At 61.0% G+C, this 45,170-nt stretch carries 42 protein-coding genes; 26 read left to right on the plus strand and 16 right to left on the minus strand.

Annotated features, from left to right (window positions below):
• Positions 1-212: 212 nt before the first annotated feature.
• Positions 213-749 (minus strand): MarR family transcriptional regulator, encoded by a 537-nt coding sequence (locus HYX42_RS17780; protein ID WP_293405558.1) that lies wholly within the window; start codon positions 747-749, stop codon positions 213-215.
• 182 nt (positions 750-931) lie between these two features.
• Between HYX42_RS17780 and HYX42_RS17785 the strand changes: the two genes are divergently transcribed.
• A complete protein-coding gene (locus HYX42_RS17785) occupies positions 932-1,468 on the plus strand; it encodes a flavin reductase family protein (RefSeq protein WP_293405560.1) in 537 nt (178 codons plus the stop codon).
• A gap of 284 nt (positions 1,469-1,752) precedes the next feature.
• Positions 1,753-3,174 (plus strand): MipA/OmpV family protein, encoded by a 1,422-nt coding sequence (locus HYX42_RS17790; protein WP_293405562.1) that lies wholly within the window; start codon positions 1,753-1,755, stop codon positions 3,172-3,174.
• A gap of 21 nt (positions 3,175-3,195) precedes the next feature.
• Here HYX42_RS17790 and mnmA read toward each other — a convergent pair whose 3' ends face one another.
• Genes mnmA through HYX42_RS17805 form a run of 3 tightly spaced genes read right to left on the minus strand, consistent with a single transcriptional unit; the run spans position 3,196 to position 5,951 of the window.
• Entirely contained in the window at positions 3,196-4,401 is a 1,206-nt protein-coding gene (mnmA, locus tag HYX42_RS17795; protein WP_293405655.1) for a tRNA 2-thiouridine(34) synthase MnmA, read from the minus strand.
• A gap of 60 nt (positions 4,402-4,461) precedes the next feature.
• Complete coding sequence (locus HYX42_RS17800; RefSeq protein ID WP_293405564.1) at positions 4,462-4,968, minus strand: NUDIX hydrolase; 507 nt, start codon at positions 4,966-4,968, stop codon at positions 4,462-4,464.
• Positions 4,969-4,979: 11 nt separating this feature from the next.
• Complete coding sequence (locus HYX42_RS17805; protein WP_293405565.1) at positions 4,980-5,951, minus strand: LysR family transcriptional regulator; 972 nt, start codon at positions 5,949-5,951, stop codon at positions 4,980-4,982.
• A gap of 141 nt (positions 5,952-6,092) precedes the next feature.
• Between HYX42_RS17805 and HYX42_RS17810 the strand changes: the two genes are divergently transcribed.
• From HYX42_RS17810 to HYX42_RS17835, 6 genes are all read left to right on the plus strand, one after another.
• Positions 6,093-7,610 carry a CoA-acylating methylmalonate-semialdehyde dehydrogenase gene (locus HYX42_RS17810; protein WP_293405567.1) on the plus strand — a complete coding sequence of 506 codons (1,518 nt, stop codon included), beginning with the start codon at positions 6,093-6,095 and terminating at the stop codon, positions 7,608-7,610.
• A 389-nt stretch (positions 7,611-7,999) separates the two neighbouring features.
• Positions 8,000-9,115: a Re/Si-specific NAD(P)(+) transhydrogenase subunit alpha gene (locus HYX42_RS17815; RefSeq protein ID WP_293405570.1), complete on the plus strand. Its 1,116-nt coding sequence runs from the start codon at positions 8,000-8,002 to the stop codon at positions 9,113-9,115.
• A gap of 41 nt (positions 9,116-9,156) precedes the next feature.
• On the plus strand, positions 9,157-9,489 hold the full coding sequence (locus tag HYX42_RS17820) for an NAD(P) transhydrogenase subunit alpha (protein WP_293405572.1): 333 nt from the start codon (positions 9,157-9,159) through the stop codon (positions 9,487-9,489).
• Positions 9,486-10,910 carry an NAD(P)(+) transhydrogenase (Re/Si-specific) subunit beta gene (locus HYX42_RS17825; protein WP_293405574.1) on the plus strand — a complete coding sequence of 475 codons (1,425 nt, stop codon included), beginning with the start codon at positions 9,486-9,488 and terminating at the stop codon, positions 10,908-10,910. Before HYX42_RS17820 ends, HYX42_RS17825 begins: the two co-directional genes overlap by 4 nt.
• 502 nt (positions 10,911-11,412) lie before the next feature.
• A complete protein-coding gene (locus tag HYX42_RS17830) occupies positions 11,413-13,101 on the plus strand; it encodes a long-chain-fatty-acid--CoA ligase (RefSeq protein WP_293405576.1) in 1,689 nt (562 codons plus the stop codon).
• Positions 13,102-13,217: 116 nt separating this feature from the next.
• Positions 13,218-13,988, plus strand: a complete 771-nt coding sequence (locus HYX42_RS17835; RefSeq protein ID WP_293405578.1) for a 5'-methylthioadenosine/adenosylhomocysteine nucleosidase — start codon at positions 13,218-13,220, stop codon at positions 13,986-13,988.
• A 146-nt stretch (positions 13,989-14,134) separates the two neighbouring features.
• Here the strand turns inward: HYX42_RS17835 and corA are convergent, their stop codons facing one another.
• The 3 genes from corA to HYX42_RS17850 form a co-directional block, all read right to left on the minus strand.
• Positions 14,135-15,121, minus strand: coding sequence for a magnesium/cobalt transporter CorA (corA, locus tag HYX42_RS17840; protein WP_293405580.1), 987 nt, complete (start codon positions 15,119-15,121; stop codon positions 14,135-14,137).
• 513 nt (positions 15,122-15,634) lie between these two features.
• Positions 15,635-16,861 (minus strand): patatin-like phospholipase family protein, encoded by a 1,227-nt coding sequence (locus tag HYX42_RS17845; protein WP_293405582.1) that lies wholly within the window; start codon positions 16,859-16,861, stop codon positions 15,635-15,637.
• A 393-nt stretch (positions 16,862-17,254) separates the two neighbouring features.
• On the minus strand, positions 17,255-19,009 hold the full coding sequence (locus HYX42_RS17850) for a GMC family oxidoreductase N-terminal domain-containing protein (RefSeq protein ID WP_293405584.1): 1,755 nt from the start codon (positions 19,007-19,009) through the stop codon (positions 17,255-17,257).
• Positions 19,010-19,274: 265 nt separating this feature from the next.
• Here HYX42_RS17850 and HYX42_RS17855 point away from each other — a divergent pair, with 265 nt between their 5' ends.
• The 6 genes from HYX42_RS17855 to creD all read left to right on the plus strand — a co-directional run bounded on the left by HYX42_RS17855 (position 19,275) and on the right by creD (position 25,230).
• The gene (locus tag HYX42_RS17855; RefSeq protein ID WP_293405586.1) at positions 19,275-20,402 is read left to right on the plus strand and encodes an ABC transporter permease; all 1,128 of its coding nucleotides are present in this window, start codon (positions 19,275-19,277) and stop codon (positions 20,400-20,402) included.
• Positions 20,403-20,684: 282 nt separating this feature from the next.
• Positions 20,685-21,473: an ATP-binding cassette domain-containing protein gene (locus tag HYX42_RS17860; protein ID WP_293405588.1), complete on the plus strand. Its 789-nt coding sequence runs from the start codon at positions 20,685-20,687 to the stop codon at positions 21,471-21,473.
• Between the two features lie 29 nt (positions 21,474-21,502).
• Positions 21,503-22,450 carry an MlaD family protein gene (locus HYX42_RS17865; RefSeq protein ID WP_293405590.1) on the plus strand — a complete coding sequence of 316 codons (948 nt, stop codon included), beginning with the start codon at positions 21,503-21,505 and terminating at the stop codon, positions 22,448-22,450.
• Positions 22,451-22,461: 11 nt separating this feature from the next.
• Entirely contained in the window at positions 22,462-23,109 is a 648-nt protein-coding gene (locus HYX42_RS17870; RefSeq protein ID WP_293405592.1) for an ABC-type transport auxiliary lipoprotein family protein, read from the plus strand.
• Complete coding sequence (locus HYX42_RS17875) at positions 23,082-23,738, plus strand: cyclic nucleotide-binding domain-containing protein (protein ID WP_293405594.1); 657 nt, start codon at positions 23,082-23,084, stop codon at positions 23,736-23,738. The genes HYX42_RS17870 and HYX42_RS17875 overlap by 28 nt, the downstream gene beginning before the upstream one ends.
• Positions 23,739-23,850: 112 nt before the next feature.
• On the plus strand, positions 23,851-25,230 hold the full coding sequence (creD, locus tag HYX42_RS17880) for a cell envelope integrity protein CreD (RefSeq protein WP_293405596.1): 1,380 nt from the start codon (positions 23,851-23,853) through the stop codon (positions 25,228-25,230).
• A 26-nt stretch (positions 25,231-25,256) separates the two neighbouring features.
• Here the strand turns inward: creD and creC are convergent, their stop codons facing one another.
• The 4 genes from creC to HYX42_RS17900 form a co-directional block, all read right to left on the minus strand.
• Positions 25,257-26,654, minus strand: coding sequence for a two-component system sensor histidine kinase CreC (creC, locus tag HYX42_RS17885; RefSeq protein ID WP_293405598.1), 1,398 nt, complete (start codon positions 26,652-26,654; stop codon positions 25,257-25,259).
• 1 nt (position 26,655) lies between these two features.
• Entirely contained in the window at positions 26,656-27,351 is a 696-nt protein-coding gene (gene creB / locus HYX42_RS17890; protein ID WP_293405600.1) for a two-component system response regulator CreB, read from the minus strand.
• An 11-nt stretch (positions 27,352-27,362) separates the two neighbouring features.
• Complete coding sequence (locus HYX42_RS17895; RefSeq protein ID WP_293405601.1) at positions 27,363-27,995, minus strand: MarC family protein; 633 nt, start codon at positions 27,993-27,995, stop codon at positions 27,363-27,365.
• A gap of 213 nt (positions 27,996-28,208) precedes the next feature.
• A complete protein-coding gene (locus HYX42_RS17900) occupies positions 28,209-28,955 on the minus strand; it encodes an SDR family oxidoreductase (protein ID WP_293405603.1) in 747 nt (248 codons plus the stop codon).
• 115 nt (positions 28,956-29,070) lie between these two features.
• Between HYX42_RS17900 and HYX42_RS17905 the strand changes: the two genes are divergently transcribed.
• From HYX42_RS17905 to HYX42_RS17915, 3 genes are read left to right on the plus strand one after another with little or no spacing between them, the layout of a single operon-like run.
• A complete protein-coding gene (locus HYX42_RS17905; RefSeq protein ID WP_293405605.1) occupies positions 29,071-29,760 on the plus strand; it encodes a dienelactone hydrolase family protein in 690 nt (229 codons plus the stop codon).
• Positions 29,761-29,769: 9 nt separating this feature from the next.
• Positions 29,770-30,732, plus strand: a complete 963-nt coding sequence (locus tag HYX42_RS17910) for an amidohydrolase family protein (RefSeq protein WP_293405607.1) — start codon at positions 29,770-29,772, stop codon at positions 30,730-30,732.
• Positions 30,733-30,745: 13 nt separating this feature from the next.
• Entirely contained in the window at positions 30,746-31,408 is a 663-nt protein-coding gene (locus HYX42_RS17915) for a glutathione S-transferase family protein (protein WP_293405609.1), read from the plus strand.
• Positions 31,409-31,630: 222 nt separating this feature from the next.
• Here the strand turns inward: HYX42_RS17915 and HYX42_RS17920 are convergent, their stop codons facing one another.
• From HYX42_RS17920 to hemB, 5 genes are read right to left on the minus strand one after another with little or no spacing between them, the layout of a single operon-like run.
• The gene (locus tag HYX42_RS17920) at positions 31,631-32,194 is read right to left on the minus strand and encodes a DUF1003 domain-containing protein (RefSeq protein ID WP_293405611.1); all 564 of its coding nucleotides are present in this window, start codon (positions 32,192-32,194) and stop codon (positions 31,631-31,633) included.
• 10 nt (positions 32,195-32,204) lie between these two features.
• Positions 32,205-32,981, minus strand: a complete 777-nt coding sequence (locus HYX42_RS17925) for a DUF72 domain-containing protein (RefSeq protein WP_293405613.1) — start codon at positions 32,979-32,981, stop codon at positions 32,205-32,207.
• The gene (locus HYX42_RS17930) at positions 32,978-33,553 is read right to left on the minus strand and encodes a DUF2799 domain-containing protein (RefSeq protein WP_293405616.1); all 576 of its coding nucleotides are present in this window, start codon (positions 33,551-33,553) and stop codon (positions 32,978-32,980) included. The genes HYX42_RS17925 and HYX42_RS17930 overlap by 4 nt, the downstream gene beginning before the upstream one ends.
• A gap of 4 nt (positions 33,554-33,557) precedes the next feature.
• Positions 33,558-34,808, minus strand: a complete 1,251-nt coding sequence (locus HYX42_RS17935; protein WP_293405617.1) for a magnesium transporter CorA family protein — start codon at positions 34,806-34,808, stop codon at positions 33,558-33,560.
• A 38-nt stretch (positions 34,809-34,846) separates the two neighbouring features.
• Positions 34,847-35,869 carry a porphobilinogen synthase gene (gene hemB, locus HYX42_RS17940; protein WP_293405619.1) on the minus strand — a complete coding sequence of 341 codons (1,023 nt, stop codon included), beginning with the start codon at positions 35,867-35,869 and terminating at the stop codon, positions 34,847-34,849.
• Between the two features lie 489 nt (positions 35,870-36,358).
• Between hemB and HYX42_RS17945 the strand changes: the two genes are divergently transcribed.
• The 9 genes from HYX42_RS17945 to tuf all read left to right on the plus strand — a co-directional run.
• A complete protein-coding gene (locus HYX42_RS17945; RefSeq protein ID WP_293405621.1) occupies positions 36,359-36,781 on the plus strand; it encodes a CopD family protein in 423 nt (140 codons plus the stop codon).
• A 187-nt stretch (positions 36,782-36,968) separates the two neighbouring features.
• Positions 36,969-38,039, plus strand: a complete 1,071-nt coding sequence (locus tag HYX42_RS17950) for a VanZ family protein (RefSeq protein WP_293405657.1) — start codon at positions 36,969-36,971, stop codon at positions 38,037-38,039.
• Positions 38,040-38,048: 9 nt separating this feature from the next.
• Positions 38,049-38,396: a (2Fe-2S) ferredoxin domain-containing protein gene (locus HYX42_RS17955; protein WP_293405623.1), complete on the plus strand. Its 348-nt coding sequence runs from the start codon at positions 38,049-38,051 to the stop codon at positions 38,394-38,396.
• Between the two features lie 16 nt (positions 38,397-38,412).
• A complete protein-coding gene (locus HYX42_RS17960; protein WP_293405625.1) occupies positions 38,413-39,051 on the plus strand; it encodes an alpha/beta hydrolase in 639 nt (212 codons plus the stop codon).
• Positions 39,052-39,118: 67 nt separating this feature from the next.
• The gene (locus tag HYX42_RS17965) at positions 39,119-40,318 is read left to right on the plus strand and encodes a D-alanyl-D-alanine carboxypeptidase family protein (protein ID WP_293405627.1); all 1,200 of its coding nucleotides are present in this window, start codon (positions 39,119-39,121) and stop codon (positions 40,316-40,318) included.
• A 167-nt stretch (positions 40,319-40,485) separates the two neighbouring features.
• Entirely contained in the window at positions 40,486-40,863 is a 378-nt protein-coding gene (rpsL, locus tag HYX42_RS17970) for a 30S ribosomal protein S12 (RefSeq protein WP_007851137.1), read from the plus strand.
• Between the two features lie 202 nt (positions 40,864-41,065).
• Entirely contained in the window at positions 41,066-41,539 is a 474-nt protein-coding gene (gene rpsG / locus HYX42_RS17975) for a 30S ribosomal protein S7 (protein WP_011481226.1), read from the plus strand.
• A 219-nt stretch (positions 41,540-41,758) separates the two neighbouring features.
• Positions 41,759-43,861: an elongation factor G gene (gene fusA / locus HYX42_RS17980; protein ID WP_293405650.1), complete on the plus strand. Its 2,103-nt coding sequence runs from the start codon at positions 41,759-41,761 to the stop codon at positions 43,859-43,861.
• A 146-nt stretch (positions 43,862-44,007) separates the two neighbouring features.
• Positions 44,008-45,170 (plus strand): elongation factor Tu (gene tuf / locus HYX42_RS17985; RefSeq protein ID WP_293405652.1); only part of this gene is annotated, 1,163 nt, incomplete at its 3' end.

Consider the following 45,170-nt stretch of genomic DNA (forward strand, 5'->3'; position numbering starts at 1 on the left):
CAACAAGGTCGTGATGGCGCCGGACCTCGTGGCCCGCATGGCCGAGCTGGGTGTGTACCCCAAGACCGGCACGCCCAAACAGCTGGGCGAGTTTGTGACCGAGCAGCGCGGTGTGTGGAAGAAGGTCGTCACTGACCTGAAGCTGCAGGCTCAATAAGCTGCGCGGGCATTTCAACAACCTGTTGCCCGCGCTGTGTGATGTACGTCGCCGCCTACTCTTCGTGGTCAAGCGGCGCCATGTTGTCGTACAGCAGCTTGAGCATGTCACGCAGCTGGTCGGCCTGGGCGCTGCTGAAACCGTTCAGCGATACACGTTCGTACAACTGGGCAATCGGGATGAGTCGCTGGGTGATGGCCATGCCTTCCGGTGTCAGGCTCAATGCGAGCGCCCGTGCGTCGTCGCCCGACCTTTCCCGAATCAGCAGGCCGCGCTGCATCATGCCGTCCACCACGCGTGAAAGGGTAGAGGGCTCGGTTGATGTATTGAGGGCAACTTCCGACAGGCGCTGGTGCGGCTTGTGGCTCAGCGTCGAGCACACACGCCATTCCGTCAGGGTCATGTTGAATTTGCGCATCTCGCGGGTGAAGGACTGGCCCATGCGCACGCCTGCCCTTGCGATCAGGTACGGAATGGAGTTCTGCAGGTCATTGTCGAGCACCGGTCCCGAGGCCGCGCGAGGCCTGGCCGTGCGCTTGACGGCGGGCTCTTTTGAAGGTGTTCGTGCAGGGGCTGTCGATTTTTTGGGCATGGATTGAATGTACCAGCGCTTGCAGATGATGTTTCCAAACCAGCATTAACAAGCTGCATTTGCAATTGTTTCTGGTAAAAATTTCAACGCTACAGCAAAGGAAAATGCGGCCGTAGCGCTGATTTTCAGGGTGAGATCGGGTGTTTCTGGCGAGGTCAATGCCATTTTCTGGAAGGTAATTTATGTATTCATGGGCTCCCATCACTGGTGACGCGCCGCAAACAGTGGATGCACAGCGCTTTCGCAAGGCGCTTGGCGCCTTCCCGACCGGCATTTGCCTGGTCACCACGATTGCAGAAGACGGCAAGCGCGAGGGGATGACGATCAACTCTTTTGCGTCGGTGTCGCTTGAACCGCCGCTCATACTCTGGAGCATCCGCGATGACGCCAGGAGTTCGGATGCATTCCTGACGTCACGGACATTTGTCCTGAGTGTGCTTGCCGCCGACCAGGCAGAACTCGCCATGCATTTTGCGAAGCCCGCCCCTGACAAGTTTGAGAGGTACGAGGAGGCTTTCGAACCGGGCATAGGAGCCTGCCCCCGGCTTAAACGCAGTGTGGCGACGTATGAGTGCAGCGTCTACTCGCGTCACCAGGAGGGTGATCACACAGTCCTGCTGGGCCGGGTGCAGGCGTTCAGTGTCGCGGACCATGCGCCCCTGATGTTTCACGCTGGCAAGATGGGTTCGATGAAGGAGCTTGCAACTGCCGCAGGTTGAGCATGCGTTCGCACATCAAATCATTTTGGTCTGAGCCCTTGTCAATCGATCCAGTCGGGCTGCCGGAAACCAGTCTGATATGTACCCGTCACCTTCATGCGGGGTCGGTGAAACGGTTTCAGGCTGATGGCTTACGGCAAATGTGTGCTTTTGCTTACAAAGCCGTCAAAGGCTGCGCGCGAGTTCATGGGTAGCATCAGGGCAGGTGGCTTGCAGGGTTTGCCCGAGGGGGAAAATCCTGAAGCCAGAATATAAAAAATGCACCACCTGCAGAAATTCACAAAATGAAAAAAATACTTTCCCGCCGCTTTGCCGTGTGCGCAGCAGCCTTGATGCCAGCCCTGTTTGCAGTGACCTCTGCTCATGCCATAGGAGGGGTTGAACCTCTGGTGGACATCCTGAATGCTCCGGGTAGTGCCGGCATGGGTTTTGTAACACGTGTAGAGACTTCACCCTATGTGGGTGGTGGAACCCGTTATGACCTGCTCCCGGTTTACCTGTACGAGGGTGACCGGCTCTTCCTGCACGCCAACCGTGCCGGCATCAAGCTCATCAATGAAGGTGACCGCATCAAGACGGGCATAGGCCAGCGGCTGGACCTGTTTGTGGAACAGCGGCTGGAGGGCCATCCCATAGGCGACAACCTGCCCCCCAGCCTGGCAGGCATGGCGCCACGTGATTCGGGCCTGGACCTGGGGCTCTCCTATCGCTACAGCCAGCGATGGGGCACACTCCAGGCGGAGCTGGTCCGCGATGTCGGAAACACCTCCCGGGGCAGCGAGGCGCGGTTCGGCTACAGCTACGACTGGCGCTCCGGTGCGCTGCTGTTGCGGCCGACCATCAGCGTCTCGCTGCGCGACGCCAAACTCAACAATTATTACTACGGTGTCACGGCGGCCGAAGCCATTGGCGGTCGGCCCGCCTATGCGCCAGGCTCCGGGGTGAACACACAAATCGGCTTGTATGCCTCCTACGATATCTCGCAACGCTGGCGCCTGTTGGGCGGCGTGTCGGCCACTTACCTGGACAAGACCATACAGAACAGCCCCATCGTGCAAAAGCGCGTGCTGCCTGCGGTTTACATTGGTGCGGCCTATGACTTCGGCGGCCACAAACGCGAGTGGGCAGAAGAGGACTCTCCAACCTATGTGAAGGTGCTCTACGGCAAGGCGACAGAACCGAGCTGCCATCTCGCCAGAATCATCACGGCACGCTGCCTGAGCACGGCCAGCACCAACCCCACCTACATCAGCGGCATACAGGTGGGCAAGCCTTTCATCAACAACCTCAACGGCTGGCCGCTGGACATTTCAGGCCATATCGGGCTCACCCACCATGATGATCGCGGGCTGCAGTCGAATGGTGTCCAGCTTGACGCCTTCATGAAAGCCACATACACGGGTTTCCCGTGGAGCGACAAGGTCAAGACCCGCCTGGGCCTGGGTGTCGGGTTGTCGCTTGCGCAGCGCGTGCCCTATACCGAAGTCAGTAGCCAGGCCGGCAAAACCACTTCAAGGTTGTTGAACTACCTTGACCCGACCATTGACATCAGCCTCGGCGACCTGATTGGCTCACGGGCATTGAAGAACACCTATATCGGTTTTGGCGTGTCGCACCGCTCCGGCATCTTTGGTGCATCGCGCCTGCTCGGCAATGTCAACGGCGGTTCGAACTACATCTATACCTACCTCGAAACCGCTCTTTAAAGAGTGGGCGGGAGAGTGGTATTACCGTACGGCCGTCAATGCTGGCGCGCGGGCATGGCCTGAACCTGGCACTGTTTCCTGAAAGTTCCTCACATTGCTTGACGCAATGACGCCGCCGCCCAGGCAGACATCGCCCCGGTAAAGCACTGCAGACTGCCCTGGCGTGACCGCCCACTGGGCTTCGGGGAAACCAAGATCGCAGGTGTGCGGCCCGCTTTGCAGTAATTCACATGGCGCATCGGCCTGGCGGTAACGCGTCTTGGCTGCCATCCCGCTTGGCCCAGGTGGGCTGCCTGCAACCCAGCTGCAATCCTGGGCATGCAGTTGTGTGGATTTCAGCCACGGGTGATCATGACCCTGCACCACCCACAGGGTGTTGCTGTCCATGTCCTTTCGCGCCACAAACCATGGCTCGTGCTCACCCACGCCACGCTGGCCACGTGCCTGCGCGGCCTTCAGGTCTGCTCCCCTGGCCTTCACGCCGCCAATGCCCAGGCCCTGGCGCTGGCCCAGCGTGTAAAAGCTCAGGCCCACATGCTCGCCCAGCACGCGGCCAGTGTCGCTTTTGATGGGGCCTGGCACCCTGGCGATGTAGCGGTTGAGGAAATCCCTGAACGGCCTTTCGCCAATAAAGCAGATGCCGGTGGAGTCCTTCTTTTTTGCATTTGGCAGACCGATCTCTGCTGCGATGCGCCGCACCTCGGTCTTGTGCAGTTCACCGACCGGGAACAGGGTTTTTGAAAGCTGTGCCTGGTTGAGCCGGTGCAGAAAATAGCTCTGGTCCTTGGCGGGGTCCAGCCCCTTGAGCAGCTCGTGCAGCCCGGTGTTTTCGTTCAGCCTGACCCTTGCATAGTGGCCGGTCGCGATTTTTTCTGCACCGAGGCGCATCGCGTGGTCCAGAAATGCCTTGAACTTGATCTCCGCGTTGCAGAGGATGTCAGGATTGGGCGTGCGCCCGGCCTGGTACTCGCGCAGGAACTCGGCAAAGACGCGGTCCTTGTAGTCGGCGGCAAAGTTGACGTGCTCGATCTCTATGCCGATCACATCGGCGACGGCGGCTGCATCCACAAAGTCGACGTTGGACGAGCAGTATTCGCTGTCGTCGTCATCTTCCCAGTTCTTCATGAAGATGCCGATGACATCATGGCCCTGCTGTTTGAGCAGCCAGGCCGTGACGGCAGAGTCCACGCCTCCGCTCAGGCCCACGACGACACGCTGTTTTGGCATTGATGCACCCATGAGCCAATTATCCCGCCAGATCAAAGCCCCTGGCGGAGACGGGAATGTCTACACGTGCAGCAAAACCGAAGGGTCGGTCGTGATCAGTTCCAGCGGGTAGCGCTTGCCTGCAATGTAGTCTTCGACGCATCGCAGCAGCAGGGGGCTGCGGTGTGTGCCAACCGACGCCTTGATTTCATCAACACTCAGCCAGACTGTGCGAACAATGCCTTCATCCAGCGGCTGCCCTTCAACATGCTCGCCAAGTTCACCGCAAAACGCAAATCGCAGGTAGGTGATGTCCAGCGGCGCTTCCGAACCTGAGCCGGTACGTTCGAAGCGCGAGAGATAAACGCCGACGATGGCCGTTGGCTTGAAGTGAAATGCTGTTTCCTCGAGGGTTTCGCGTATGCAGGCATCAACAGGGCTTTCGCCCGGGTCCAGGTGGCCTGCGGGGTTGTTGATCTTTAATCCGTCGCGGGTTTGTTCCTCGACCAGCAGGAATTTTTGTACGCCGTCGACCGTGCGTGCGACGACGGTTGCGACCGTGACATTGGGTTTCCATCGTGAGTTCATGGGGAAATTATCTATTTGGTTTTTGATAGCAGGGTGATCGGGTGTGGCGGGGTAAATCCCTGGGCAAAGCTGGTGCGCAGGTGCTCGACAAAACACTGCACGGCCTTGGGGACCTGAGGCGACCAGGGGCGCAGGGCGTAGATGCGTTCGCCGAAAAAGCCCTGGACCTGCCAGTCTGGCAATACGGGTATCAGTTGCGGATGCCGGCCAGCTGCCGGGACACTGAAGTCAGGCAGAAGACCGATTCCCAGCCCGGCCAGCAAGGCATCACGCAGCACCTCGCTGTTGTTGGCCTTGAGAATGCCCCTGACATTGACGCCTACAAGTTCGGCAGGCGCCTTGCGTTTGCCCGGTCTTGCGAATGTCCAGTTGCCTGCATGGCCACCCAGGTACAGCAGGCAGTCATGCGTGGCCAGATCGGAGGGGTGTTTGGGCGTGCCATGACGCTTGAGGTAGTCGGGGCTGGCCAGCAGGATGGAGCGCGTTTCACACAGGGTCCAGGCCACATGGGTTTCGGGCGGTGTGCTGGTGTGGCGTATGGCGAGGTCAAAGCCCTCGTTGGCCAGATTGACAAAACGGTCTGTGAGTTCCAGCTCTATCTGGATCTCCGGGAAGCTTTTGAGAAAGGCTGCAACGCAAGGTGCCAGGTGCTGCCGGCCCAGCGCGACAGGCGCGGTGACCCGGACCAGCCCGCGTGGCGTTCCGGCCAGGTCGCGTGCGGCACTGTAGCTGTCACTGATCTGCGTAAAGGCTGGCAGCATGTCGTTGACCATTTGCTGGCCGGCCTCGGTCAATCCCACCGAACGTGTGGTGCGGCGGACCAGCGAGACGCCTGCAGAACGTTCCAGTTCACTGATGCGCATGCTCGCCGACGCCTTGGAAACGCCCAGGCGCCTGGCGGTTTCGGTGAAGCTGCGGGTGGCGGCCAGCACCGTCAAGAGGTGCAGGTCGGCAACCAGCGGGGCGATTTGGTCTGCGGACATGCAGCATTATTGTTCATTTATTTGAACAATGAAGTCAGCAAACACGGGCTTATCAAATTTGTTGCACGGCCATAGACTGGCGCGGTGGGGTTTTAAGCCCCAATGCCTTCCCGAGACAAACACACTAGCCAAGGACAAATCATGAGTGCATCACCCACGGCCATCGGCCACTACATCAATGGCCGCGCAGTTGCAGGCTCCTCCGCCCGCAGCCAGGATGTTTTTAATCCGGCCACCGGCGCTGTCACCGCGCAGGTGGCCCTGGCGGGCATGAAGGATGTTGATGCTGCCGTTGCCGCTGCGCAGGCGGCCTTTCCAGCCTGGAGCGATCTTCCCCCGCTGCGCCGTGCGCGCGTGATGTTCAGGTTCCTCGAACTGCTCAATGCCAACAAGGACAAGCTGGCCCACATGATCACCGCCGAGCACGGCAAGGTCTTCACCGATGCGCAGGGCGAGGTTGCCCGCGGCATCGATATCGTTGAATTTGCCTGCGGTATTCCGCAATTGCTCAAGGGCGACTTCACGGACCAGGTCTCTACCGGCATAGACAACTGGACGATTCGCCAGGCGCTGGGTGTGGTGGCCGGCATCACGCCATTCAATTTCCCTGTCATGGTGCCGATGTGGATGTTCCCCGTGGCGATTGCAGCCGGCAACACCTTTGTGCTCAAGCCCAGCCCTATCGACCCCAGCCCCAGCATCTTCATGGGCGAACTGCTCAAGCAGGCAGGTCTGCCCGACGGCGTTTACAACGTGGTGCAGGGTGACAAGGAGGCGGTTGATGTACTGCTGGTGCACCCTGACGTGAAGGCCGTGTCCTTTGTCGGTTCCACGCCGATTGCCAATTACATCTACGAGACCGGCGCGCATCATGGCAAGCGTGTGCAGGCGTTGGGCGGCGCCAAGAACCACATGGTGGTCATGCCGGATGCCGACCTTGAGCAGGCTGTCGATGCGCTGATTGGTGCGGGTTACGGCTCGGCCGGCGAACGCTGCATGGCGATTTCCGTCGCCGTGCTGGTGGGCGATGTGGCCGACAGGCTGATTCCCATGCTGGAGGCTCGCGCCAAAACGCTGGTCATCAAGAATGGCACCAACCTCGATGCAGAGATGGGCCCCATCGTCACGTCGATTGCGCACAAACGCATCACCGGCTACATCGACATCGGGGTTGCCGAAGGCGCGAAGCTGCTGGTCGATGGCCGCAAGTTCACAGGGGCAGACGCGGGCGAAGGTTGCAGCAACGGCTTCTGGATGGGCGGCACGCTGTTCGACCACGTCACGCCCGACATGCGCATTTACAAGGAAGAAATCTTTGGCCCGGTGCTGGGCTGCGTGCGTGTGAAGGATTTTGCGGAAGCCGTGAACCTCATCAACGCCCATGAATTTGGCAATGGCGTGAGCTGCTTCACGCGTGACGGCCACATTGCCCGCGAGTTCTCGCGCCGCATCCAGGTCGGCATGGTCGGCATCAATGTGCCTATTCCTGTGCCCATGGCCTGGCATGGCTTTGGCGGCTGGAAGAAGAGCCTGTTTGGCGACATGCACGCTTATGGCGAAGAGGGCGTGCGCTTTTATACAAAACAGAAGTCCATCATGCAGCGCTGGCCCGAGAGCATTGGCAAGGGGGCTGAGTTCGTCATGCCCACGGCGAAATAGAGCCCCCCACGGTTGCTCACTTCGTGTAGCGCCCTGCCCCCCGAGGGGGTCGTTCGCCTGTGGCCCGGCTGAGCCGGTTCCACGGCTCTGCTTGCGAAGATGTGATCCCCACGCTTGTCACTGCGTGTACTGCGCTGCCACCCGAGGGGGCGCTGCGCCTGCGGCCCGGCGAAGCCGGTTCCGCGGCCCCGGCTTGCATGTCGAGGTCATATTCCTCTCCGCTGCATCGCCAAAAGTGGTCTAGGTGTGCATGACTATTTGCCGTAAAACTATGGCATACCCCGCCAAAAGCGTTAAAAAAGTCATGTAAGCTTCGCGACAGCTGCAAAATTGGCCGCCTGCGCCCATGCTGCAGACCACTTAATAACTAATGCACAGAGGAGAGACCCATGCTGATTGGGGTACCTGCCGAAATTACTGACGGCGAAACGCGCGTTGCTGTCACGCCTGAAACCGCCAAAAAGCTTAAAAGCCAGGGCCACACGGTCCGCGTCCAGTCCGGCGCTGGTGTGGCAGCCAGTGTTCCTGATGAGGCCTACACCGCAGTGGGTGCAGAGATCACCGATGCCGCGGGTGCCTACGCCGCTGATATCGTGCTCAAGGTGCGTTGCCCGCTGGATAGCGAAGTGGCGCATGCCAAATCCGGCGGTGTCATCGTCGGCATGATGAACCCCTTTGATGCCGCCGGCCTTCAGCGCCTGGCAAGTGCGCAACTGACATCGTTTGCACTTGAAGCCGCGCCCCGCACCAGCCGTGCACAAAGCATGGACGTTCTGTCATCGCAGGCTAACATCGCCGGTTACAAGGCCGTGATGATGGCCGCTGAAAAATACCAGCGTTTCTTCCCCATGCTGATGACGGCCGCCGGTACGGTGAAAGCCGCCCGCGTGGTCATCCTCGGTGTAGGTGTTGCCGGTTTGCAGGCGATTGCCACCGCCAAGCGCCTGGGCGCCGTGATTGAAGCCAGCGACGTTCGCCCCAGCGTGAAAGAACAGGTCGAATCCCTGGGCGGCAAGTTCATTGACGTGCCTTATGAGACCGACGAAGAGCGCGAAGCCGCTGTCGGCGTCGGCGGTTACGCCAAGCCCATGCCACCCAGCTGGCTGGAGCGCCAGAAGCTTGAGGTCGCCAAGCGCGTGGCGCAGGCCGATGTCGTCATCACCACCGCGCTCATCCCCGGCCGCGCTGCGCCCGTGCTGGTGACTGAGGATATGGTCAAGGCCATGAAACCCGGCAGCGTGATTGTGGATCTGGCCGCACCGCAAGGCGGCAACTGCCCGTTGACCGAGCCTGGCAAGACTGTCGTCAAGCACGGCGTGACGCTGATTGGCGAGACCAATGTGCCTGCACTGGTGGCTGCCGATGCCAGCGCGCTGTATGCACGCAACCTGCTCGACTTTTTGAAGCTCATCATCACCAAAGAGGGTGCGCTCAACATCGACATGGCCGACGACATCGTGGCTGCCTGCCTGATGACCCAGGGCGGCGAAGTCAAGCGCAAGTAAGAACCAAAGAAGAACGACCGGGAAGACAAGAAGGAATCGACATGGAAGTCTCACACACCATCACCAACCTCATCATCTTTGTGCTGGCCATCTACGTGGGTTATCACGTGGTCTGGACTGTTACGCCCGCACTGCACACGCCGCTGATGGCCGTGACCAATGCGATCTCGGCCATCGTCATCGTCGGCGCCATGCTGGCTGCTGCGCTGACTGAAACCCCACTCGGCAAAACCATGGGCTGGCTGGCGGTTGCGCTGGCGGCCGTCAATGTGTTTGGCGGCTTTCTTGTGACGCGGCGAATGCTGGAGATGTTCAGGAAGAAAGAGAAGAAAGTGCCTGCTGCTGATGCAGCCGGATCGGGAGTGGCCAAATGAGCATGAACCTCGTCACGCTGCTTTACCTGGTCGCGTCAGTCTGTTTCATCCAGGCGCTCAAGGGCCTGTCGCACCCGACCACCTCCATTCGCGGCAACCTGTTCGGCATGGCCGGCATGACGATTGCCGTCGTCACCACAGGCGCACTCATCGTCCAGCTGTCTGGTGGCAAGAGCCTGGGCATGGCCTATGTGCTGAGCGCGCTGGTCGTGGGCGGCACAGCCGGCACACTCATGGCCAAACGCGTAGAGATGACCAAGATGCCGGAGCTGGTCGCCTTCATGCACAGCATGATTGGTCTGGCTGCAGTGTTCATCGCCGTGGCTGCGGTGGCCGAGCCTTACGCCTTCGGCATTGTCGAAAAAGGCCTGCCGATTCCCGCAGGCAACCGGCTTGAACTCTTTCTGGGTGCCGCCATTGGCGCCATCACCTTCAGCGGTTCGGTGATTGCCTTCGGCAAGCTCAGTGGCAAATACAAGTTCCGCCTGTTCCAGGGCGCGCCTGTCACGTTCTCGGGCCAGCACATGCTGAACCTGGTGCTGGGCCTGATCACGCTGGGTCTGGGCCTGGTGTTCATGGCTACCGGCAACTGGACGGCCTTCTTTGCCATGCTGGCACTGAGCTTTGTGATGGGCGTGCTCATCATCATCCCGATCGGCGGTGCCGACATGCCGGTGGTGGTGTCCATGCTCAACAGCTATTCGGGCTGGGCAGCTGCAGGCATTGGCTTCTCATTGAACAACGCCATGCTGATCATTGCCGGTTCGCTGGTGGGGTCGTCGGGCGCCATCCTCTCGTACATCATGTGCAAGGCGATGAACCGCTCCTTCTTCAACGTGATCCTGGGTGGTTTTGGTGGCGAGGCCGGCACGGCAGCCGCAGGCGCCAAAGAGCAGCGCCCGGTCAAGTCGGGTTCTGCCGACGACGCGGCGTTTATCCTGGGCAATGCCGAAACAGTCATCATCGTGCCGGGCTACGGCCTTGCAGTGGCACGCGCACAGCATTCGGTGAAAGAGCTGGCGCAAAAGCTGATCGACAAGGGCATCACGGTCAAGTATGCGATTCACCCTGTTGCGGGCCGCATGCCCGGCCATATGAACGTGTTGCTGGCCGAGGCTGAAGTGCCTTACGACCAGGTGCATGAGATGGAAGACATCAACGCCGAGTTCGGCCAGGCCGATGTGGCCATCATCCTGGGCGCCAATGACGTGGTGAACCCGGCGGCCCACGTCAAGGGCAGCGCGATTTACGGCATGCCAATCCTGGAGGCCTACAAGGCCAAGACGGTCATCGTCAACAAACGTTCGATGGCGGCGGGCTATGCAGGGCTGGACAACGAGCTCTTCTACATGGACAAGACCATGATGGTCTTTGGTGACGCGAAGAAGGTCATTGAGGACATGGGCAAGGCGATAGAGTAGTTCCCCCCTGTCGGCGCTCACTCCGTGTAGCGCCATCTCCCCTGCAGGGGACGGCGCCTGCGGCCCTAGGTCCTGTTCACAGTATTTTCAGGAGATGCGTTGTGAGTCAAAAGGGCTGTGCGCAAGGCGCAAACCGCAGGTGGGGTAGACCCCATCAAGGCTTTGCAACGCCGCGCACGGCCCTTTTGATCACAACCCGCAGGGAACGGGGTGAAAACAGCGCCACTCTGCGTTGCACTCCTAGGTCAGGCAGGCGCCTGACCGTCGTCGTGCGCCTTGATTGACACTGTTTTCACCGCGTTCGCACTCCTGAAAATACTGTGAACAGGCCCTGAGCCGGTTCCGCGGCACCTGCTTGCCAAGAATCTCTTCGCGCGCGGTTGCTGAAATTAGAGGATTCACCCTTCAAGCAGTCCGGGTTTCCTAGGGAAAACGCAATAGCCCCGCAGAGGGCTAGCCGTCAAAATCAGCGGCAGTCAATACAGGAATGGAGACACCCAGCATGAACGCAGCAACCCAGGACCGCCCCTGGCTCAAGGCCTACCCACCGGGAGTTCCCTCAGACATAGACGCATCGCAGTATTCGTCACTTGTAGGGCTGATGGAGGAAAGCTTCAAGAAGAACGGTGCCAGGGTCGCCTATAGCTTCATGGGCAAGGATGTGACCTTCGGCCAGACCGACAGCCTGTCCATCGCGTTCGGTGCTTACCTGCAAAGCCTCGGGCTGGCCAAGGGCGACCGCGTCGCCATCATGATGCCCAACGTGCCGCAGTACCCCATCACGGTGGCTGCCATCCTGCGTGCCGGTTACGTGGTCGTCAACGTCAACCCGCTCTACACGCCGCGCGAACTCGAGCATCAATTGAAGGACTCCGGCGCGAGGGCCATTGTCATCATCGAGAACTTCGCCAATACGCTGGAGCAGTGCATTGCCACGACGCCGGTCAAGCATGTGGTGCTCTGCGCCATGGGCGACCAGCTCGGCGTGCTCAAGGGGGCGCTGGTCAACTATGTGGTGCGCAACGTCAAGAAGATGGTGCCGGCTTTCAACCTGCCGGGTGCTGTGCGCTTCAATGATGCCGTCGCGCGCGGTACGCGCATGACGCTCAAGCGCCCCGACATCAAGCCCGACGATGTGGCTGTGCTGCAGTACACAGGCGGCACCACCGGTGTTTCCAAAGGCGCCGTGCTGCTGCATCGCAACGTGATTGCCAACGTGCTGCAGTCAGAAGCCTGGAACGGTCCCGCCATGGCCACCATGGAAGCCGGCGTGCAGCCGGTCTACGTCTGCGCGCTGCCGCTGTATCACATCTTCGCTTTCACGGTGAACATGATGCTGGGCATGCGTACCGGCGGCAAGAACATCCTGATCCCGAATCCGCGCGATTTGCCGGCCGTGCTGAAGGAACTCTCCAAGCACACCATCCACAGCTTTCCGGCGGTCAACACGCTGTTCAACGGCCTGGCCAACCACCCGGACTTCAACACGGTTGACTGGTCGCACCTCAAGGTGTCGCTGGGCGGCGGCATGGCCGTGACCGGTGCCGTGGCCAAGCTCTGGCTTGAAAAAACCGGCTGTCCGATCTGCGAAGGTTATGGCTTGTCCGAGACCTCGCCATCGGCCAGTTGCAACCCGACCAACAGCAAGGCCTTCACCGGCACGATTGGTGTGCCGATTCCGGGCACGTACTTCAAGCTGCTCGACGACGACGGCAACGAGGTAGCGCCCGGCCAGCCCGGCGAAATCGCCATCAAGGGCCCACAGGTCATGGCCGGTTACTGGCAGCGCCCGGACGAAACCGCCAAGGTCATGACGCCTGACGGCTACTTCAAGTCTGGCGATATCGGCGTGCTCGAAGACAACGGCTTTTTCAGGATCGTCGACCGCAAGAAAGACATGATTTTGGTCAGCGGCTTCAACGTCTACCCGAACGAGATCGAGGACGTGGTCGGCCGCATGGAAGGCGTGATGGAATGCGCATGTGTCGGCGTGGCGGATGAGAAATCCGGCGAAGCCGTCAAGCTGGTCATCGTCAAGAAGAACCCCGACCTGACCGAAGCCCAGGTGCGCGAATATTGCAAGACCAACCTCACCGGCTACAAGCAGCCCAAGGTGGTCGAGTTTCGCACCGACCTGCCCAAGACGCCAGTCGGCAAGATCTTGCGCCGCGAGTTGCGCGACAAAAAATAGGCGCATCAAAGGTTTTTGGAACCCGCAAGGGTTCCCTCACAAAGGCGGCGCAAGCTGCCTTTTTTTTCGCCGGCGAGGTACGCCTTTCACTGGCCGGGAACAGGCAAAATCCATTCATGACTTCCACACCCTCCATCACCGCCATCCTCAGCGCCCTGCATGAAGAGCAGCAAGGCCTGATTGACCTGCTGCACAAGCCGCAAAAAACAGTTCATGCCGGACGCGACTTCTGGCAGGGCGAATTGCACGGCCAGCCGGTGGTGCTGGTGCTGTCGCGCATAGGCAAGGTGGCCGCTGCAACCACCGCGACGGCGCTGATCGAGCGCTTCGGGGTCAGCCGCATTGTTTTTACCGGCGTCGCCGGCGGCCTGGGCCATGGCGTGAAGGTCGGCGATGTGGTGGTGGCCGAGGATTTTGTGCAGCACGACATGGATTCGTCGCCGCTGTTTCCGCGCTACGAGATTCCGCTGTATGGCCAGACGCGCTTCAAGGCCGACGCTGCCCTGACCGGGCTGCTGCTGCAGGCCGCCAACTCGGCCTTCAAACACATCAACGACGGCGAGACGCCCTGGGCCTTTCCGGATGCGAAGGTGCACCACGGCCTGATGGCCAGCGGTGACCGTTTTGTCTCCGGTGCGCAGGAGGCACACCAGTTGCAGCAGGCGTTGCAGTCTGCGGGCCACCCGGTGCTGGCGGTGGAGATGGAAGGCGCAGCCATCGCGCAGGTGGCGCTTGACTACGGCCTGCCGTTTGCGGCGGTGCGCACGATCTCCGACCGGGCTGACGACCAGGCGCATGTGGACTTCCCGGCCTTTGTGCGTGACGTGGCCAGCTATTACGCACGTGCGGTGGTCGAGAAGTTCCTGGAGTTGCTACCAAAAAAGTAGCTGCTCACGTGCGTATTCATTGGGCTGTAGCCATTTTCAATACCTAAAAATGGCATTTTCAGGCCGTTTTCGAGCCGTCTCCTGGCTTTGCGCACCCGGTTAAACCACTCAAAATAGCTAATACAGCTATATTAGCTGTTTTGTTGTCATTTCAGCCAGCCGCGCCTGCGGAAGTAGTACATGGGCACCACCGCGCTGGCCACCATCAGCGCCAGTGCGTAGGGGTAGCCCAGTGACCAGTCCAGTTCAGGCATCCACTTGAAGTTCATGCCGTAGACGCTGGCAATCAGTGTGGGCGGCAGTAGCGCCACGCTGGCCACCGAGAAGATCTTGATGATCTTGTTCTGGTTGATGTTGATGAAACCGACCGTCGCGTCCATCAAAAAGTTGATCTTGTCGAAGAGAAAAGCCGTGTGCGAATCCAGCGAGTCGATGTCGCGCAGGATCTGGCGCGCTTCTTCAAACTGCTCTGAATTGAGCATCTTGCTGCGCATCATGAAGCTGACCGCGCGGCGCGTGTCCATCACGTTGCGGCGTATGCGGCCGTTCAAGTCCTCGTGGCGGGCAATGGCGCCCAGCACTTCGCCGGCCAGGGCGTCGGTCACGTCGCCAGAGAGCACCTTGGTGCTGACTTTTTCGAGTTCGACGTAGATGTTCTCCAGCGTGTCGGCTGAATATTCGGCGTCCGCATCAAACAGCTTGAGCAGCACTTCCTTGGCGTCTTCAAGCAGCCCGGGCGCGCGGCGGGCGCGCATGCGCAGCAGGCGGAACACTGGTACGTCTTCATCGTGGATGGAAAACAGCACGCCCTTGCTTTTGAGGTCGTCGTTGACCAGGTTCAGGATGAAAGCGACACGCACAGTGCGGGGCTCGTCCTCATCGGCGATCAAAAAGTCAGAGCGGATGTGCAGTTCGCCGTTGTCTTCTTCGTAAAAACGCGCGGACTCCTCGATGTCCTCGTCCATCGCGTCTTCCGGGATGGACAGGCCGTAATACTGCTTGATCCAGCGCTTTTCCTCGAGGGTGGGGGACTCCAGGTCGACCCAGATAGGCTGGAACTTCGAGAGCTCTTCAAGCGACTCGATTTCTTCCTGAAAGAGCCGCCCGTTGGCGAGGGTGAAAATATTGAGCATGACCGACTGCCTTTGTTGTCAAGGTTATGCACCGGGCGCCGCATGACGGGCGCCGGGTGGCAGGAGGGTGGGGGTGAATGTGCATCGCTTTCAACCCCTCTCCATGACGGCGGCCTGGTGGCCTGCGTCGTCAGTCGGTGGTGCTGAAAGCCGGGCCTGCTCAGCCTGTTTTCGGGAGCTGCGTTGTGAGTCAAAAGGGCTGTGAGCAAGGCGCAAAACGCATCCGGGGTAGACCCCGGTAAGGCTTTGCAACGCCGCGCACGGCCCTTTTGATCACAACCCGAAGGGAACGCGGTGAAAACAACGCCACTCTGCGTTGCGCTCCTGGGGCAGGCATCAGCCTGACCGTCGTCGCGCGCCTTGATTGGCGCTGTTTTCACCGCGTTCGCAGTCCTGAAAACAGGTTGAGCAGGCCCATGCAACTAGGGCTGCTTTCCAAGGATTTCTCCGTAGTGAATCTGCCGCGATTATGGCACCGCAGCCCTCATTTATCTACCGCAGGCCGACCCGGCTTCAGCTCGCCGGGTAGCCGAAAAACGCCAGCAGCTCGGCCTTGCGGGCATATGCATCGTGCTTGCCCAGCGCCATCAGTGCCTTGACGAAGCCCGGCTCAAACAGCAGGTAGCTGGCCAGTGCTGCGCCACCGGGGCTGCCGCGGCTGCCGAGCGCGCCCAGCCCTTCAAGCGCATGGTGGGTGGCAGCGGGCAATTCGCCCGCATGTGCCTGGGCCAGCGCGTCCAGCGACTGTGATGGCGCCATGGCGAGGATGTCTACCGCGCGGTAGGGCATCACGGCGGCGATCTCGCGCGGCAGTTCGCGCATGGTCTTGCTCACGCGCGTCGCCTGCTCGACATCAGCCTGAAGCGTGTCCTGAAAGACGCTGGCCAGGGCGTGGCCTGCAATCGCACCCAGGGTGGGGCGCACGCCGGCGGCCGCGGCCTGGGTGCCGCCGAAACCGGCGCGCTCGGGCTGGCCCACGCCTATCACCAGGATCCTGCTGGCGCCCAGGTGCAGGGCAGGTGAGAGCGGCGAGCTCTGGCGCATGGAGCCGTCGCCAAAATACTCGCGCCTGCCATCGACCCACAGCGGGGTGGACGGGAAGATAAAGGGCAATGCGCTCGACGCCATCAGGTGCTCTATGGTGACGGGCTGGAACTCTGCGCGCCGCCCGGGGCGGCTCCACATGCCATCCGGTTTGCCGGTGGCGGTCTGGCAAAACGTCCAGTGCACGCCGCTGGTGTAGCTTGATGCCGTGACGGCCAGTGCCTTGAGGGTTCTGTCGTTCAGTGCTGCGTCTATGCTGGGTAGCGAGATGACCTTGTGCAGCGTATCAACCAGCGGTGTGTTGTTCAGGAAGGCCTGCTGGGCGCGCACCTGCTGCGACAGGAACAGCGCGGCGGCAATGCGGCTGGAGCGTATCCAGGACGGCACTTTCAGGTGGTAGACCTGCGAAGACCGCAGGCCGGTCCAGAAATCCGCCAGGTGCCCAAAGGCGTTCAGGCCATCACTGGCGCGGCTGGCGAGAAAGGTGGCATTGAGGGCACCCGCTGAGGTACCGACCAGGATCTTGAAAGGAAACGGCGGCGCACCATCGCTGCCCGCCAGCCCCAGCATGCTGGACAGGGCCTGCAGCACCCCCGCCTGGTAGGCGGTACGCGCTCCTCCCCCCATCAGTACCAGCGCGGGGCAATCTTCGCCGGGCTTAAGAAGCGCGGACGACATGATGGTTTCAGGCGGCATGGGGGGTTGTCTGGATGTGTTCCGTAAGGTGCAGGCGGCTTGGGGCCCCGGTGTGAACCGTGAACCAGGCGCGCTGCCACCAGGCAAGGATAGCAGCGGCACGCAGGCTCCTGAGCCTGGTGCGTCAGGTGCGGATCGGTGATCTGGCTGGTGAACCTGACTTTGAACAAGCCAATTTGCTATCTATTTGGTAGCTGCTCACGTGCGTATTTATTGGTCTGGAGGCCGATTTGATGCCTGAAAACTGGCTTTTTTCGGGTGTGTTTCCGGGCTAGGGCGGCGAACATGGGCCTGCAAGCCTGAAAAGTTAACTTCCATATTAACTTTTGGGATTATTTTAATGTTTACGATAAATTTTTAATATTTGCGTTAAATGTCAGTCCATAACGGACATCAAACCCCGGCCTGAATCCACTCGGCAGCCTTCTCTGCAATCATCAGCGTCGGCGAGTTGGTATTGCCGCTGGTGATCAGCGGCATGATGCCGGCATCAACCACGCGCAGGCCCCTGATGCCGCGCACCCGCAGGTGCGAGTCGACCACGGCCATCGGATCGTCCTCTCGGCCCATTTTGGTCGTGCCCACCGGGTGGAAGATGGTGGTGGCGATGTCGCCAGCCAGCCGGGCCAGCTCTTCGTCGGTCTGGAACTGCACGCCCGGCTTGAATTCTTCTGGTTGGTATTTCGCCAGCGCGCTCTGGCTGACGATCCTGCGTGTCACGCGCAGCGAGTCCGCCGCCACCTGGCGGTCTTCTGCCGTGCTCAGGTAGTTGGGCGCAATCGCCGGCGCGTCTTCAAAGCGCGGGCTCTTGATGTGCACCGTGCCGCGGCTGGTCGGGTTGAGGTTGCAGACGCTGGCGGTAAACGCGTTGAAGGCGTGCAGCGGTTCACCGAAAGCATCCAGCGACAGCGGCTGCACGTGGTATTCGATGTTCGGGTAAGGCTGGTCGGGCGAGCTGCGCGTGAAAGCGCCCAGCTGCGATGGCGCCATGCTCATGGGGCCGGTTTGTTTGAGGGCATATTCCAGGCCTATGCGCGCCTTGCCCCAGAGTGACGAGGCCATGGTGTTGAGCGACAGGCCCCAGCCCTTCTTGTCCTGAATCTTGTAGACCGAGCGGATCTGCAGGTGGTCCTGCAGGTTGGCGCCCACGCCGGGCAGGTCCTGCACCACGGCAATGCCGTGCTGCTGCAGCAGCGCACCGGGGCCAATGCCTGACAGCTGCAATATCTGCGGCGAGTTGATGCTGCCTGCGCACAGGATGACTTCGCCGATCAGGCCCCTGTCCTTGCCCGAGTCGCGCGTGGCATGGACGGTGACGCGCTCGCTGCCCGTCCACACCTCCACGCCGGTGCAGCGCTTGCTGCCATCGGGCTGGTCTTCGACCACCAGCTTGCAGACCTGGGCGCTGTTCCACAGCTCGAAGTTGGGCCGCGCATAACAGGCCGGGCGCAAGAAGGCCTTGGCGGTGTTCCAGCGCCAGCCGGCCTTCTGGTTGACTTCGAAGTAACCCACGCCCTCGTTGTTGCCGCGGTTGAAGTCGTCCGTGGCGGGGATGCCGGCCTGCTGCGCGGCTTGGGCAAATGCATCCAGAATGTCCCAGCGCAGGCGCTGCTTTTCAACGCGCCATTCGCCGCCCGCATTGCGGTGCCGCAATATCTTCTGGTAGGGCACGTTCTTGTCCTGCATCAGCGAGGGGGCCGTGCCGCGCGCACCGTGAAAGGCGTCGGCGCCCTTGTGGTGGTCTTCGTGCAGCTTGAAGTGCGGCAGCGCGTTCTCCCAGCGCCAGGCCATGTCGCCGGTCAGGTGCGCCCACCCGTCGTAGTCGCGCGCCTGGCCGCGCATGTAAATCATGCCGTTGATGCTGGAGGAGCCGCCCAGCGTCTTGCCGCGCGGGTAGCGCAGCGAACGGCCATTGAGCCCGGCATCGGGCTCGGTGTTGTAGAGCCAGTCGGTGCGCGGGTTGCCTATGCAGTAGAGGTAGCCGACGGGGATGTGGATCCAGTGGTAGTCGTCCTTGCGCCCGGCTTCTATCAGCAGCACCTTCTTGGTGGCGTCTGCGCTCAGGCGGTTGGCCAGCAGGCAGCCCGCCGTGCCTGCGCCGATGATGATGTAGTCGAAGACGTGGTCGTTGTCTGGCGTTGCTTGCATGGTCTTGTCTCTCGTTGTCCCGTCGCGATGTCTTGTCGTGATGCGGCCGGCAACCGGCCTGCGCGAAGGCATTTTGCCTGCAACGGCTAACGCGGGGCTGACCGGCGTCGGGCCGGTCCGAACGCTGTGCTTCGCACGGTGCTGTAGGACGCTGTCGCCACAGCGAAAAGGCTGGCCGGGTTTGTGCATTCAGCAGTTACCATGGCAATTTTGTGCCGTGCGCAGGCACATGCGTGCACGCACCCGCCCCGTTTTCCAGAGGTCTATGGCTACATCCACTCCCCGTATTGAACAGCAGGACACGCCCCAGGGCCGTACCCTGATGGTTCAGGGCGCGTGGACGGCGGGCGACCTGACGGCCAGGCCGGCATGGGATGCGCTGACCGCCCAGCTCAAGGGCCTGGATAAAGGCCAATCAGCTTCTTCATGGAATCTCACCGGGCTTGAAAAGCTCGACTATCTTGGCGCGCAATTGCTCTGGAATCACTGGGGCCGCGAATGGCCCGCGAATATAGAGCTTGAAGACGCCCAGCGCGCCGTGCTGGAGACGGTGGCGAAGTTCCCGGTCACCCCCGTCAAAAAAACGAAGGCCGACTGGAGAGCACCCTTGGTCGGCCTGGGCGAACGCCTGTTCTCGTTTGTCGATCACCTCAGGTCGCTGGTGCGGCTGATCGGCCAGTTGCTGCTGGACATCATCCGCCTCATACGCCATCCGCAGGAGGCGCCGCTGCGCGATTTTTCCGGCCACCTGTATCACATCGGTGCGACTGCGCTGCCCATCACGGCGCTGGTCGGCTTTCTCATCGGCGTGGTGCTGGCATACCTGATCTCACAGCAGCTCAGGCAGTTTGGCGCGGATGCCTTCATCGTCAATATCCTCGGCATCTCGCTGATTCGCGAACTCGGCCCGGTGCTGGCCGCGATTCTGATCGCGGGCCGCTCGGGCTCGGCCATCACCGCGCAGATAGGCGTGATGCGCGTGACTGAAGAACTTGACGCCATGCGCGTCATGGGCATTGCCAAGGGCTTTCGCCTGGTCATGCCGCGCGCGCTGGCACTGGCCATTGCCATGCCGCTGATCAGCGTGTGGACGACGATTGCCGCGCTGGTGGGCGGCATGCTGGCCGCCTGGGTGGCTATGGACATCACGCCGTCCTATTTCATCAATGCGCTGCCTGCGGCGGTGGATCTGGCCAACCTCACGCTCGCGACCTCCAAGTCGGTGGTGTTCGGTTTGCTGATTGCACTGATCGGATGCCACTACGGCCTGCGCGTCAAGCCCAACACCGAAAGCCTGGGGCAGGGCACGACGGCGTCAGTGGTGACCTCGATCACTGTCGTGATTCTGGTCGATGCATTGTTTGCGGTGCTGTTCAAGAACGTGGGCGTATAGATTTATGAGCCCCCACGTTCGCTCACTGCGTGTAGCTCTCTGCCCCCCGAGGGGGCTGGCCTTGCTTGGGGCGGCCCGGCGCTGCGGCCTGAGCCCCCACGTTCGCTCACTGCGTGTAGCTCTCTGCCCCCCGAGGGGGCTGGCCTTGCTTGGGGCGGCCCGGCGCTGCGGCCTGAGCCCCCACGTTCGCTCACTGCGTGTAGCTCTCTGCCCCCTCAAGGGGCTAATTTCCCCAGGGGCGGCCCGTCGGGAAATTGTTCACGATAACTTTCATGGGCAAGCATGACTGACGCCGTCGTGGAAATCAAAAAACTCTGGACCGTTTTTAAAAACGGCGACAAGGAGGCGGTCGTCCACAAAGACCTCGACATGACGGTCGAGCGTGGCGAGGTGCTGTCGCTGGTCGGTGGTTCGGGCACCGGCAAGACGGTACTGCTGCGCCAGATGCTGGGCCTTGAAAAGCCAACCAAAGGCGAGATCACCGTGCTGGGCCGGCCTGCCGAAGAACTCGGCAAACGCGGCGCGGCCACGCGTGTGGGCATGCTGTTCCAGCATGGCGCGCTGTTCTCGGCCTTCACCGTGCTGGAGAACATTGCTTTCCCGCTGCGCGAGCTGAAAGTATTGCCGCCTGACCTGATACGCGAAGCCGCCATGGTCAAACTGCAGATGGTGGGCCTGAAGCCTGAGGTCGCCGACAAGATGCCGAGTGACTTGTCAGGCGGCATGATCAAGCGCGTCGCGCTGGCGCGCGCCCTCATCATGGACCCGCCCCTGCTGCTGCTCGACGAGCCCACTGCCGGCCTCGACCCTGAAAGCTCGGACAGCTTCTGTTTGTTGTTGCGCGCCCTGCACCGCGACATGGACCTGACGGTGGTGATGGTCACGCACGACCTGGACACCCTGTTTGAGCTGAGCACACGCATCGCCGTGCTGGCCGACAAGAAGGTCATCGTCAACGATGCGCCGAAGGAAGTGGTGGCTTTCCCCCATCCCTTCATCCATGAATTTTTCCTCGGGGAACGGGGACAGCGCGCGATGGAGCTCTTGAGAGAGTATCCGTTTGCGGTGTAGATCAGAGAAAGCAAAGAGAGGTTTTCAAAATGGAAAACAAGGCACACGCATTTGTTGCTGGCGCATTCGTCATCGTGGTCACGGCGCTGCTGGGGCTGCTGGCGATCTGGCTGATGCGCGACAACACCGAGCGCGATATCTACGAAATGAGTACCGGTGAAATCATCTCCGGCCTGCAGCCTCAGGCTGCGGTGCGCTTTCGCGGCGTACCTGTGGGCAAGGTCGACTTCATCGGTTTTGACCACAAGATCCAGGGCAATGTGCTGGTGCGTGTGTCGATAGAGCGCGGCGCGCCCATCACCAAATCGGTGTTCGCCACGGTGGCCTCGCAGGGCGTGACGGGCCTTGGCTTCATCCAGCTGGATGACAAGGGCGGCTCAAAGGAGCGGCTGGTGCCCAACGACGACGACCCGCCGCGCATCCCGCTGCAACCCGGTGGCCTCGACAAGCTCCTCAAGCGCGGCGAAGTCATCATGGACCAGATCGAGCAGGCGAGCGTGCGTTTGAACAAAATGCTGTCCGACGAAAACCAGCAGGCCGTGACTACCGCTGTCACGCAGTTCGGCGAGGCCGCGGGCAGCATCAACAAGCTCGCCAGGGGGCTGGAGCCCACGGTCGCTTCACTGCCCGCGCTGTCGCGCGATACTTCTGCCACGCTCAAGTCCATCCGCACCACCAGCGACGAAGTCGGCGTGACGGCCAGACGCCTGAATGAAAAGGGCGGCCCTCTCGACAAACTCGCCGAAGGAGGCGCGGCACTGGCTGCCGGTGTTGAAACCTTCAGCGCCGCCACCCTGCCCAAGCTGGGTGAAGTGGCTGAAGAAACCTCGCGCACCATGCGCCAGTTGCGCCGTACCGTCAATGCGGTGGACGACAACCCGCAGTCGCTGATCTTCGGCAATGGTCCACCGCTGGCCGGTCCGGGTGAACCGGGCTTCAGGCCTGAGGCACCCAATGCCCCGGCACCGAAAAAATGAAGGGTCAAGCCATGAAACCAGTCCACCTTTTCACATCCCTCTGCGTGGCGGCAGCCCTTGCGGGCTGCTCTGCCCTGCCCGACAAGCCCACCCGCGCGCTGATGTATGACTTCGGCCCCGGCCCGCTGGCGACCCAGCCGACGACACGGCAGGCGTCCCTGCCGCCGCTGGCGATTGATGACGTCAGCACCTACGGCGGCGCGATTGAAAACATGTCGGTGCTTTATCGCCTGGCCTATTCAGATGAGCAGCAACTGCGCCCCTACTCGCAGGCGCGCTGGAGCATGCCGCCCGCGCAGCTGGTGCGCCAGCGCCTGCGTGAGCAGTTAAGCCAGAGGCGGACTGTTTTCACTCCCGGCGAAAGCGCGGCGCTCAACCGCAGCCAGAATGCCGTTCTACCGCGTGTGCTGAAGATCGAGCTGCAGGAGTTCAGCCACCTGTTCACCGCGCCGCAAACCAGCGTGGGCCTGATACGCATGCGCGCCACACTGATAGACGTGACCCCCGCCGGCGAAAAGCTGCTGGCCCAGCGCAGCGTGATCGTGCAACGCCCCGCGTCAAGCGCAGATGCGCCCGGCGGCGTGCGAGCACTGACGGCGGCCACGGACGCTGCCATCGAAGAGATAGACCAGTGGCTGCAGCAAGTCCCGGCGCGCTAGACGTCCGCACTGCAGGTGAAGTCCTGCAGGAAGGTGCGGGCTCGCCTGCCGGAAGCAAAACGCTCAAGCTCCGGCCGCTCCAGGAGCAGCTGCAGGACGCAGGCCTGACCGTCGTCGGCGCGTGTGGCCCGCTGTCGGGTTACGGTGAGGACTTGCTGAACGTGTCGCCCCTGCTGCAGGACATGACACCCGCCGAGGCCGACATACTGGGCCAGGCCATGCTGATGGTCCGTGCCGAACCCGGCCAGGTGCTGATACGCGAGGGCGACGCAGGCGAGTGGATGCTGTTGCTTCTCAAAGGCACGGTAGATGTCACCAAGCGGGTAGAGATCAAGAACGAAGAGCTGGGGGCAGACGGAAAACCCGAGGTCAGCACTTCACGCGTAGCCGTGATCCAGCGCGGGGCAGCGGTCGGCGAGATGTCCATGCTCGACAACGAACCGCGTTATTCGAGCTGCACCGCCATCGAGCAGGTGGAGGCCGGCGTGCTGGGCCGCAAGGAAATCGCACTGCTGATCCGCGACCATCCGGGCGTAGGTGCCAAGCTGCTGGTCAAGATCACGCAGCTCATGGCCCAGCGCCTGCGCAATACCAGCAACCAGTTGGTGAAGTTGCTGCAGAAAAAATAGGCCGCCGGAAGGCGCCTCACTTCACATTCGCTTCACAAGCGGGGTCAAGACCTCATCGCGGCTTCACAACCGATTTGCAAACTCCCTTCCTTCAACACGAAAGGAATGGGAAATGAAACACAAACTGGTTTCGCTTGGGGGCGTTTTTCTGCTGCTGCTGATGGGCTTGTTTTATATCAGCGGCATCGTTCACGACCGCCAGACATACCGGCAGGCCGCGGTCGACGGTGTTGCGAGAAGCCTGGCCGGTGCGCAGACCCTGACCGGACCGCTGGTGCAGATGGCATGTACCGAGGAATGGGCTTACAAGGAAGAAGACAAGGCCAAAAATGGCCGGCGTGAATTCACCGTGGTGGCAGCGCCGGCGAGCCTCAACGTTGGCGGAAATGCGAGACTGGAAGAACGCGCCCGGGGCCTGCACGCCGTTCAGGTCTTCGAGCTCAAGACCAGAATCACGGCGCAGTGGCCTGACTTCAGGGCGCTCACACCTGTCGCCAAAAACCCCAACGCGCGTGTCAGTTGCGGCCAGCCCTTGCTGGTTGTGTCTGTCTCCGATGCACGTGGTGTCCGGCATGCGAAGGTGACCATGGACGGGCAGGCGGTAACGCTCAAGCCGGGAACCCTGTGGAATGCGTATCCCCGAGGCGTCCACGCGCCACTGCCGGGAGGCGCAGCCAGGCAATCGCCGCTCGACGTTGTCGTCGACCTTGAACTGGTGGGTACCGAGCGTCTGTCCGTCGTGCCGGTGGGCGCAGACACCGTGGTCAAGCTGGAGTCCAACTGGGCGCACCCAAGCTTCAACGGACAATTCCTGCCTGCGGATCGCCAGGTGGGCGCAGCCGGCTTCAGCGCCAACTGGCGAGTAAGCACGCTGGCAAGCAGTGCCCAGTTGGCAGTAGCGGACGGCCGTGGCATTTGTTCGTCACAAGGGGATGCCGGCCCCGCTTCGGGCGGCAACTGCACCGAGGCCTTCGGCGTGAGCTTCATAGACCCTGCCAACACCTATGCCCTCAGCGACAAAGCCACCAAATACGGTCTGCTGTTTATAGGCCTCACCTTCCTCGCCGTGGGGCTGTTTGAATTCATGAAGGCACTGCGCGTGCATCCCATCCAGTACCTGCTGGTCGGTGCTGCGATGAGCATGTTCTTTTTGCTGCTGGTCAGCCTGTCCGAGCACATGCCGTTTGAAAGGGCTTATGCCGTGGCATCTGCGGCCTGCGTGTTGCTGCTGACCTATTACGCCAGCCATATGCTGGGCCGCTGGTCACGCGGCCTGCCTTTTGGAGCGGGCATTGCGATGCTTTACGGCATGCTGTTTGTATTGCTGCGCATGGAGCAGACGGCCTTGCTTCTGGGTGCTGTGACCCTGTTCGCAGTGCTTGCGTTTGTGATGACGCTAACGCGCCGTGTTGACTGGTATGCCAGATTCAAGTCGACGGAAAAGGGCGAAGCCTCAAGTGCCACACGGCACGTGGTTGAGGTGGCTGCATGATGTCCACCCCACACGCGCAGGCCGTATCAGAAATGCAACTCGACGCGCAGCCCGGGCTGCGTATTGAGAACCACCATGCTGCCCCCGTGCAGCAGCATGATTTGCCGGACGATGGCCAGGCCAAGCCCGGAGCCTTTGCTGTGCCCGTCAGGACGGACAGTGGAGAAAAACCGTTCGCCGAGTCGTGGCAAGGCATAGTCAGCTACGCCGGGACCGTGGTCCTGCACAGCGACCTTGTTGCGGCCGGCCTCGACCGTGATGGTGGAGCGTTCGGGCGCAAACGAGTACGCGTTCTCCAGCAGGTTGCTCAGCGCCAGCGCCAGCAGGCCGGGCTCAGCATGTACGCCAGCATCTTCCGGCGTCACCACGACTTCAAGAGTGTGCCGCAGCCTGGTGCTTTGGGCTGCAACTACAAACGGCTTGAGAAAATCGGACCAAAGAAGACGCTCGCGCTCTACCTGTGCGTGGCGTTGCTCGAGCTTCGTCAGCTCGAGCATTCGGTCCACCAGCGCCTGAAGGCGGCCGGACTGGTCAAGCACCTGCCCCGCAAAGTCGCGTCGCGCTTGCTCGGGCAGTTCGTCCTGCAGCAGCTCCCCCGCGCTGCGAATGGCGGCCAGGGGGCTTTTGAGTTCATGCGTCAGTGCACGTACGTAGCCTTCTATGTACTCGTGGCCCTCAAGCTTCAGGCGCATGGCGTCAACTGCCATGGCCAGCTCACCCAGCTCGCCCGGTATTTGCGGCACCGCCGGCTTGGCGCCCTGGCCGACTGCGTTGGCATAGTGGCGCAGCTTGCGAATGCTCCACACCACCCACAGCGTCACGGCCACACCAATGGCCAGCGACAGAGCCAGCAACAAAAGGCCGCTTAGCAAAATCTTGCGCTCTGCCCTGTCGATGAAGGCCTGTATCGTCGACATGGGCTTGGCGACCGTAAGCACGCCTATGGTTTTGCCCTCATGTGTGACGGGCGCGGCGACATACATCACCGAGGTGCGGTCGTCCTGTTGCACCTCACGTGTGGCGCGTGCGCCGTACTCGCCACGCAGGGTGCGCGCCACATCCCGCCAGCGTGAATAGTCCTGCCCCGTGGCCTGGTTTTCAGAGTCGAACACCACCTTGCCGGTGGCATCCGTAACGTAGACGCGAAAGTCGAGCGACTGTTTGGCCATGCCCCATATCTGCACGTCTATGGGCCGCTGCGCATAACTGCGCACGTGGGTCGCAAAACGCCCTGACTCTATCTTGTCGGTGGAAAGATCGTCGCTTGCCAGTTCGGCCAGGATATTGGCGGTATCCACCATCATGTCTTCCATCACCTCACGCACGCTGGGCCTTACCTCGACCATGAACACGCGCAAGGTAAAGAAAGCCGCCAGGCCTGTGACCAGGAAAAAGCCGAAGAGAAGACGTATGCCGAGACGCATGTCAGGCCTCGATGCAGTAGCCCATGCCCCTGTGGGTCACGATGTGGTCATGCTCCGGGCTGACGGCAAGCAGCTTGGCGCGCAGCGTCTTGATGTGCGTGTCGACCGTGCGGTCTGTGCTGTCGGAGTCGGCGCCCCACACGGCGTTGAGCAGCTCGTTGCGCGAGCGGATGCGCCCGCGGTGCGATAGCAGGTCGGCCAGCAGGCCGAACTCGCGGCGCGTCAGGCTCAGGACCTGGCCGTGCAGGCTCACGCGCTGGCCGGCGGTGTCTATCTCGAACGGTCCTGTGTCCGCCCTGGTCGGTGCAGACGCCGGCATGCGGGTGCGCCTGAGCATGCTGCGTACGCGGGCCAGCAACTCGCGTGTGCTGAAGGGTTTGGTCACGTAGTCGTCCGCGCCCAGTTCGAGTCCCAGCACGCGGTCGATCTCTTCGCCGTGGGCGCTCAGTATCAGCACCGGCAGGCTGCTGGCTGCTGCCGTGCCCGCGCGCACGTCGCGGCACAGGTCCAGGCCACTGCCGTCGGGAAGCCCGACATCGAGAATGAGCAGCTGCGGCGGACTGGCCTGCAGCTGTTGGCGCGCATCTTTGAGCAGCAGGCAATGGGTGACGGACAGGCCAGCGCGCTCGAGCGCGTAGATGATGGATCTGGCAATCGCAGGGTCGTCCTCGACGAGCAGGATGTGGGGCGGCGCCATGCGTGACAGGATCAGGTTCGAAGTATCGGGAACAGCTTGCCAAGCCCGTCAGCCATCACTTCCACGGCGAGCGCAGCGAGTATCAGGCCCATCAGCCGTGTCATCACATTGATGCCGGTTTTACCGAGCACGCGTGCAATTGGTTCGGCCAGTGCGAAGCAGACCGCAGTTGCAAGGCCAATCACCACACCGTAAATCACCAGCGTGCCGAGCTGAAAAACCGTCTGTGCCTTCTGCGCGTAGATGACGACGGTTGAAATGGTGGCCGGGCCGGTCAGCAGCGGAATCGTCAGCGGCACCACGGCAATGCTGGCGCCCATGGCGGCTTTTTCTGCGCCGTCTTCCATCTCGTGGGTGTGCGCTTTCGCTTCAGCGGGCTGCGCGTTCAGCATGTTCATTGAGCTGATGAGCAGCAGCATGCCGCCACCGACCTGAAAGCTCGCCAGCGAGATGCTGAAGAAGTCGAGGATCTTCAGGCCCAGCACTGCGCTGACCGTAATCACCAGAAAGGCGCTGAACGATGAAATGCCAATCGTGCGTTTGCGCTGCGCAGGTGAAAAGCCCTGCGTGTAGTGAATGAAAAACGGCACGATGGCCAGCGGGTTGACGATGGCGAGCAGGGTGATGAGCGGTTTGAAGTCCATACTAGCCCCCACGCTGGTTTTTGGGGTCAGAGTCCAAATTCGCCAAGCCTTCGGCTTGCCCGCAGGGTGCGGTGCATTGCACCGCTACGAAATTGGCGTCTGACCCCAATAACCAGCTGCCCCCCGAGGGGGCCGCTGCGCCTGCGGCCTGGCAAAGCCAGTTCCGCGGCCCCTGCTTGCCTTGGGCTGCTCTTGTGTTGACGACTGCCACAATCATCGGGCTCCCGCCACATCCAGCAGCGCGCCGTTGGTGTAGCTGGATTTTTCAGACAACAGCCAGATGATGGATTCGGCCACTTCATTCGCAGTACCCGCACGCTGCATGGGCAGTTGCGGTGCCATGTCCTTCGCCCTGTCTGGCAAGCCGCCCGAGGCGTGAATCTCCGTTTCAATGATGCCCGGCCTCACGGCGTTGACGCGTATGCCTTCGCCCGCCACTTCTTTCGACAGGCCCAGCGTGAAGGTGTCGATGGCGCCTTTGGCGGCTGCGTAGTCGACATAGCTGCCTGGTGAGCCGAGACGTGCAGCGGCGCTCGACACGTTGACGATGGCGCCGCCTTGGCCGCCATAGCGTGTGCTCATGCGCTTGACGGCTTCGCGGGCGCACAGGAATGAGCCGAACACGTTGATCTCGAACATACGTTGCAGTCGTGCCAGTGTGATGCCGTCCACCCGGGTGTTGACGTCCACCACACCAGCGTTGTTGACCAGCGCGGTCAGGCGGCCAAATCGGGCGTCGACCATTTCAAACATGGCCACAACCTGCGCTTCATTGGCCACATCGGCCTGCACGGTGATGGCCTGCCCGCCACCTGCGTGTATTTGTCGCACGACTTCATCGGCGGCCATTGAGTTGCTGGTGTAGTTGACGGCGACTGCGTAGCCTTCGCGCGCCGCGAGCAAGGCTGTGGCCGCGCCTATGCCGCGTGAAGCGCCTGTGATCAAGACTGTTTTTGTCAAAGCCTAACTCCTGCAAAAAATGCCAATCCGATGTACAAACAAAGGTTGGGCCAGTCAATGTACTTTACTGGCACGCAGGGACATCCATATTTTTCACATCAGGAGCAAATACACCATGGGTAAATTCATCGACCTCAAGGCCGCAGACGGTTTCACCTTCCCCGCTTACGTGGCCGAACCCGCAGGCAAGCCCAAGGCTGCCGTGGTCGTGCTGCAGGAAATTTTTGGCGTGAACTCTCACATCCAGCAGGTCACAGACCGCTTTGCCGCCCAGGGCTATCTGGCCATCGCGCCAGCGATCTTTGAGCGCGTTGAAAAGGGCGTGGACACCGGTTACAACGAAGCCACCATGAAGGCCGGGATTGCACTGAAAGCCGCCGTGCTTGCGTTGCCGGGCGCGGGCATCATGCAGGACATCCAGGCCTCCATAGACCACGTGGCCAAGGCCAGCGGCGGCAAGGTCGGCATCATCGGTTTCTGCTTCGGTGGCCTGCTGGCCTGGCGAGCCGCCGAGCAACTCAGCGGCCTGAGTGCATCCGTGCCTTACTACGGCGGCGGCATGGTGGCCCCTGAAGAAATCGCACGCCAACCCAAGGTGCCGGTCATGGCGCATCTCAGCGACCACGATCACTCCGCCCCCATGGAAGGCGTGAATGCCCTCATCAAGGCGCACCCTGAAGTCGAAGTGCACGTCTACAACGCCGACCACGGCTTCAACTGCGACCATCGTGGCGCCTACAACGAGGAGGCTGCCACCAAAGCGCGCGAACGCACTTTGACCTTCTTCGCCAAACATCTGGCGTAAGCGCAGCCCATGCGCACGCTGCGTTTGCTTGCCCTTGCTGCGCTGGCTGCGTGGGCGGCAGCGGCCAGCGCGGCCGACTACACCGGCCCGCTGTTCGACGCCCACATGCACTACAACGAAGAGGCGTGGAAGTGCGAACGCAGCGCAGGGCCGCCCCAAGCAAGTTCAGCCCCCTCGGGGGGCAGCGCATTACGCGAAGCGAAAAGCGTGGGGGCCTCATGTTCGGGGCCGAATCCGCCTGCGGACGTTTTGGCGCGCATGCAGCGTAATGGTGTGAAAGCGGTTGTTGCCAACTCGCGCCCCAACGATGGCACCAAGGCGCTGGCGGCGACGGAGCTGAGCAAGCAGTCGGGCGTAACCGTCGTGCCGTTCATCCGGCTGTACCGCAACCGAGCCGATTACGACAACTGGTTTCGCGACGAGACCATTTACGACATGGTGCAGGCCGAGTTTGCGCGTGGCGTGACGGGCAGCCAGGCCGGGCCGTACAAGGGCATAGGCGAATTCCATCTGTATGACAGCGCCAATGCCAACGGGCCGGTGGCGAAAAAGTTGATGCAATTCGCAGCCAAAAACAAACTCGCCGTGCTGGCGCATGTGGACGACACGGCGATTGATTTGCTGATGGCACATGCGCCGGATGCGCGCCTCATCTGGGCACACACCGGCATAGGCGGGCCACCGGTGTCGCGTGTCGATGCGCTGTTTGCCAAATACCCGCAACTGATGGGTGAGCTGTCTTACCGGCCCGGCCTGACCTGTGAAGGCGGCAAGCTTTGCCCCGAATGGCGCACCTTGCTGCTCAAGTACCCGAACCGGTTTTTGATCGGCTCCGACACCTGGGTGGTGCAGCGCTGGCAACAGTACGACGATTTGATGAAGGGCTACCGCGCCTGGCTGGGTGACTTGCCGCCCGATGCGGCGCGCAAGATCGGCTGGGAGAACGCGGCCAACCTGTTTGATGTGAAGTGAGCCTGCACCGGCCATGATCCAGTTGTTTTATTCGCCCAGTACGGCCGCCATGGCCCCGCACATCCTGCTCGAAGAGCTGGGGGTGCCGTTTGAAAAGATACTGGTCGACACGGCCCAGGGCGCGCACCGCACCGAGGCCTATAAAAAGCTCAATCCCAACGGCACCGTGCCTGTGCTGGTCGATGGCGATCTGGTTCTGTATGAAAGCGCCGCCATCTGCCTGCACCTGTGCGACACACACCCGGCGGCCGGGCTGGCGCCTGCCATCGGCACTGCGGAGCGTGCCCACTTTTACAAATGGCTGATGTGGCTGACCAACACGCTGCAGGCCACGCTGATGGTTTATTTCTATTCAGAGCGCTGGGTGAAGGACGCTGACGCCGCCCGCGCGGCTGAGCTGAAAGCGCAGGCCGAATTGAAAGTCGGCGTGCTGCTGGACCAGCTGGACGCCGAACTCGCCCGGCTGGAAACCGCCGTCCCTTCGCCGTGGCTGGTGGGCGGGAGGTTTTCGGCGGTGGACGCCTACGCGCTCATGCTGTGCCGCTGGACCCGCAACTTTGCCTCAAGGCCGGCCCGCGACCTTCCTCATCTGGGGCCTTATCTTCAGCGCGTACTGGCGCGGCCGGCGGTGGCGCGGGTGTTCAAGGCGGAAGAACTGGCGCAGCCCTGGGTTTGAAGACTGCGCGAGAGGCGATTTGCTATTAAATAAGTAGCTGCTCACGTACGTATTTATTGGCTTGTAGCCATTTTCATGCCTGAAAACGGCCTTTTTTTGGCTGTTTTGGCGGCTTCAGGCGGATAAAAGCACGTGGTGAGCCTGAAAAGTTAATATGGAAGTTAACTTTTGATTATTTTTTTAACGTACACGTCAAATTTTTGCCGTGTACATCAATTTTTTTTAGTCGTCAGCGCCCGGCGCCCGGGCAGACGAGGTGGCCCGCTGCGCCTGTTCAATCTGGCTGATGAGTTTTTCCGGGTCGGTGTCTTCAGTCAGGATGCGCAGGTCTGTATCACCCGGGTCGTCCACGCCGACCTTTTGGGCTATGCGTTCAAGCAACTGCAGCATCTTGGTGTTTTCCTGTTCGGTCAGCAGGTTGATCTGCAGATCGAGCTGGTTGCGCCTGTCGCTGATGCGCAACTCGTAGTTCTGGCTGATGAGGATGAAGGACGAGAGAAAAATTGCTTCCAGCGACACCACCAGCGTGAGAAAGGTGAACGGGTAGGGGTCGAAGTGGTGCAGCCGGGGAAAGGTGTTGAACACAATCCAGGCCGAGAACACGGCCACATGTATCCAGACGAAGGTCATGGAACCGCAAAACCCCGCAACAAAGGCAGCGATCCGGTCCGTCCGGCTGCGGTTGGCCAGCGCGTTTTCCTCCACGCGGCGCATGGACTGCACGTTCTCGCGGGTCAGGTCATCGGCACAGAATCTGGCGGCCTGGCTGCCGGGCAATCCACTCATGTCCTCTCCTTCAGCTTGCTTTTGCTTGTGATGTCTTGTTGCAGTTCACCATGGCCTGCGCCACATACAGTGCGTTGCTTGTGGCGGCACCGCTGGCTGTATTGTCGAAAATGCACCAGACGGCGGCGTCAGACGCCGCCGCAAGTTGCAGCCGGATGGCAAGCGCATCAAGCACTGTCTGTGAATAGGCCGAGTAGTACATGCGCGGCGAACCGTGCAGGCGGACATAGACCAGGTGCGGGTCACCGCCAGGCCAGCGGCCTGCGTCAAACCTGACGGGGTCGGCGAGTACCCGTGCCACGCGGTGCGCCGCCAGATGCTGGCTGACTTCTTCACCGAACCAGCTTTTGTGGCGCGCCTCCAGCGCGACCGGCCCGTCATGGGCAATGCGCAGCGTTTCAAGAAAACTGCGGCTTGCCATGTCGTCAAAGGCCAGGCTGGGCGGCAGCTGAACCAGCAGGCAGCCCAGACGGGTGCCGAGCCCGGCGACCTGTGCCAGAAATCCGCCCAGCAAGGATTCGCAATCCTGAAGGCGCTTTTCATGAGTGATGGTTTTCGGCAGCTTGACCGAAAAGCGGAAATCCGCCGGCACGCTCTCCGCCCAGCGCGCATAGGTTTGGGGCTGGTGCGGGCGGTAAAACGACGAGTTGATCTCGGCGGCGTTCAGCCTCGCGGCATAACGTTCAAGATGGCTGCCATGCGCAGGGAATGACGGCCACGCGTCTCTGGGTAAATTCCAGCCGGCACAGCCGATGTGTATGTCGGTTGTTGCCAGTGGCTGCTTCATCTGGGCATCTGGCGCAGGTCGTTGCGCAGGCGGTCCAGGCGGCGCTGCGCCGCCTGCTGGGCGTCGCGCGCATCGGCAATGCGCCTGTCGGAGCGCGACAGCAGCTCGCGCAATTGCGCGCGGCGTTCATCCGGCGTTTTTGAATCGCGCAGTTCGGCATCCATGGCGCGCTGTTCGCTTTGCAGCCTCGCGACGGTTTTTCGGGCGTCCTGCTCGGCGTAAGCTGCCTGGTGAAAGACGCGGAAATTGCTGTCCATTTGCGGCGGGCACACACCTGCATACGTGCGGCCCGCAAGGCCTTCATTGATGGCGTTGTCGGGACGGCAATAGTTGAGCAGGCCCTGGTCACGACCGGCGCGGTAGATGGCGACCTCAACGCGCTGGCCTGCCTTGCTGCAGGACTCGTAGTAATCGGCGCTGCGGTCAACCCGGCCTTTGCTGCCGTCTTCAAAGCCGCGCCTGCCCCAGTCCGCCGTGGCGCATTCGGCAGGCGTCATGGCCTCGCAACCGGCCAGTATTGCAAGCATGGCAGCCATCACCAGCAAACCGATTCTGCGTGCCGGAATTGTCATCAGGCTATCGGCGGGTGCGCGCGATGTACTGCTTGCGCCAGAAAACGGTGCCGACCACCACAACGATGAGCAACATGAAGCTGAAGGTCCACCAGAAACCCGAGATATGGTGGATCAGCGGCATGAACTCGAAATTCATGCCGAAGAAGCCGGTAATCAGGTTCAGCGGCAAAAAGATGGCTGTCAGCGCGGTCAGCGTGCGCATGATGTCGTTGGTGCGGTTGCTCTGCGCGCTGAAGTGGATCTGTACGACGGTCTCTGCGGATTGTTCCAGCCGCCTGGCGTGATGCACGACGCGGTCTATGTGCTCGATCACGTCGCGCGCCCTGGCCACCAGCTGGTCGCGCTGGCCCTGTGCGGCCAGCATGGCCTCGGCATTGCGCCGTTCCGGCTCGTGCGGGCCGCCGGCAGTCGTGCCGTCGGCGAAAGCCACCGGCTGTGGCATGGTCCCCCGCAAGAAGGACGACAGCGGCTGCTCGCGCAGCGTGTCCAGCCATTCCTGCATGGCGTCATGCTGCTCGTCGCACAGGTCTTCAAGCACATGCAACTGGCTGCGCGCGGTCATCAGGGCGCCCCAGTTTGAAAAACGTGTGCCCGGTTTCAGCAGCTCGGCCTGCCAGTGTTCGAGCTGCCTGGTCAGGTCCTTGCGCAGGTCCAGGTAGCTGTCGACCATGGCGTTGATCATGCGCAGCACCAGGTCTGCCGGGCTGATCGGCAGGCGGTTGCGCGAGAGCGTGGGGTCTTGCCGCGCGGTCTCCACACTGAATTTCGCATCGGCCAGAAAACGCTGGATAAAACTTTTGGCGGCGTAACAGCCATGCGGATGCACGCTGATCAGAAAGCGGTCAAACACCGCGAAACCCACCGCCTTGGAACTGATGCGGTTGAACGCCGGCATGCCGCCGCGCGGCTTGATGCGAGCCTTGCCGCCCTGGCCGTGGTAGGTCTCGATGGCGGCTTCATGTTCGGCTTCGCTTTGTGTCTCGAACTGCGTGGCCAGGCGCCTGAAGATGATCAGGTCATAAATCGATGTCGAGTCGTAGTGCGAAGGGTGCACCGCACTGGCCAGATCCTGGCAGTGCAGGTCAAGCAGGGTAGAACCGCCAAGGCGCAGGGCGGCCTCCTGCAACTGCGGCCGAGCGCCTTCAAACTCTTCACGGTCCAGCAGTATCCAGACAAAACCGTCTGTTGGCGGCTGGTCCGGCACAGCATCGACAAAACGCAGGCTGTCGGAGGTGAATTCAATGATTTGCACGCGTGAGCCTTTGGCGTTTGGAGGGGCGATACCGCTATTTACGCCTGTTGCTGCTTTAGCAGCCGTGCAGCATCCAGCGAGAAATAGGTCAGCACACCATCGGCGCCGGCACGCTTGAAGGCCAGCAGGCTTTCCATCATCACCGCGTCGTGGTCCAGCCAGCCGTTTTGTGCGGCGGCTTTCAGCATCGCGTATTCGCCGCTGACCTGGTAGGCGAAGGTGGGTACCCTGAATTCGTCCTTCACGCGGCGCACCACGTCGAGGTAAGGCATGCCGGGCTTGACCATCACCATGTCGGCGCCTTCGGCGATGTCCATGGCGACTTCGCGCAGGGCTTCATCGGTGTTGCCGGGGTCCATCTGGTAGACCTTTTTGTCGGCCTTGCCCAGATTGCCGCTGGAGCCAACAGCATCACGAAACGGGCCATAAAACGCGCTCGCATATTTGGCGCTGTAGGCCATGATGCGGGTGTGGATCAGCTTCTTCGCTTCGAGCGCCTTGCGGATGGCGCCAATCCTGCCGTCCATCATGTCGCTGGGTGCGACGATGTCGACGCCGGCCTCGGCTTGGCACAAGGCCTGCTGCACCAGCACCTCGACGGTTTCGTCGTTCATGATGTAGCCGTTGTCATCAGGCAGGCCGTCCTGGCCGTGCGTGGTGAAGGGGTCCAGCGCCACGTCGGTCATCACGCCCAGTTCGGGAAAGCGCTTTTTCAGTTCGCGCACCACACGCGGCACCAGGCCTTCGGGGTTGGTGGCTTCCTTGCCGTCCCAGGTCTTGAGCGAGCCATCGACTACGGGGAACAGCGCCATCACAGGTATGCCCAGCTTCACGCACTCTTCGGCCACGGGCAGCAACAGGTCCAGACTCAGGCGTTCAACGCCGGGCATGGAGGCCACGGCTTCACAGCGCCGCTGGCCGTCCAGCACGAATACCGGGTAGATCAGGTCATGCGCGGTCAGGGCGTTTTCACGTACCAGGTTGCGGGTAAAGGCATCACGCCTCAGGCGGCGCGGCCGGCCCGCCGGGAAAGGCGCAAAGTTGGAAGCGTGGAGGGTCATGGGCAAATTGTGCCAAAGCTTTGCGCAGGGCACTGAGTATTTGGTCTGACGCCGCAGATGCCAGGGCATGCGCGCAGCATGCAAAGTGTTGCTTTCTGCGCTAACTTTACTTAGTCACCTCAGAAAAACTTGCCAAACCGGGGATGGGATGATTAAATTCGTATGTGTGGTTACCAATTCGGTAGTCGCATCCCGCTTTACCTCCCTGAGCGGGGCCTTCGCGTGTCAAAACAACGAGGCTTGAGCGCCCGGTGGCTTCGTGCCATCCGGGCATTTTTTTTGGGTGGTTCCATAAATTCGCGCAGCGGGCGAATTGCTGCGTTGCGCGGTGCTCGGAATCCTCATGCACACAAGTGCATTCCGGTGTCCTGTGCTCCGTGCGCCTTGCACTTCATCCCCCTGCGCAAATTTCTGGAAACCACCCAAAGCTCTGGCTTCGCATCGGAGCAAGCTGCACTTGGTTTTATCGTTGGCGAATAAACTAGGCCCATGCTTTGGGTCAAATCGCTTCACATTGTTTTTATTGCCAGCTGGTTTGCGGGGCTGTTTTACCTGCCGCGCATTTTTGTGAACCTGGCCATGGTGCCTGCGCAGAGTATTGCCGAGCGAGAGCGCCTGCTTTTGATGGCGCGCAAGCTGCTGCGCTTCACGACCATCCTGGCTGTGCCTGCCTTGGGGTTTGGGCTCTGGCTTTTTCTGGGTTACGGCATTGGCAAGGGCGCGGGCTGGATGCACGCCAAGCTTTTTGTCGTACTTTTGGCGCTGGGCTACCACCATGCCTGCTGGAGCCTGCTGAAAAAATTCAAGGCCGGGCGCAACACCCGCAGCCACCGCTGGTACCGCTTCTTTAATGAAGTGCCGGTGCTTCTGATGCTGGCGGCGGTGATTCTGGTTGTTGTCAAACCTTTCTAAATGGCAATGGGCAATCCAGTCAGCCCTCACTCTTCGCCAGCGGACGCCAGCGAACCGGCTTTGCCGGGCGCAATGCGTCGTCCCCTGCAAGGGGAAAAGGCGCTACACGGAGCAAAGCGCAGTGAGCAACGATAGGGGTGTGCCAAATGCTGGTGTGAAAACCTCGGCATGGCCTTTGGCTCTGGCGATGATTTGCCTTGTCGTCTACGCCAGCCTCTATCCCTTTACGGAGTGGCGTGATCAGGGCATATCACCGTTTGCCTTTCTGACGGCGCCGCTGCCCAAATACTGGACGGGTTTTGACGTTGCCGCCAACCTGGGCGGCTACATGCCGCTGGGTTTTTTGCTGGCGCTGTCTGCCCTGCGCAGCCGCCGCGTGACATGGGCTGTGACGGTTGCCGTGCTGGCCTCGGGGCTGCTGTCGCTGTGCATGGAATCGCTGCAAAGCTATCTGCCCCGGCGTATTCCTTCCAATGTTGATCTGGCGCTGAACATCGCCGGGGCATGGGTGGGGGCCTGCGTGGCCTGGGCGCTTGAAAAGCTGGGTATTGTGGACCGCTGGAGCCGGTTTCGCGCCCGCTGGCTTGCACATGACGCACGTGGCGCGCTGGTGCTGTTGATGCTCTGGCCGCTCGCGCTGCTTTTCCCGGCGTCCGTGCCCATGGGCCTGGGCCAGGTGTTCGAGCGGCTTGAGCTGGCACTGGCCGATATGTTGACCGACACACCTTTTCTGGTCTGGCTGCCGGTACGCGAGATTGAGCTGCAGCCGCTGGTGCCCGGCACCGAGCTGATCTGTGTGGCCCTGGGTGCGCTGATTCCCTGCCTGCTGGGTTATTCGGTCATTCGAGCCATCTGGCAGCGTGCCGTCTTTTCGCTGGTGATCCTGTCGCTGGGCATCGCGGCATCGGCCCTGTCTGCCGCCCTGAGTTACGGGCCAGACCATGCATGGGCATGGCTTGACCTGCCTGTGCAGGCGGGGCTCTGGATGGCCCTGGTGCTGGCCTTTGTGCTGCTGCCGCTGGGGCGCCGCGGGGCATCGGCCTTTGCCCTGCTGGCGCTGGCCATCCATCTGGGGCTGCTGAACCAGGCACCGGCCAGCGCCTATTTTGCGCAGACCCTGCAAACCTGGGAGCAGGGGCGGTTTATCCGCTTTCACGGCATTGCGCAGTGGCTGGGCTGGCTATGGCCCTATGCGGCGCTGCTGTATGTCCTTACGCGGCTGTCGGGCCGCGAGAAGCCCGCAGCAGGCGGTACGTAAAATCGGGTGATGACTCCAGCCATTCCCCCAGACTCCTATTACGAACGGCATATATTTTTCTGCCTTAACCAGCGCAAGCCGGGTGAGGACTGCTGTGCCGATCACCGCGCACAGGAGGGATTTGACCGCTGCAAGTCAGCCGTCAAGAAAGCCGGCCTCTCCGGGCCGGGGAAAGTTCGCGTGAACAAGGCGGGCTGCCTGGACCGCTGTGCCGGGGGCCCGATCGCCGTTGTCTATCCGGAGGCTGTCTGGTACACCTATGTGGATGGGAGTGACATCGATGAAATCGTCGAGTCCCACCTCAAAAACGGCAAGGTGGTGGAGCGCCTGCTGACGCCACCGGGCGTGGGCCGCTGAGGCTGGCAGACGTCCCATGAATTCCCAGACCCGGAAAACCGTTGTCCAGGGCGCTGCAGGCGCGATTGAAGTCGCCATTGACGGGCCTTCAGGCGGCGCGCCGTCCAAAGGCATGGCCGTAATTGCGCACCCTCACCCGCTGTTCGGCGGCACCATGGACAACAAGGTCGTGCAGACCCTGGCGCGTGCCTTCACGCAGTGCGGCTGGACGGCCGTGCGTTTCAACTTTCGCGGTGTCGGCGGCACGGCCGGCACCCATGACGAGGGCCGCGGCGAGCTGGACGACCTGCTCGCCGTGGCTGCAGGCGTAGCACCCGACGGCCCGCTCTGCCTGGCAGGCTTTTCATTCGGTGCCTTTGTCACAACACATGCCTTTGGGCGCCTGAGCGTTTCACGGCCGATTGAAAAACTGGTGCTGGTAGGTACCAGCGTGAGCCGCAGCGTCGCAGCACCGATTGATGCGGAAGCCCACCTCAAGACACTGGTTGTGCATGGCGAAGAGGACGACACCGTGGCCCTGTCGGCGGTGATGGACTGGGCCAGGCCGCAAGCACTTCCTGTTACGGTTATTCCCGGGGGCGGCCACTTCTTTCATGGACAATTGCCCCTGCTGAAAAATCTGGTGGTTCGCCACCTGTCTTCGACGGTGGTCTGACTGCTGTTTGCTGCCCTTTCTCCCTCTTTCCTCCCTGTCAATTCCCGCGTTACCGGATTTCCCATCAATGTTCTGTTTTATCAAGGCCGACAAGGCTTTCTCCGGCCTGCTGCTGGCAACTGCCCTGTTTGTTTCTTCCGCTGTGCAGGCCCAGGCGCCGCAACCCCCCGAAATCGCCGCACGCTCCTACCTGTTGCTGGATGTCACCGCCAACCAGATTCTGGCGGCCAAGGACATTGATTCACCGGTGGAGCCGGCGTCGCTCACCAAGCTGATGACCGAATACCTGGTGTTTGACGCGCTCAAGGCCAAAAAGATAGATCTGAAGCAGACCCTGCCGGTCAGCGAGCGCGCCTGGAAGATGCCCGGCTCGCGCATGTTCATAGACCCGAAAATGCAGGTGCCGGTGGAAGACCTGATCAAGGGCATGGTGGTCCAGTCCGGCAACGACGCGACCATGGCGCTGGCGGAGGGCGTGGGCGGCAGTGCCGAGCATTTTGTAAAGCTCATGAACGAGCAGGCCAAAGCGCTGGGCATGAAGTCCACGGGTTACAAAAACCCGGAAGGCCTGACGGAGGCCGGCCACACGACCACCGCCCGCGACCTCAGCATATTGGCCACCCGCCTGATGACTGATTTTCCGGATTACGTGGGTTATTCGGCCATCAAGAAATACCGTTACCCCGGAACGCCCGCCGCCAATGACACCAACCGCAATACCCTGCTGTTTCGCGACCCCAGCGTTGACGGGCTGAAAACCGGCCATACCGAAGCCGCCGGTTATTGCATCATCGCGACCGCAAAGCGGGACTTTCCCAACCTGGGCGCCGGTGGCGCGCCCGGCGGCCGCCGTCTGGTGGCGATTGTGCTGGGCACGGCCAGCGACAGCGCCCGGGCCAATGAGTCTCAGAAACTGCTGAACTGGGGCTATACGGCGTTTGAAGCCGTCAAGCTGTTTGACGGCAACCAGGCCGTGGTGTCGCCCAATGTCTGGAAGGGCAAGTCAAACGTGGTCAAGCTGGGCCAGTTCCAGCCTCTGGTGGTGGCAGTGCCTGCGGGTTCCGGCGGAAAACTCAAGACCCAGGTGGCCAGGCCAGACCCGCTGGTCGCGCCGTTCACGCGGGGGCAGCGCATCGGCAGCCTGAAAGTCACAGCGGGTGATAACCCTGCGGTGGTTGCCGAGGTGCCGCTGGTCGCGCTGGAAGCTGTCGAAGAGGCCGGAATCCTGGGTCGCGCCTGGGATGCTGTCCGGCTCTGGGTCAAATAGCCCCGCTTCAAGCCAAAAAACGTCATTCAGGGTCTTTGCGGTTTGAATCGTCACCCCTGATTTGCGGCATTTGGCCCGAACTGCTACACTCATAGGCTTTTCTGGATTTCCAGAGAGATTTCCGTTTTCACGTTATCTGTTAGTTTCAAACGTTTGGGACGTTTTCAATGCCAACCATTAATCAGCTAGTCCGTCAGGGGCGCGAGGTCGAAAAGATCAAGTCCAAGAGCCCTGCGATGGAGAACTCTCCGCAGCGCCGCGGTGTGTGCACCCGTGTGTACACCACGACGCCTAAAAAACCAAATTCCGCCCTGCGTAAAGTCGCCAAAGTGCGCCTGACCAACGGGTTCGAAGTCATTTCCTACATCGGCGGCGAAGGCCACAATCTCCAGGAACACAGCGTCGTGCTGGTTCGTGGTGGTCGTGTCAAGGATCTGCCTGGTGTGCGTTACCACATCGTCCGTGGTTCGCTCGATCTGCAAGGCGTGAAAGACCGCAAGCAGTCGCGCTCCAAGTACGGTGCGAAGAAGCCAAAGGCCAAATAATCCGGCCCGGCACGAGCCTCGCGGTTCGGGCCAGATGATGTGTCACAGCGTCGTCAAAACAAGGTGTTCAACTCGCCCTGGCAGGTAGGTTGAACGAAGTGACCCAAGTGCAAATAGTTGCACCGGTCGAGTAAGTGAGGGTTTTGATAACCCTCGCGGTGCGGTCGAAAGACGGTACCAACTGAAGCAAAGAGGTGAAAAAATGCCACGTCGTCGCGAAGTCCCCAAACGTGAAATTCTTCCAGATCCAAAATTTGGCGATGTCGATCTCGCCAAGTTCATGAACGTGATCATGCAAGGCGGCAAAAAGGCCGTCGCAGAGCGCATCATTTATGGCGCGCTCGACTTTATCGAGAAAAAGAACCCTGGCAAAGACCCGCTCGAGGCTTTCCACATGGCCATCGGCAACATCAAGCCCATGGTTGAAGTGAAGTCCCGCCGTGTTGGTGGTGCAAACTACCAGGTGCCGGTTGAAGTTCGCCCTGTCCGCCGCATGGCCCTGGCCATGCGCTGGCTGAAAGAAGCCGCCAAGAAGCGCGGCGAGAAGTCCATGTCCCTCCGTCTGGCCAATGAGCTGATGGAAGCCACCGAAGGCCGTGGCGGTGCCATGAAAAAGCGTGACGAAGTTCACCGCATGGCAGAAGCCAACAAGGCGTTCAGCCACTTCCGCTTCTGATTTTTTAAAGAAGCATGTTTGCTGCGCACGTGGGGTGCGCTTCATCCGGGTTTTGCGCGCCGCTGGCGCCTTGATTACGGGTGCTTCAACCCCACTTCTGCCGCTGGGCGATCACGGGATCCGTGATGCCCGGTCCGGCAGACGCGTAGAAAGCATGAAGATGTTTTCAGCAACGTCTCTTTGTTTTCCTTGTTCGTTACCCCGAACTGAAAGTAATTTATGTCCCGCGCAACCCCCATTCAAAACTACCGCAACATTGGTATTTCCGCGCACATCGACGCCGGCAAGACCACGACCACCGAGCGGATTCTCTTTTATACCGGCGTGAACCACAAGATTGGTGAAGTTCACGACGGCGCTGCGACCATGGACTGGATGGAGCAGGAGCAGGAGCGTGGCATCACGATTACTTCCGCTGCGACCACCTGCTTCTGGAAGGGCATGGACACGTCCCTGCCGGAGCACCGTATCAACATCATCGATACCCCTGGCCACGTTGACTTCACGATTGAAGTCGAGCGCTCCATGCGTGTGCTTGACGGCGCCTGCATGGTGTACTGTGCTGTGGGCGGCGTTCAGCCACAGTCTGAAACCGTCTGGCGTCAGGCCAACAAATACAAGGTTCCGCGCCTTGCCTTCGTGAACAAGATGGACCGTACCGGCGCCAACTTCTTCAAGGTCGTCGAGCAGATGAGGCTGCGCCTGAAGGCCAGCCCCGTGCCCATGGTGATACCCATCGGCGCTGAAGAAAACTTCACCGGCGTGGTTGACCTGCTCAAGATGAAGGCCATCATCTGGGACGAAGCTTCCCAAGGCATGAAGTTCACTTACAGCGACATCCCTGCAGAACTGGTCGAGACCGCCAAGGAGTGGCGCGAGAAGATGGTTGAGGCTGCTGCCGAAGCGTCTGAAGAATTCATGAACAAATACCTTGAAGAAGGTGATTTGACCGAAGCAGAAATCAAGCTGGGCATCCGCACGCGTACCATCGCCAGCGAAATCCAGCCGATGTACTGTGGCTCGGCTTTCAAGAACAAGGGTGTTCAGCGCATGCTGGACGCCGTGATTGAATTCATGCCGTCGCCTATCGACATTCCACCTGTCAAGGGTATGGATGAAGACGAAGCGCCTGTCACCCGCAAGGCGGATGACGAAGAGAAATTCTCTGCGCTGGCGTTCAAGCTGATGACTGACCCGTTTGTGGGCCAGCTCACCTTCGTGCGCGTTTATTCCGGCGTCCTGAAAAAGGGTGACAGCGTTTACAACCCGATCAAGGGCAAGAAAGAGCGTATTGGCCGTATCGTTCAGATGCACGCCAACAACCGCGAAGAAGTCAGCGAAATCCGCGCTGGCGACATCGCTGCATGCGTGGGCCTGAAAGACGTGACCACGGGTGAAACCCTGTGTGATCCGGACGCCATCGTCATGCTGGAGCGCATGGTGTTCCCTGAGCCTGTGATTACGCAGGCCGTTGAGCCAAAAACCAAGGCTGATCAGGAAAAGATGGGCATTGCCCTGCAGCGTCTTGCTCAGGAAGATCCTTCTTTCCGCGTCAAGACCGATGAAGAGTCCGGCCAGACCCTGATTGCCGGCATGGGCGAGCTGCATCTGGAAATCATTGTTGACCGCATGAAACGCGAGTTTGGCGTTGAAGCCAACGTCGGCAAGCCGCAGGTCGCTTATCGCGAAACCATCCGCAAGACTGTGGAAGACGCAGAAGGCAAGTTTGTGCGCCAGTCGGGCGGCAAGGGCCAGTACGGTCACGTCGTGCTCAAGATTGAGCCGAATGAGCCTGGCAAGGGCATAGAGTTCATCGACGCAATCAAGGGCGGTGTGGTTCCCCGTGAATACATCCCTGCGGTTGAAAAGGGCATCAACGAAGCTGTGACCAGCGGCGTGCTCGCCGGGTATCCGGTGGTGGATGTCAAGGTCACGCTGCATTTCGGTTCGTACCACGACGTTGACTCGAACGAACTGGCCTTCAAGATGGCTGCCATCTTCGGCTTCAAGGAAGGCTGCCGCAAGGCCAGCCCGGTGATTCTCGAGCCGATGATGGCTGTTGAAGTCGAGACGCCTGAGGACTACGCCGGTAACGTGATGGGCGATCTGTCCTCACGCCGCGGCATGGTGCAGGGCATGGAAGACATGGTTGGTGGCGGCAAGGCCATCAAGGCAGAAGTGCCGCTGTCCGAAATGTTCGGTTATTCGACCACGCTGCGCTCGATGTCTCAGGGCCGTGCGACGTACACCATGGAGTTCAAGCACTACTCTGAAGCGCCGCGCAATGTGTCTGAAGCCATCATGGCTTCACGCGCCAAGTAAATTGCAAACCGGTGCCGGCTCCCAGGGGCTGGCACCACTTTTTTCCTGTCTGCGATTGTGTGCCCCTCACTGCCCGTGGTGATGGAACAAGCAACACAGTGCAAACGTTAAACCTCACACGGGCACGTTCTTTACTGGAGTTTTAAATGGCAAAAGGCAAATTTGAGCGGACCAAGCCGCACGTCAACGTCGGCACGATTGGCCACGTCGATCACGGCAAGACAACCCTGACGGCAGCGATCACCACCGTGCTCGCACAGAAGTTCGGCGGCGAAGCCAAGGGCTACGACCAGATCGACGCAGCACCTGAAGAAAAAGCACGCGGCATCACCATCAACACCGCCCACGTCGAGTACGAAACGGCCAACCGCCACTACGCCCACGTCGACTGCCCAGGCCACGCCGACTATGTCAAGAACATGATCACCGGCGCAGCCCAGATGGACGGCGCCATTTTGGTGTGTTCCGCCGCTGACGGCCCCATGCCCCAGACCCGCGAGCACATCCTGCTCGCCCGCCAGGTCGGCGTGCCCTACATCATCGTGTTCCTCAACAAGTGCGACATGGTCGACGACGCCGAACTGCTCGAACTCGTTGAAATGGAAGTGCGCGAGCTCCTCGACAAGTACGACTTCCCCGGCGACAGCACCCCCATCATCCACGGCAGCGCCAAGCTCGCCATGGAAGGCGACAAGGGTCCCCTCGGCGAAGAAGCCATCATGAAGCTCGCAGAAGCTCTGGACACCTACATTCCCCTGCCAGAGCGCGCAGTTGACGGCGCCTTCCTGATGCCCGTCGAAGACGTGTTCTCCATCTCCGGCCGCGGCACCGTCGTCACCGGCCGTGTCGAGCGCGGTATCGTCAAGGTCGGCGAAGAAATCGAGATCGTCGGTATCAAGGACACCCAGAAGACCACCTGCACCGGCGTCGAGATGTTCCGCAAGCTGCTCGACCAGGGCCAGGCCGGCGACAACGTCGGTATCCTGCTGCGCGGCACCAAGCGTGAAGACGTCGAGCGCGGTCAAGTTCTGTGCAAGCCCGGCTCCATCAAGCCGCACACCCATTTCACCGGCGAGATCTACGTTCTGTCAAAAGACGAAGGCGGCCGCCACACGCCATTCTTCAACAACTACCGTCCCCAGTTCTACTTCCGCACGACGGACGTGACCGGTGCGATCGAGTTGCCAGAAGGCAAGGAAATGGTCATGCCGGGCGACAACGTGTCGATCACCGTCAAGCTGATCAACCCGATCGCCATGGAAGAGGGCCTGCGCTTTGCCATCCGTGAAGGCGGCAAGACCGTCGGCGC

It is taken from the genome of Polaromonas sp., from assembly GCF_016185115.1.
Taxonomy (GTDB): Bacteria; Pseudomonadota; Gammaproteobacteria; order Burkholderiales; family Burkholderiaceae_C; genus Polaromonas.

What these genes read in the sequence shown, in the direction of transcription:
- HYX42_RS17780 (WP_293405558.1), bottom strand. Translation starts at nt 749, where the DNA reads ATGCCCAAAAAATCGACAGCCCCTGCACGAACACCTTCAAAAGAGCCC.
- HYX42_RS17785 (WP_293405560.1), top strand. Translation starts at nt 932, where the DNA reads ATGTATTCATGGGCTCCCATCACTGGTGACGCGCCGCAAACAGTGGAT.
- HYX42_RS17790 (WP_293405562.1), top strand. Translation starts at nt 1,753, where the DNA reads ATGAAAAAAATACTTTCCCGCCGCTTTGCCGTGTGCGCAGCAGCCTTG.
- mnmA (WP_293405655.1), bottom strand. Translation starts at nt 4,401, where the DNA reads ATGCCAAAACAGCGTGTCGTCGTGGGCCTGAGCGGAGGCGTGGACTCT.
- HYX42_RS17800 (WP_293405564.1), bottom strand. Translation starts at nt 4,968, where the DNA reads ATGAACTCACGATGGAAACCCAATGTCACGGTCGCAACCGTCGTCGCA.
- HYX42_RS17805 (WP_293405565.1), bottom strand. Translation starts at nt 5,951, where the DNA reads ATGTCCGCAGACCAAATCGCCCCGCTGGTTGCCGACCTGCACCTCTTG.
- HYX42_RS17810 (WP_293405567.1), top strand. Translation starts at nt 6,093, where the DNA reads ATGAGTGCATCACCCACGGCCATCGGCCACTACATCAATGGCCGCGCA.
- HYX42_RS17815 (WP_293405570.1), top strand. Translation starts at nt 8,000, where the DNA reads ATGCTGATTGGGGTACCTGCCGAAATTACTGACGGCGAAACGCGCGTT.
- HYX42_RS17820 (WP_293405572.1), top strand. Translation starts at nt 9,157, where the DNA reads ATGGAAGTCTCACACACCATCACCAACCTCATCATCTTTGTGCTGGCC.
- HYX42_RS17825 (WP_293405574.1), top strand. Translation starts at nt 9,486, where the DNA reads ATGAGCATGAACCTCGTCACGCTGCTTTACCTGGTCGCGTCAGTCTGT.
- HYX42_RS17830 (WP_293405576.1), top strand. Translation starts at nt 11,413, where the DNA reads ATGAACGCAGCAACCCAGGACCGCCCCTGGCTCAAGGCCTACCCACCG.
- HYX42_RS17835 (WP_293405578.1), top strand. Translation starts at nt 13,218, where the DNA reads ATGACTTCCACACCCTCCATCACCGCCATCCTCAGCGCCCTGCATGAA.
- corA (WP_293405580.1), bottom strand. Translation starts at nt 15,121, where the DNA reads ATGCTCAATATTTTCACCCTCGCCAACGGGCGGCTCTTTCAGGAAGAA.
- HYX42_RS17845 (WP_293405582.1), bottom strand. Translation starts at nt 16,861, where the DNA reads ATGCCGCCTGAAACCATCATGTCGTCCGCGCTTCTTAAGCCCGGCGAA.
- HYX42_RS17850 (WP_293405584.1), bottom strand. Translation starts at nt 19,009, where the DNA reads ATGCAAGCAACGCCAGACAACGACCACGTCTTCGACTACATCATCATC.
- HYX42_RS17855 (WP_293405586.1), top strand. Translation starts at nt 19,275, where the DNA reads ATGGCTACATCCACTCCCCGTATTGAACAGCAGGACACGCCCCAGGGC.
- HYX42_RS17860 (WP_293405588.1), top strand. Translation starts at nt 20,685, where the DNA reads ATGACTGACGCCGTCGTGGAAATCAAAAAACTCTGGACCGTTTTTAAA.
- HYX42_RS17865 (WP_293405590.1), top strand. Translation starts at nt 21,503, where the DNA reads ATGGAAAACAAGGCACACGCATTTGTTGCTGGCGCATTCGTCATCGTG.
- HYX42_RS17870 (WP_293405592.1), top strand. Translation starts at nt 22,462, where the DNA reads ATGAAACCAGTCCACCTTTTCACATCCCTCTGCGTGGCGGCAGCCCTT.
- creD (WP_293405596.1), top strand. Translation starts at nt 23,851, where the DNA reads ATGAAACACAAACTGGTTTCGCTTGGGGGCGTTTTTCTGCTGCTGCTG.
- creC (WP_293405598.1), bottom strand. Translation starts at nt 26,654, where the DNA reads ATGCGTCTCGGCATACGTCTTCTCTTCGGCTTTTTCCTGGTCACAGGC.
- creB (WP_293405600.1), bottom strand. Translation starts at nt 27,351, where the DNA reads ATGGCGCCGCCCCACATCCTGCTCGTCGAGGACGACCCTGCGATTGCC.
- HYX42_RS17895 (WP_293405601.1), bottom strand. Translation starts at nt 27,995, where the DNA reads ATGGACTTCAAACCGCTCATCACCCTGCTCGCCATCGTCAACCCGCTG.
- HYX42_RS17905 (WP_293405605.1), top strand. Translation starts at nt 29,071, where the DNA reads ATGGGTAAATTCATCGACCTCAAGGCCGCAGACGGTTTCACCTTCCCC.
- HYX42_RS17910 (WP_293405607.1), top strand. Translation starts at nt 29,770, where the DNA reads ATGCGCACGCTGCGTTTGCTTGCCCTTGCTGCGCTGGCTGCGTGGGCG.
- HYX42_RS17915 (WP_293405609.1), top strand. Translation starts at nt 30,746, where the DNA reads ATGATCCAGTTGTTTTATTCGCCCAGTACGGCCGCCATGGCCCCGCAC.
- HYX42_RS17920 (WP_293405611.1), bottom strand. Translation starts at nt 32,194, where the DNA reads ATGAGTGGATTGCCCGGCAGCCAGGCCGCCAGATTCTGTGCCGATGAC.
- HYX42_RS17925 (WP_293405613.1), bottom strand. Translation starts at nt 32,981, where the DNA reads ATGAAGCAGCCACTGGCAACAACCGACATACACATCGGCTGTGCCGGC.
- HYX42_RS17930 (WP_293405616.1), bottom strand. Translation starts at nt 33,553, where the DNA reads ATGACAATTCCGGCACGCAGAATCGGTTTGCTGGTGATGGCTGCCATG.
- hemB (WP_293405619.1), bottom strand. Translation starts at nt 35,869, where the DNA reads ATGACCCTCCACGCTTCCAACTTTGCGCCTTTCCCGGCGGGCCGGCCG.
- HYX42_RS17945 (WP_293405621.1), top strand. Translation starts at nt 36,359, where the DNA reads ATGCTTTGGGTCAAATCGCTTCACATTGTTTTTATTGCCAGCTGGTTT.
- HYX42_RS17950 (WP_293405657.1), top strand. Translation starts at nt 36,969, where the DNA reads ATGATTTGCCTTGTCGTCTACGCCAGCCTCTATCCCTTTACGGAGTGG.
- HYX42_RS17955 (WP_293405623.1), top strand. Translation starts at nt 38,049, where the DNA reads ATGACTCCAGCCATTCCCCCAGACTCCTATTACGAACGGCATATATTT.
- HYX42_RS17960 (WP_293405625.1), top strand. Translation starts at nt 38,413, where the DNA reads ATGAATTCCCAGACCCGGAAAACCGTTGTCCAGGGCGCTGCAGGCGCG.
- HYX42_RS17965 (WP_293405627.1), top strand. Translation starts at nt 39,119, where the DNA reads ATGTTCTGTTTTATCAAGGCCGACAAGGCTTTCTCCGGCCTGCTGCTG.
- rpsL (WP_007851137.1), top strand. Translation starts at nt 40,486, where the DNA reads ATGCCAACCATTAATCAGCTAGTCCGTCAGGGGCGCGAGGTCGAAAAG.
- rpsG (WP_011481226.1), top strand. Translation starts at nt 41,066, where the DNA reads ATGCCACGTCGTCGCGAAGTCCCCAAACGTGAAATTCTTCCAGATCCA.
- fusA (WP_293405650.1), top strand. Translation starts at nt 41,759, where the DNA reads ATGTCCCGCGCAACCCCCATTCAAAACTACCGCAACATTGGTATTTCC.